Annotated in this window: 67 protein-coding genes (1 of these 67 only partly in view); 35 read left to right on the top strand and 32 right to left on the bottom strand. The window is 37.9% G+C overall.

The window, feature by feature from the left end; all coding sequences use genetic code 11:
- Nucleotides 1-24: 24 nt before the first annotated feature.
- From recA to AC1M9E_RS06710, 3 genes are all read right to left on the bottom strand, one after another.
- On the bottom strand, nt 25-1068 hold the full coding sequence (gene recA, locus AC1M9E_RS06700; RefSeq protein ID WP_035263652.1) for a recombinase RecA: 1044 nt from the start codon (nt 1066-1068) through the stop codon (nt 25-27).
- 146 nt (nt 1069-1214) lie between these two features.
- Nucleotides 1215-1655 carry an RNA-binding S4 domain-containing protein gene (locus AC1M9E_RS06705; RefSeq protein WP_035263651.1) on the bottom strand — a complete coding sequence of 147 codons (441 nt, stop codon included), beginning with the start codon at nt 1653-1655 and terminating at the stop codon, nt 1215-1217.
- Nucleotides 1639-2331, bottom strand: a complete 693-nt coding sequence (locus AC1M9E_RS06710) for an HAD-IA family hydrolase (RefSeq protein WP_481591038.1) — start codon at nt 2329-2331, stop codon at nt 1639-1641. Before AC1M9E_RS06710 ends, AC1M9E_RS06705 begins: the two co-directional genes overlap by 17 nt.
- A 297-nt stretch (nt 2332-2628) precedes the next feature.
- Here AC1M9E_RS06710 and AC1M9E_RS06715 point away from each other — a divergent pair, with 297 nt between their 5' ends.
- The 3 genes from AC1M9E_RS06715 to AC1M9E_RS06725 all read left to right on the top strand — a co-directional run bounded on the left by AC1M9E_RS06715 (nt 2629) and on the right by AC1M9E_RS06725 (nt 4736).
- Nucleotides 2629-2766, top strand: a complete 138-nt coding sequence (locus AC1M9E_RS06715) for a hypothetical protein (RefSeq protein ID WP_171076720.1) — start codon at nt 2629-2631, stop codon at nt 2764-2766.
- A 322-nt stretch (nt 2767-3088) separates the two neighbouring features.
- The gene (locus AC1M9E_RS06720; protein WP_481607408.1) at nt 3089-3937 is read left to right on the top strand and encodes a 3'(2'),5'-bisphosphate nucleotidase CysQ family protein; all 849 of its coding nucleotides are present in this window, start codon (nt 3089-3091) and stop codon (nt 3935-3937) included.
- Nucleotides 3938-3998: 61 nt separating this feature from the next.
- The gene (locus tag AC1M9E_RS06725; RefSeq protein ID WP_488225161.1) at nt 3999-4736 is read left to right on the top strand and encodes a histidine phosphatase family protein; all 738 of its coding nucleotides are present in this window, start codon (nt 3999-4001) and stop codon (nt 4734-4736) included.
- Between the two features lie 78 nt (nt 4737-4814).
- Here AC1M9E_RS06725 and rpsT read toward each other — a convergent pair whose 3' ends face one another.
- Entirely contained in the window at nt 4815-5084 is a 270-nt protein-coding gene (gene rpsT, locus AC1M9E_RS06730; RefSeq protein ID WP_035263646.1) for a 30S ribosomal protein S20, read from the bottom strand.
- 215 nt (nt 5085-5299) lie between these two features.
- Here rpsT and AC1M9E_RS06735 point away from each other — a divergent pair, with 215 nt between their 5' ends.
- From AC1M9E_RS06735 to AC1M9E_RS06765, 7 genes are all read left to right on the top strand, one after another.
- Nucleotides 5300-5965, top strand: a complete 666-nt coding sequence (locus tag AC1M9E_RS06735; RefSeq protein ID WP_481607406.1) for a Rossmann-fold NAD(P)-binding domain-containing protein — start codon at nt 5300-5302, stop codon at nt 5963-5965.
- Between the two features lie 11 nt (nt 5966-5976).
- Entirely contained in the window at nt 5977-6486 is a 510-nt protein-coding gene (gene rraA / locus AC1M9E_RS06740; RefSeq protein WP_180027814.1) for a ribonuclease E activity regulator RraA, read from the top strand.
- A gap of 30 nt (nt 6487-6516) precedes the next feature.
- On the top strand, nt 6517-7302 hold the full coding sequence (locus AC1M9E_RS06745; protein ID WP_488225162.1) for a glutathione S-transferase N-terminal domain-containing protein: 786 nt from the start codon (nt 6517-6519) through the stop codon (nt 7300-7302).
- A gap of 99 nt (nt 7303-7401) precedes the next feature.
- Nucleotides 7402-7752: a hypothetical protein gene (locus tag AC1M9E_RS06750; RefSeq protein WP_481612602.1), complete on the top strand. Its 351-nt coding sequence runs from the start codon at nt 7402-7404 to the stop codon at nt 7750-7752.
- A 101-nt stretch (nt 7753-7853) separates the two neighbouring features.
- A complete protein-coding gene (mfd, locus tag AC1M9E_RS06755; protein ID WP_481607508.1) occupies nt 7854-11312 on the top strand; it encodes a transcription-repair coupling factor in 3459 nt (1152 codons plus the stop codon).
- Nucleotides 11313-11536: 224 nt separating this feature from the next.
- Nucleotides 11537-11974 carry an HIT domain-containing protein gene (locus tag AC1M9E_RS06760; protein ID WP_035263634.1) on the top strand — a complete coding sequence of 146 codons (438 nt, stop codon included), beginning with the start codon at nt 11537-11539 and terminating at the stop codon, nt 11972-11974.
- Between the two features lie 52 nt (nt 11975-12026).
- Nucleotides 12027-13469, top strand: coding sequence for an adenylate/guanylate cyclase domain-containing protein (locus tag AC1M9E_RS06765; protein WP_035263632.1), 1443 nt, complete (start codon nt 12027-12029; stop codon nt 13467-13469).
- A gap of 65 nt (nt 13470-13534) precedes the next feature.
- Here the strand turns inward: AC1M9E_RS06765 and fdx are convergent, their stop codons facing one another.
- The 8 genes from fdx to AC1M9E_RS06805 all read right to left on the bottom strand — a co-directional run bounded on the left by fdx (nt 13535) and on the right by AC1M9E_RS06805 (nt 19727).
- On the bottom strand, nt 13535-13873 hold the full coding sequence (gene fdx / locus AC1M9E_RS06770) for an ISC system 2Fe-2S type ferredoxin (RefSeq protein WP_481607403.1): 339 nt from the start codon (nt 13871-13873) through the stop codon (nt 13535-13537).
- A gap of 16 nt (nt 13874-13889) precedes the next feature.
- The gene (hscA, locus tag AC1M9E_RS06775; protein ID WP_488225163.1) at nt 13890-15749 is read right to left on the bottom strand and encodes a Fe-S protein assembly chaperone HscA; all 1860 of its coding nucleotides are present in this window, start codon (nt 15747-15749) and stop codon (nt 13890-13892) included.
- Nucleotides 15750-15786: 37 nt separating this feature from the next.
- Nucleotides 15787-16302 (bottom strand): Fe-S protein assembly co-chaperone HscB, encoded by a 516-nt coding sequence (hscB, locus tag AC1M9E_RS06780; RefSeq protein WP_481607402.1) that lies wholly within the window; start codon nt 16300-16302, stop codon nt 15787-15789.
- Between the two features lie 101 nt (nt 16303-16403).
- A complete protein-coding gene (iscA, locus tag AC1M9E_RS06785; RefSeq protein ID WP_035263624.1) occupies nt 16404-16724 on the bottom strand; it encodes an iron-sulfur cluster assembly protein IscA in 321 nt (106 codons plus the stop codon).
- Nucleotides 16725-16754: 30 nt separating this feature from the next.
- Complete coding sequence (gene iscU / locus AC1M9E_RS06790) at nt 16755-17141, bottom strand: Fe-S cluster assembly scaffold IscU (protein WP_035263622.1); 387 nt, start codon at nt 17139-17141, stop codon at nt 16755-16757.
- A gap of 103 nt (nt 17142-17244) precedes the next feature.
- Nucleotides 17245-18462, bottom strand: coding sequence for an IscS subfamily cysteine desulfurase (locus AC1M9E_RS06795; protein WP_481607401.1), 1218 nt, complete (start codon nt 18460-18462; stop codon nt 17245-17247).
- 1 nt (nt 18463) lies between these two features.
- Nucleotides 18464-18937 (bottom strand): Rrf2 family transcriptional regulator, encoded by a 474-nt coding sequence (locus AC1M9E_RS06800; RefSeq protein WP_035263618.1) that lies wholly within the window; start codon nt 18935-18937, stop codon nt 18464-18466.
- A gap of 139 nt (nt 18938-19076) precedes the next feature.
- Nucleotides 19077-19727: a hypothetical protein gene (locus tag AC1M9E_RS06805; protein ID WP_481607400.1), complete on the bottom strand. Its 651-nt coding sequence runs from the start codon at nt 19725-19727 to the stop codon at nt 19077-19079.
- 233 nt (nt 19728-19960) lie between these two features.
- Between AC1M9E_RS06805 and AC1M9E_RS06810 the strand changes: the two genes are divergently transcribed.
- The 3 genes from AC1M9E_RS06810 to AC1M9E_RS06820 all read left to right on the top strand — a co-directional run bounded on the left by AC1M9E_RS06810 (nt 19961) and on the right by AC1M9E_RS06820 (nt 22824).
- Nucleotides 19961-20389: a phasin family protein gene (locus AC1M9E_RS06810; protein ID WP_092766445.1), complete on the top strand. Its 429-nt coding sequence runs from the start codon at nt 19961-19963 to the stop codon at nt 20387-20389.
- A 168-nt stretch (nt 20390-20557) separates the two neighbouring features.
- Entirely contained in the window at nt 20558-20830 is a 273-nt protein-coding gene (locus tag AC1M9E_RS06815) for an HU family DNA-binding protein (RefSeq protein ID WP_035263613.1), read from the top strand.
- A 128-nt stretch (nt 20831-20958) separates the two neighbouring features.
- A complete protein-coding gene (locus AC1M9E_RS06820; RefSeq protein ID WP_481589963.1) occupies nt 20959-22824 on the top strand; it encodes a SurA N-terminal domain-containing protein in 1866 nt (621 codons plus the stop codon).
- Between the two features lie 76 nt (nt 22825-22900).
- On the opposite strand, the gene AC1M9E_RS06825 is transcribed toward AC1M9E_RS06820, so the two are convergent.
- Nucleotides 22901-23833, bottom strand: coding sequence for an AraC family transcriptional regulator (locus AC1M9E_RS06825; RefSeq protein WP_481587489.1), 933 nt, complete (start codon nt 23831-23833; stop codon nt 22901-22903).
- Between the two features lie 188 nt (nt 23834-24021).
- Here AC1M9E_RS06825 and AC1M9E_RS06830 point away from each other — a divergent pair, with 188 nt between their 5' ends.
- Complete coding sequence (locus tag AC1M9E_RS06830) at nt 24022-25233, top strand: alkane 1-monooxygenase (protein ID WP_035263607.1); 1212 nt, start codon at nt 24022-24024, stop codon at nt 25231-25233.
- A gap of 38 nt (nt 25234-25271) precedes the next feature.
- Here the strand turns inward: AC1M9E_RS06830 and AC1M9E_RS06835 are convergent, their stop codons facing one another.
- The 6 genes from AC1M9E_RS06835 to AC1M9E_RS06860 form a co-directional block, all read right to left on the bottom strand.
- Nucleotides 25272-25757, bottom strand: a complete 486-nt coding sequence (locus AC1M9E_RS06835; protein WP_481607399.1) for a GNAT family N-acetyltransferase — start codon at nt 25755-25757, stop codon at nt 25272-25274.
- Between the two features lie 73 nt (nt 25758-25830).
- Nucleotides 25831-27030 carry an acyl-CoA dehydrogenase family protein gene (locus tag AC1M9E_RS06840; RefSeq protein WP_481607398.1) on the bottom strand — a complete coding sequence of 400 codons (1200 nt, stop codon included), beginning with the start codon at nt 27028-27030 and terminating at the stop codon, nt 25831-25833.
- Nucleotides 27031-27060: 30 nt separating this feature from the next.
- The gene (locus AC1M9E_RS06845) at nt 27061-28356 is read right to left on the bottom strand and encodes an acyl-CoA dehydrogenase family protein (RefSeq protein ID WP_092766330.1); all 1296 of its coding nucleotides are present in this window, start codon (nt 28354-28356) and stop codon (nt 27061-27063) included.
- 227 nt (nt 28357-28583) lie between these two features.
- Complete coding sequence (locus tag AC1M9E_RS06850) at nt 28584-29957, bottom strand: ABC1 kinase family protein (protein WP_488225164.1); 1374 nt, start codon at nt 29955-29957, stop codon at nt 28584-28586.
- Between the two features lie 143 nt (nt 29958-30100).
- Nucleotides 30101-30406: a hypothetical protein gene (locus AC1M9E_RS06855; RefSeq protein ID WP_488225165.1), complete on the bottom strand. Its 306-nt coding sequence runs from the start codon at nt 30404-30406 to the stop codon at nt 30101-30103.
- A gap of 123 nt (nt 30407-30529) precedes the next feature.
- A complete protein-coding gene (locus AC1M9E_RS06860) occupies nt 30530-30739 on the bottom strand; it encodes a cold-shock protein (protein WP_035263597.1) in 210 nt (69 codons plus the stop codon).
- 371 nt (nt 30740-31110) lie between these two features.
- Between AC1M9E_RS06860 and prmB the strand changes: the two genes are divergently transcribed.
- The 3 genes from prmB (at nt 31111) to AC1M9E_RS06875 (ending at nt 33672) form a co-directional block, all read left to right on the top strand.
- Complete coding sequence (gene prmB, locus AC1M9E_RS06865; RefSeq protein WP_481608537.1) at nt 31111-32121, top strand: 50S ribosomal protein L3 N(5)-glutamine methyltransferase; 1011 nt, start codon at nt 31111-31113, stop codon at nt 32119-32121.
- Between the two features lie 14 nt (nt 32122-32135).
- Entirely contained in the window at nt 32136-33221 is a 1086-nt protein-coding gene (gene aroC, locus AC1M9E_RS06870) for a chorismate synthase (protein ID WP_481607395.1), read from the top strand.
- 97 nt (nt 33222-33318) lie between these two features.
- A complete protein-coding gene (locus AC1M9E_RS06875; RefSeq protein WP_481607394.1) occupies nt 33319-33672 on the top strand; it encodes a hypothetical protein in 354 nt (117 codons plus the stop codon).
- A gap of 43 nt (nt 33673-33715) precedes the next feature.
- Here the strand turns inward: AC1M9E_RS06875 and AC1M9E_RS06880 are convergent, their stop codons facing one another.
- Together AC1M9E_RS06880 and AC1M9E_RS06885 are read right to left on the bottom strand one after the other, a co-directional pair.
- Nucleotides 33716-34192 carry a hypothetical protein gene (locus AC1M9E_RS06880; protein WP_035263591.1) on the bottom strand — a complete coding sequence of 159 codons (477 nt, stop codon included), beginning with the start codon at nt 34190-34192 and terminating at the stop codon, nt 33716-33718.
- 148 nt (nt 34193-34340) lie between these two features.
- Entirely contained in the window at nt 34341-34889 is a 549-nt protein-coding gene (locus AC1M9E_RS06885; protein ID WP_092766323.1) for a hypothetical protein, read from the bottom strand.
- A 272-nt stretch (nt 34890-35161) separates the two neighbouring features.
- On the opposite strand from AC1M9E_RS06885, the gene AC1M9E_RS06890 reads away from it, so the two are divergent.
- Nucleotides 35162-35395, top strand: coding sequence for a hypothetical protein (locus AC1M9E_RS06890; protein ID WP_035270711.1), 234 nt, complete (start codon nt 35162-35164; stop codon nt 35393-35395).
- Nucleotides 35396-35705: 310 nt separating this feature from the next.
- Entirely contained in the window at nt 35706-36968 is a 1263-nt protein-coding gene (locus AC1M9E_RS06895; protein WP_488225166.1) for a tyrosine-type recombinase/integrase, read from the top strand.
- A gap of 14 nt (nt 36969-36982) precedes the next feature.
- On the opposite strand, the gene AC1M9E_RS06900 is transcribed toward AC1M9E_RS06895, so the two are convergent.
- The 8 genes from AC1M9E_RS06900 to AC1M9E_RS06935 form a co-directional block, all read right to left on the bottom strand.
- Nucleotides 36983-37249 (bottom strand): helix-turn-helix domain-containing protein, encoded by a 267-nt coding sequence (locus tag AC1M9E_RS06900; RefSeq protein WP_481588177.1) that lies wholly within the window; start codon nt 37247-37249, stop codon nt 36983-36985.
- Nucleotides 37250-37453: 204 nt separating this feature from the next.
- Complete coding sequence (locus tag AC1M9E_RS06905; RefSeq protein ID WP_488225167.1) at nt 37454-38809, bottom strand: hypothetical protein; 1356 nt, start codon at nt 38807-38809, stop codon at nt 37454-37456.
- A complete protein-coding gene (locus AC1M9E_RS06910; protein WP_488225168.1) occupies nt 38806-39882 on the bottom strand; it encodes an ATP-binding protein in 1077 nt (358 codons plus the stop codon). The genes AC1M9E_RS06905 and AC1M9E_RS06910 overlap by 4 nt, the downstream gene beginning before the upstream one ends.
- Nucleotides 39882-40310, bottom strand: coding sequence for a hypothetical protein (locus AC1M9E_RS06915; protein ID WP_488225169.1), 429 nt, complete (start codon nt 40308-40310; stop codon nt 39882-39884). The genes AC1M9E_RS06910 and AC1M9E_RS06915 overlap by 1 nt, the downstream gene beginning before the upstream one ends.
- A gap of 194 nt (nt 40311-40504) precedes the next feature.
- Entirely contained in the window at nt 40505-41338 is an 834-nt protein-coding gene (locus tag AC1M9E_RS06920; protein ID WP_481609601.1) for a hypothetical protein, read from the bottom strand.
- Complete coding sequence (locus AC1M9E_RS06925; protein WP_481609602.1) at nt 41331-42158, bottom strand: HipA family kinase; 828 nt, start codon at nt 42156-42158, stop codon at nt 41331-41333. Before AC1M9E_RS06925 ends, AC1M9E_RS06920 begins: the two co-directional genes overlap by 8 nt.
- A 70-nt stretch (nt 42159-42228) precedes the next feature.
- Nucleotides 42229-42444: a hypothetical protein gene (locus AC1M9E_RS06930; protein WP_481609603.1), complete on the bottom strand. Its 216-nt coding sequence runs from the start codon at nt 42442-42444 to the stop codon at nt 42229-42231.
- A 35-nt stretch (nt 42445-42479) separates the two neighbouring features.
- Nucleotides 42480-43259: a LexA family protein gene (locus AC1M9E_RS06935; RefSeq protein WP_481609604.1), complete on the bottom strand. Its 780-nt coding sequence runs from the start codon at nt 43257-43259 to the stop codon at nt 42480-42482.
- A gap of 1 nt (nt 43260) precedes the next feature.
- Between AC1M9E_RS06935 and AC1M9E_RS06940 the strand changes: the two genes are divergently transcribed.
- The 6 genes from AC1M9E_RS06940 to AC1M9E_RS06965 all read left to right on the top strand — a co-directional run bounded on the left by AC1M9E_RS06940 (nt 43261) and on the right by AC1M9E_RS06965 (nt 46291).
- Nucleotides 43261-43506 carry a Cro/CI family transcriptional regulator gene (locus AC1M9E_RS06940; RefSeq protein WP_481609605.1) on the top strand — a complete coding sequence of 82 codons (246 nt, stop codon included), beginning with the start codon at nt 43261-43263 and terminating at the stop codon, nt 43504-43506.
- 23 nt (nt 43507-43529) lie between these two features.
- Nucleotides 43530-43982 carry a phage regulatory CII family protein gene (locus AC1M9E_RS06945; protein WP_035265469.1) on the top strand — a complete coding sequence of 151 codons (453 nt, stop codon included), beginning with the start codon at nt 43530-43532 and terminating at the stop codon, nt 43980-43982.
- A 200-nt stretch (nt 43983-44182) separates the two neighbouring features.
- Nucleotides 44183-45130 (top strand): helix-turn-helix domain-containing protein, encoded by a 948-nt coding sequence (locus AC1M9E_RS06950; RefSeq protein WP_481587467.1) that lies wholly within the window; start codon nt 44183-44185, stop codon nt 45128-45130.
- Complete coding sequence (locus AC1M9E_RS06955; RefSeq protein WP_481587466.1) at nt 45127-45387, top strand: hypothetical protein; 261 nt, start codon at nt 45127-45129, stop codon at nt 45385-45387. Before AC1M9E_RS06950 ends, AC1M9E_RS06955 begins: the two co-directional genes overlap by 4 nt.
- Complete coding sequence (locus AC1M9E_RS06960) at nt 45384-45788, top strand: DUF559 domain-containing protein (protein WP_481587465.1); 405 nt, start codon at nt 45384-45386, stop codon at nt 45786-45788. The genes AC1M9E_RS06955 and AC1M9E_RS06960 overlap by 4 nt, the downstream gene beginning before the upstream one ends.
- A gap of 2 nt (nt 45789-45790) precedes the next feature.
- Nucleotides 45791-46291, top strand: coding sequence for a hypothetical protein (locus AC1M9E_RS06965; RefSeq protein ID WP_481587464.1), 501 nt, complete (start codon nt 45791-45793; stop codon nt 46289-46291).
- 80 nt (nt 46292-46371) lie between these two features.
- Here the strand turns inward: AC1M9E_RS06965 and AC1M9E_RS06970 are convergent, their stop codons facing one another.
- Genes AC1M9E_RS06970 through xseA form a run of 3 tightly spaced genes read right to left on the bottom strand, consistent with a single transcriptional unit; the run spans nt 46372 to nt 48792 of the window.
- Complete coding sequence (locus AC1M9E_RS06970; RefSeq protein ID WP_488225170.1) at nt 46372-47304, bottom strand: hypothetical protein; 933 nt, start codon at nt 47302-47304, stop codon at nt 46372-46374.
- A 38-nt stretch (nt 47305-47342) separates the two neighbouring features.
- Nucleotides 47343-47537, bottom strand: coding sequence for an exodeoxyribonuclease VII small subunit (xseB, locus tag AC1M9E_RS06975; protein ID WP_481587462.1), 195 nt, complete (start codon nt 47535-47537; stop codon nt 47343-47345).
- Nucleotides 47530-48792: an exodeoxyribonuclease VII large subunit gene (gene xseA / locus AC1M9E_RS06980; protein ID WP_488225171.1), complete on the bottom strand. Its 1263-nt coding sequence runs from the start codon at nt 48790-48792 to the stop codon at nt 47530-47532. The genes xseB and xseA overlap by 8 nt, the downstream gene beginning before the upstream one ends.
- Nucleotides 48793-49117: 325 nt before the next feature.
- Between xseA and AC1M9E_RS06985 the strand changes: the two genes are divergently transcribed.
- From AC1M9E_RS06985 to AC1M9E_RS07030, 10 genes are all read left to right on the top strand, one after another.
- Nucleotides 49118-49348, top strand: coding sequence for a hypothetical protein (locus AC1M9E_RS06985; RefSeq protein WP_481587460.1), 231 nt, complete (start codon nt 49118-49120; stop codon nt 49346-49348).
- A gap of 577 nt (nt 49349-49925) precedes the next feature.
- Complete coding sequence (locus AC1M9E_RS06990; protein ID WP_488225172.1) at nt 49926-50099, top strand: hypothetical protein; 174 nt, start codon at nt 49926-49928, stop codon at nt 50097-50099.
- A gap of 133 nt (nt 50100-50232) precedes the next feature.
- Nucleotides 50233-50430 (top strand): hypothetical protein, encoded by a 198-nt coding sequence (locus tag AC1M9E_RS06995; RefSeq protein WP_488225173.1) that lies wholly within the window; start codon nt 50233-50235, stop codon nt 50428-50430.
- Nucleotides 50393-51247: a DUF6414 family protein gene (locus tag AC1M9E_RS07000; RefSeq protein WP_488225174.1), complete on the top strand. Its 855-nt coding sequence runs from the start codon at nt 50393-50395 to the stop codon at nt 51245-51247. Before AC1M9E_RS06995 ends, AC1M9E_RS07000 begins: the two co-directional genes overlap by 38 nt.
- A 43-nt stretch (nt 51248-51290) precedes the next feature.
- A complete protein-coding gene (locus AC1M9E_RS07005) occupies nt 51291-51935 on the top strand; it encodes a putative metallopeptidase (protein WP_488225175.1) in 645 nt (214 codons plus the stop codon).
- A gap of 46 nt (nt 51936-51981) precedes the next feature.
- Nucleotides 51982-52464, top strand: a complete 483-nt coding sequence (locus tag AC1M9E_RS07010; protein ID WP_168396906.1) for a DUF2280 domain-containing protein — start codon at nt 51982-51984, stop codon at nt 52462-52464.
- A complete protein-coding gene (gene terL, locus AC1M9E_RS07015) occupies nt 52442-53968 on the top strand; it encodes a phage terminase large subunit (RefSeq protein WP_488225176.1) in 1527 nt (508 codons plus the stop codon). Before AC1M9E_RS07010 ends, terL begins: the two co-directional genes overlap by 23 nt.
- An 8-nt stretch (nt 53969-53976) precedes the next feature.
- Nucleotides 53977-55335 carry a DUF1073 domain-containing protein gene (locus tag AC1M9E_RS07020; RefSeq protein ID WP_481595311.1) on the top strand — a complete coding sequence of 453 codons (1359 nt, stop codon included), beginning with the start codon at nt 53977-53979 and terminating at the stop codon, nt 55333-55335.
- Nucleotides 55310-56119, top strand: coding sequence for a phage head morphogenesis protein (locus tag AC1M9E_RS07025; RefSeq protein WP_481613916.1), 810 nt, complete (start codon nt 55310-55312; stop codon nt 56117-56119). The genes AC1M9E_RS07020 and AC1M9E_RS07025 overlap by 26 nt, the downstream gene beginning before the upstream one ends.
- 47 nt (nt 56120-56166) lie before the next feature.
- Nucleotides 56167-56223, top strand: the start of a protein-coding gene (locus AC1M9E_RS07030; protein ID WP_481595310.1) for a hypothetical protein. It continues 240 nt past the right edge of the window; only the first 57 of its 297 coding nucleotides appear in the window; its start codon is at nt 56167-56169; its stop codon lies beyond the right edge, outside the window.

Below are 56223 nucleotides of genomic sequence, written 5' to 3' on the forward strand. Positions count from 1 at the left end.
CTTCGATTTCAAATTTTTGAAAAATTATACTTCAAATAAATCTGCTTCTTCGTCATTTTCTTCAGTTGGAGCTGGTGTCGCTGTGGTTAACAACTGTTCACGAATCATGCGATCAAGATCTTGTGCAAGTTGAGGATTTTCCTCAAGGTGACGAATCACGTTGTTCTTACCTTGTCCAATCTTGTTGCCTTGATATGAATACCAAGCACCAGCTTTTTGAACAAGTTCTTGTTGTACAGCGAGATCGACCAATTCAGCAAGCTGATTTGTACCTTTACCGTACATGATTTGGAATAATGCTTCACGGAAAGGAGGTGCCATTTTGTTCTTCACCACTTTAACGCGTGTTTCAGAACCAACAATCTCATCGCCTTCTTTCACTTGACCAATGCGGCGAATATCTAAGCGTACAGAAGCATAGAATTTGAGCGCATTACCACCAGTAGTGGTTTCTGGACTTCCAAACATGACACCAATTTTCATACGAATTTGGTTAATGAAGATCACCATGCAGTTGGAACGCTTTGCATTACCTGTAATTTTACGCAATGCTTGGCTCATCAAGCGTGCTTGTAGACCCATATGAGAGTCACCCATTTCACCTTCAATTTCGGCTTTAGGGGTTAAGGCTGCTACAGAATCGACAACAATTAAGTCGATAGCGCCAGATCGTACCAGCATATCTGCAATTTCTAGTGCTTGTTCACCGTGATCAGGTTGTGACACCAATAAGTTATCGATATCAACACCAAGTTTGCGAGCATATTGAGGATCTAAAGCATGCTCAGCATCGATAAATGCACAAGTACCACCAGCTTTTTGACATTGCGCAATCGCTTGAAGTGTCATGGTGGTTTTACCTGATGATTCTGGACCATAAATTTCAATAATACGGCCTTTAGGTAAACCACCAATACCTAGTGCGATATCCAATGTAAGAGAGCCTGTAGATACAGCTTCTACAGCTTGAACAGTATTGTCACCGAGGCGCATTACCGTATTTTTACCAAATTGTTTTTCAATTTGGCTTAAAGCAGCACTCAGTGCTTTGCTTTTATTATCATCCATCTCATAACCTCAAAACGATGTAAATCACTGATAACTTAAGTGGATGTCTTTAATTAAGTCTAATGTCCACGGCATTTATAGTGACAGAAAAAATCGAACTGTTCTATAATTTTAAACTTCAAAACGACAGTATTTGTCGCTTTAACTTATTCATCATCGTATGACCAAACTTCGTCATATTGCTGACCATTTTGTTGACGGAATCTTGTAATATCACGTCGATCTTTTTTGCTTGGTCGATGATCTGGTCGTGCAAGATTATGCAATTTTCTTTGTGCAGAAAGCAACTCACGACGCGCGATACTGACTTCAGTTTCTTCATAGAGTAATTGTGCAGTAGGTGCCCCGCCTCGTACAGATGATAATGCTTTCACTATGACGGTTTTCTTTTCAAATCCCTGCTGAATCGTTAACTCCATTCCTACACGTACTTCTCTGGAAACTTTAACACGATCATTGTTGTGATGAACTTTACCACCTTCGATTGCTGCTTTGGCAATTGAGCGGGTTTTAAAAAAGCGTGCTGCCCAAAGCCACTTATCAATTCGCATTGAATCAGTGATTTTAGTTTCATGCTGTTTTGACATTCATTTCTTTCTCATGGTTAATTTGGTCTAAATAGGGGATTAATGATCTTAGATCATTAATTGCAGGATACTGAAGTTTAGACCTTTCGCGCTCAGGTTGAGCGCTAGATGGTTGGGTAATTGTGATTAGATGCTCAATACCAAAAGATTTAGCACCTTCGAGTACAACCGCAGTATCATCAACGAGAACGCAGTGAAGAGGTTCAAATGGGTGCATTTGCTGTAATTGATCCCAAAATTCAAAACGCTCTTTAGCAAAACCGATTGTTTCACTACTGATCATCACTTCAAAATAAGAGGTGAGGTCAACTTGATTCATTTTCAATGCCAAACCTCTTTCATCAGCATTGGTGACTAACCATATTCGGTATCCAGCTTGCTTAAGGCTTGATAATAACGCAATGCATCCCTGTCTCGGCTTGATGAATTCTTTGTGATCGTGTTGAAGCTGAAAAGTATCAACGCCGACTTTGGCTGTCCAAAAGCGCGTAGAATACCAATCGAGCGTGTGCTTATGATCTTGATAAAATTTAAATAGAATTTGATTGCTCTGCTCTAAACTGATTTGATGAGTTTTGGCATGTCGCTCAGGGAGTTTGTGATTCCAAATTAAATCGTCAAAAGCAAGATCGAGTAGGGTTCCATCCATGTCAAACATGATGATGGGTTTATTCATTCATCTTTCCTCAGGTATTGTTGCAATTTAGCACAAATAAAAACAACAAAATGGGTGTTATTTAAATATCGATTTACACCATCATTTGATGCAAAAGGTTGGACTTGCATCAGCATTTTAAAATTGAACTTCAAGAAAGGGTGTGCGTGGTGACTTCTATATTTCATTCCATTCGTATTATATCGAATTAGATGTGTGAGGTCACAAATTTAGATCTTGATAATGAATACAAAAATAGTATAGAAGTCGCTATGAAAGCATCATATTTTTTGAAAATGGTGCATAGGAGTTTGAAGTATGACAAAACATGATAATAGTTCGAAACCACACAAAGAATCTAATGAGGATAAAGGGAATCAGGACTCTTTTAAAAATAAAGAGCCTGTAAAAAAACCGAATGAACAGCCTGAAAGTCCAGTCAAAGAGCAAAAATAAAAAACAAGCCTTCTTTAAGAAGACTTGTTTTTTTATGTTGATACTGACTCTAAGGCGCTCTCTGATTTTTGGAACTATTGCGGGTGTTATTTAAGATGTATTGAGGGTTGTTGGCAATCACGCTTCGGATTTTGTTTTAAAAGTGTTAGAGTTCTTATGATTGAAATGGGTTATGTGTTTCAAAGTGGTTATATTTTATAGGTTTGCTACTATTAATATAAATCCAACAATGCAAATTAAATCACGCTGCATTTTAGGCTGAGGTTCTTAATATGATCGTCGTGCTTAGAGTGTGTAGCGCCAGAAAAAATAGGTTTTATCCATGTTTATCACAACGCATGCTCCCCAAGATCAACAAATGTTAAATTTGGTTCCGATTTTGGCTGTTGCAAGCCAAATATTATTAGAAGAATATCAAAACTATTGTGCTGGACGTGATTTTAAAATCAACGAAAAAGATGACCATTCTCCTGTAACTCAAGCAGATTTAAAGGTCAATCAATATCTGCTCAGAGAGCTTGCAAAACTTACACCTGATATTCCGATCATTTCTGAAGAAAGTGATTATTCAGAGCGACATGAATGGCCTCAATGTTGGATGCTAGACCCTTTGGATGGTACGAAGGAGTTTATTCATGAACGTGATGAATTTACAATTAATCTGAGTCTTATTCAGAACTATCAAACTGTATTTTCAGTCATAGTCGTGCCGACTGAGAAAGTTATGTATATGGGCTATTTGACGGATCTTCCTTATAAATATTCATTTATGAACAATATTTGGGAAAAATATTGCAAATTTAAAGCCTCACCAGTCGATGCCATCCAAATTGGGCTGAGTCATAGTAGTAAAAATCCTAAGTATCAACACTATATTGATTATATTGAAAGAGAAATACCGGTTATACGTCGTGAAGCTGGAAGTGCTTATAAATTTTGCATGATGCTTGAAGGTGAGATAGATATTTACCCAAGATTTCATCCAACCTCTGAGTGGGACACCAGTGCTGGACAAGGCTTGCTAGAGAGTATAGGGGGTGGTTTATTGACCTTAGATTCTGTGCCATTTACCTATAATCAGCGTGATACTGTTTTGAATAATGGTTTTATCGCCTATCGTGATCCTGAAATGAGGCAATTGGCTTTAGATGCGTTGTCAAATGTACTTTAGGGGAGTGGAACTATAATTTCATCGTGTTATAGTCAAATTAATTTCATTTATTAGAATTATTATGTCGCTGAAGTTGCTTCCTCCAAGTATGCTCAGAGCGGTTGATTTACTGCCCGATGTTGCTGTGCCTGTTACACTATTTACTCGCCACTCAATACGTGAAATGGTGGTGGGCCAAGGACTCGCTGGATATGATTTGCAATTAACAGATCAAGGTAAGGATCTGGCGCAGGCTTGGGGGGCTTATCTTATTGATCAAACAGATCGTGTGATTGAACACTGTATTTCTAGTCCAATTCAACGTTGTATTGATACTGCAGCACTGATGATTCAAGGTGCTGATCAAATCAATCTTAAGTCAAATACCCATCATATTAAAATTGTTGAGCAGGGGCTTTTGGTCGAGCCTGGTAGCTTCGTTTTAGATATCGAGCAAGCTGCGCCATATTTTAAGCAACAAGGTGCTTTGGGCTTTATCAATAGCTTTGTAAACAATACTTTACCTGGGATGAAGCAGCCAATTACAGGTGTGATTGATGTTTTACATTTGCTTTATCAAACTCACCCTCAACAGAATCATGGATTAAGTTTGGCGGTTAGCCATGACACTATTCTCGCTGGTATTCTGGCTGTAATTTCAGGTAAAACACAGATTCGTCAGCAGGATTGGCCAGAAATGATGGAAGGTTTGTTTGTTTGGTTTGAAGGTGAAGCATTTATAGATGCAAAATTGAAATGGATATGGCGTGGTGAACGTAATGAGCTGTCTATTCGTGAATTTATAGAGCAAGAAAGATAGTAATTTTAATATTTTTTAAGCATTATTGATAAATTTAAGATATAAAAAAAGCCCTTAAAGGGCTTTTTTTAACGCAACTTAGTTAGAAGCTAAAGCTTTAACTTGTGCATTTAAACGGCTCTTATGACGAGCAGCTTTGTTCTTGTGGATGATACCTTTGTCAGCCATACGGTCGATTACAGGTACTGCAGTTTTGTAAGCTTCAGAAGCTGCTGCATAGTCACCCGCAGCGATCGCTGCTACTGTGCGTTTAAGGTAAGTACGAACCATAGAACGTAAGCTTGCGTTGTGTTTACGTGCTTTAACGTTTTGACGAGCACGTTTTTTTGCTTGAGCAGAGTTTGCCACTCGTGCACTCCTTGAAATTGATTGGTCTGGGCGGGCTGAAATTTCAACTAAATACAAACATTAGAAGAATTTACACCAGCCCGTAAACAAGTGCCATATTGTGATTAAATGATGCGGCAAAGTCAAGTCTTGACATGCTTTGACAACATTTTTGATGCAGATAAAATGCGGTTAGCGCGTTAGATTATATGAATATTGGAAGGAATGGCGAAAAAATGATTAAAAATATTAAAAGTGCAATAGTTATAGGGGCAACTGGTTTAGTTGGTCGATCTTTGGTAAATCATTTGAATCAATTGGTAGATTGCGAAAGAATTGTCGTAGTTGTTCGTAAGCATGATGAACAATTTGAAAAGTTCACTAAAGTTGATCAGTTGGTCATTGATGACTTTTTAATGTTAAATGATGAGGACGCTTCTGGATTCTCACATGCGTTTAGTTGCCTAGGAAGTACAATTAAAAAAGCAGGCTCTAAAGAAAATTTTTACAATATCGATTTTGAGATAAATGCTCATTTTGCTGATTTGCTTGTGAATACCGATACTTTTTTTGCAATTGTAAGTGCGGAAGGTGCGAATGAAAGATCTCAATTCTTTTATAATCAAGTGAAGGGAAAGTTAGAAAATTATCTAAAATCATTATCACTCTATCAATTGGCGATCATTCGACCTTCACTCTTAATTGGTGAAAGAGCTGAAACAAGGACACTCGAAGATATTTCTCAGAGTATTTTCAAGCGAGTATCGCAATTTCTGCCAAATACATTCAAATATAAGCCAGTGACAGCAGAGCAAGTCGCTAATACTATGGTCGTGAGCGCAAGAACTCAAAATGAAAAAATTAAGATTTATGATAATTTAGAGATTCAAAAACATAACTGAGGGTATAAAAAGTGACAACGCCAACATTTGTGACGTGTGATTTACTGGATGACCATCCTGATTTAGATATTCAAGTATTGTATCCATCTATTGATGGAAAATTCTTCAAAAGTTACGGCGGTGTAAAAAGCTTTGGGGGTGAAGCTGTCACTGTTAAATGTTTTGAGGACAATTCACGAGTAAAAGAGTTACTCGCTACAGATGGGCAAGGCAAAGTTTTAGTTGTAGATGGTGGTTCTTCCATGCGTTGTGCATTGATGGGAGATATGATTGCTGAGTCTGCCGTTAAATATGGATGGGGTGGTGTCATTATTAATGGTTGTGTTAGAGATGTTGATGCCATTGCGAGTTTAAATCTAGGCGTGCACGCACTTGCGGCTATACCTCAAAAAAGTAATCGCAAAGGGGTGGGCGAAACCAATATCACGATTCAAATTGGAAATATCACAATCCAACCAGGTGATTATATCTATGCAGACAATAATGGAATTATTGTGTCCAAGACAAAATTAGTCGATTAATTTAAATAAAACAAAAACGAGGTAATCAGTATGGTGATTCATCAATTAAAAGTGGCTCAGGCGCTAGCTTCAGCTGTTGCAGAAGGTGGACGTGGGACTTCAGGTACACCGTTTCCTAAACAGCCAGAAAAAGCATTAAAGCTTTACGAATTTGAAGGATCACCTTTCTGTCGTCGTGTAAGAGAAGTGTTGACTTTACTTAATCTTGACTACGAAGTGTATCCTTGTCCGAAAGGTGGAAGGGTCTATCGAGATCAAGTAAAAACACTTGGGGGTAAGATTCAATTTCCTTTTTTAATTGATGAAAATACTGGTGCTAAACTTTACGAGTCTCAGGATATTATTCACTATCTTTTTAAGCATTATGGTGAGACAGGTCAAACACCGAAGCAATTCTCACACTACCCCAAATTGCCTGTAGTTGCTCTAGCTGGAACACTGATTAATGGTGCTCGTGGGATTTTTATAAATAAAGCGATTAAGCTGAGACCACAACCCGAGCATTTAATTGAGCTGTGGGGGTTTGAAGCGAGTCCATACACCAGAATCGTGCGCGCTGAACTCACAGAACTTGAATTACCATTTAAGTTTCATAATGTTGCTAAAGAACGTTGGCAGGATCAAGGACCAGCGATTTTACGATTGAAGCCTGGGAAATATATTCCTTTGGCTGGCGGTAAACGCGAGCAGGTTGTAAAGGTAATGAATCGCAAGGGGAAGGATATACAAGTCCCGTATTTAGTTGATCCTAATACAGGCGTAAAATTGTTCGAATCGAAGAAGATTGTAGAATATTTAAGAAAAAATTACGGTTAATTTTAGTTTGAGTGCTTTTTGGTCATGAATATAGGTGTATTCGTGACCAAATGCTAAGATAAAACATTATTTTGAGTTTTTAGCTTTTCTTACCGAACTATGTTTAAAAAAATTTCTGATTTGTTTCAAAAAAAACCATCGGCTGAGCAAGTTTATTTACAGACCCATCAAATTCGTCATGATCCTGAATTAGGATATATTATCGATGACGTTGTTTTGAATGAACTAAATGAAAGATTGACATATTTTTCGAACCGAAAGGTTACTCGTTTTGATGATTTGGAAAATTTATTTTATCGGGGAATGTTGATCAAAGAGAAAATAGATCTCGAGTTGAATACAGGTCGTTTTACTACGAGATTAGGTAATAATCAACAGAATCTAGAACAGTTAAAAAAATTCGTGATATTGCTCAATGATTATTATCGTGAATTCAAACGTGAGCGCTAATGTTTGCGACTGAATGTTTGTGATATCTAAAAATAACTCATTCTCGATTTTGAACATGATAAAATAGTGCAATGTCCTACCAGACTTTTAAAGCGATCTTCATGTTCCAAAAAGAAATTTCTCAACTTAATCTATCACAAATAAAATCTGGCGAAAAAAGATGGTTAGGGGCGCTTAAAGGCTCTGCCATCGCTTTGCTTTTAAAAGAAATAAGTCAAAACTCTGATCGACTCTTTGTTCTGGTAGCTAGAAATAATCAACATTTAGCTCAACTTGAGAGTGAACTTGAATTTTATGGTGTGAAGCCCACCATCTTTCCAGATTGGGAGATCTTACCTTACGATCGGTTGTCTCCGCATCAAGATATTGTCTCAGAAAGATTATCAGTGCTCTCTAATATGCCAGCAAAAGGGATACTACTCATTTCAAGCACAACTTTGGCACAACGTGTTGCGCCGACGTCTTGGGTGTTAGGTGAGCATTTTGATATTAGCGTTGGGCAAAAATTTGATTTAGAAAAGCAGAAACAACGCCTGATTCAGGCTGGTTATCATTTGGTCGATACTGTATATGATCATGGAGAATTTGCTGTTCGGGGAAGTTTAGTTGATATTTTTGCTTCAGGGCAAGATGCTCCAATTCGAATAGATTTGTTTGATGATGAAATTGATTCTTTAAAATTTTTTGATCCAGAAACTCAAAGGACCACGACGAAACTTGAACATTTTAAGGTTTTACCAGCTAAAGAGTTTCCTTTAAAAGAAGGTAGAGCTCAATTTCGAGACCGTTATGCTGAAGAGTTTCCAACGGCGAACCCGAAAAAAAATCCGATTTATCAGGATGTAATGGAGGGTATATCTTCACCCGGATTGGACTATTACTTTCCGCTGTTCTTTTCAAAAAAAGAAATGCTAGAACAAAGTAGTATTACATCATACTTACCAAATCATTCCATTGTCATTACAGATCGAAATATTGAAAGTGAATTAACTCAATTTTGGAAAGATATTTATCAGCGTTATGAAGACCGACGTCATAATGTTGATCAACCTTTATTAGCTCCAGAACAAATCTTCTTTCAACAAAATCAAATTTTTGAACAACTCAATCAGTTTCCTCGTATTATCGCATCTGACGAAGTTTTTGAACCTAAAGCGGGTGTAATTAATACCTCTGCTGAACAGCCACCTCGTTTAGCGGTAGAGCCTAAACATCAACAGCCATTTCATGCTGTAAAATCATTTATTGATGCTGCGCAACACCCTGTCTTACTCGTTGCTGAAAGTGCGGGACGTCGTGAATCGTTAAAGGACTCCTTGCGAGCAAGTATGGGTGAAATTCCTGTTGTAGAGCATTATCAGGAGTTTATTAATCAACAATATTCAGTAGCAGTAACGCATGCACCACTTGAACGTGGCTTGGAGATTAAAGGACAAATATCTGTCATTTCAGAAAATCAACTCTATGAGCATCGTGTTGTACAACGCCGTAGAAAACGCCAGCATGAAGTTTCTGAAGAGTTCTTAGTTAAAAGTTTAACTGAATTAAGTATAGGTGCTCCTGTAGTTCATATTGATCACGGTGTAGGTCGCTATGCGGGATTAGTGACTTTATGTATTGATGAGCAAGACCACGAATTTTTGCAACTTAATTATGCTGATGATGCCAAAGTCTATGTTCCTGTCACCAATTTGCATCTGATTAGTCGATACAGTGGAGGTGATCCTGATTTAGCACCACTGCATAAACTTGGTACTGATGCTTGGAATAAAGCTAAGCGCAAAGCACTAGAGCAAATACATGATGTTGCAGCCGAACTTCTTCATATTCAAGCAAGACGCCACTCAAAACCAGGTATTCAATTTGAATTAGATCACACTACTTATATGCAGTTTGTTAGTGGTTTTGCTTATGAAGAAACGCTTGATCAAGCGAATGCTATCGAAGCGACTTTATACGACATGCAACAAGCTAAACCAATGGATCGTTTAGTCTGTGGTGATGTTGGATTTGGTAAGACAGAAGTGGCGATGAGAGCTGCTTTTGTTGCTGTACAGAACAATAAGCAAGTTGCTGTTTTAGTTCCAACAACTTTACTTGCACAACAGCATTATGAATCCTTCAAAGACCGATTTGCTGATTGGCCTATCCGTATTGAAGTGTTATCTCGATTTGGCTCAAATAAAACACACTTAAAAACGATCGAAGATTTGGCAGATGGTAAAGTCGATATCGTTATTGGAACACATAAAATTTTGCAGGAAAATGTCCAGTTTAAACAACTTGGGTTGATGATTGTTGATGAAGAACATCGCTTTGGTGTGCGAGATAAAGAACGTATTAAAGCGATGCGTGCCGATGTAGATATGCTGACGCTAACCGCTACGCCAATCCCGCGTACCTTAAATATGGCGTTTTCAGGTATGCGTGACCTCTCAATTATTGCTACACCACCTGCACGCCGTCTCGCTGTTAAGACCTTTGTCAATGAGCAGACCGATGCCACGATGAAAGAGGCGATCTTGCGTGAACTATTACGTGGTGGTCAGGTTTATATTTTGCATAATGAAGTGGATACCATTGAACGAGCGGCTGAAAATATTCGGTTGTTAGTTCCTGAAGCTCGGGTTGCAGTTGCGCATGGTCAAATGCGTGAGCGTGAGTTAGAACAGGTCATGCAGCAGTTTTATCATAAAGAATATAATGTATTGGTGTGTTCGACCATTATTGAAACGGGAATTGATGTACCAAATGCCAATACAATTATCATCGAGCGAGCAGACAAGCTAGGTTTGGCACAACTTCATCAACTGCGTGGTCGTGTGGGGCGCTCTCATCATCAAGCCTATGCGTATCTGATGGTTCCGTCTATTAAAGGCTTAAAAGGTGATGCTGAAAAACGACTCGATGCCATTCAGCGTGCTTCTACTTTAGGCGCTGGTTTTGTATTGGCGACAGAGGATCTGGAAATACGTGGAGCAGGCGAGCTTTTAGGTGAGCAACAAAGTGGTTCAATGCATGCAATTGGATATAGTTTATATATGGAAATGCTTGAGAAAGCGACTAAAGCCATCCAAAGTGGTAAGACTCCTAACTTTGATGCACCTTTGTCACTCACTGCAGAAATTAGTTTACATATGCCTGCATTAATTCCAGATGAATATTTAGGTGATGTGCATCAGCGTTTATTGTTCTATAAGCGAATTAGTAATACGGATACACAAGAAAAACTCGATCATATCCGTATGGAGCTTATCGATCGTTTTGGTGTGCTACCTCAACAAGTGAAATATCTTTTTACTGTTCATCAGGTGCGTATAAAAGCAGAAAAATTAGGTATTACCAAGATTGACTTGAGTAAGCAGGGTGGCCAAATTGAATTTTCACCTGATACTCCTGTTCAAGCGATGAGTATTATCCAAATGATGCAAAAACATCCGACATTTTTTAGAATGGACGGTGGTCAACGTCTGAAAGTAATGGTTATGCTTGAGGAAAATGACAAAAGAATTCAGTTTATTAATGATCTTTTAGATGAATTGATGAGAGGGCTCAACTGATCTAAGTTGGGCTTGAATCAATACTTGTTCATTGCTCAAAATGCACTGGCTGACAGTCAACCTTATAGGTTGATTTTTTAGCGATGCATTGCAATGAATGAGTGAGATTCAAATCAATGAAATACATATTTTTTTGTATCGAAACACATGACTAATAATACTCAGTCTAAAACTGTTGTGTTAGTATTAGCTATCCATTTAATTTTTGCGTCATTTATAAATATATGTTTAGTTTGCATCCACAACTTGCTCAAGATACTTTTTTTGTTGGCGACTTTCCACTTTCAACTTGTCGTTTAATGAATGACATGCAATTTCCATGGTTGATTTTGGTACCGCGTGTTCCTGGTGTAACTGAATTATATGAATTAAGCCAAGCAGACCAAGAACAATTTTTAAGAGAATCTAGCTGGTTATCTAGTCAATTATCTCGAGTTTTCCGTGCGGATAAAATGAACGTTGCAGCACTAGGAAATATGGTTCCTCAACTTCATTTTCATCATGTAGTTCGTTATCAGAATGATTCTGCATGGCCTAAGCCTGTTTGGGGTGCTTCACCTGCAGTTCCTTACAGTAATGATGTTTTAGCGCATATGCGTCAAACGCTCATGCTCGCGCTACGTGGTCAAGGTGACATGCCTTTCGATTGGCGTATGGAGTAAATACGTCAATTTCAAGGAAGAATAAAAATAATGTGAATTGAGGTAATAGCAATTGCCATTTGAACGAATGCTGGATAAAGAGCCACAGCAGTTTGAAGTACTCCTCAGGATGATGGGGTATGTGATGATCGCGATTCTTGTTGTGATCTATTATTTCACTTCACAAAACCAAAATTATCAGATTTTATACCCTCTATTTATTTTCTTGCTGATTCTATTGGCACCCCGAATTTCACACAGTATCCAATATCGTTATGGTAGTAAAACCAGACGTTTTGCGTTCTTTATTATTGATGTTGTTGTTGTAGCTACCGCCTTAGCAGCAGTGCATTTAAGTTTGTTGCCAACATTTGTTTTCCTGTTTGGATTGGTGTTTACCGCCGTTAATAATAAAATTTCGATGATGGTGAGTTCGATTGCAATTTTAGTTGCGATCATTGTTTTTTATATTTGTACAATTTTTATTTTTGGTTTTGAAGATTATTTCCAGCAAACTTCAATCGAATTGTCCGTAGTCTCGTGTATATGTGCGATTCTTTTTGTGAATTTTGCCAATTATTATCAAAATCGACGTGTAAAAAAATTAGATGTTCAACGTCAAACTTATTTTAAAGAAATGAATCGATATATTGAGTTATCGAATCAGTTAAGCCGCTATGCACCAATTCAATTGTGGCAATCAATCATGCGTGGTGAAACTGAAGCGAAACTTGAATATAAACGAAAAAAAATTACGATTTTTTTCTCTGACATTCAGGGATTTACTGAGCTTTCAGAGACTCTTATTCCAGATGACTTAGCTTTTGTTTTGAATGACTATCTGAGCCATATGACTGAAATTGCCAAGCAATATGGTGGAACAATTGACAAGTTTATGGGAGACGCGATTCTCATTTTCTTTGGAGATCCAGATTCGCAAGGGGTTGAGCAGGATGCCAAAAATTGCATCGATATGGCGATGGCAATGCGTCAACAAATGAAATTTTTGCGTGAACGCTGGGTGAAAATGGGATACTCAGCACTGCATATACGTATGGGCATTAGTACAGGTTATTGTCACGTTGGTAACTATGGCGCAGTTCATCGAATGGCATATACCATTGTTGGGCGGGATGCAAATTTAGCTGCAAGACTTCAAAATGCTGCAGAAATTGATGAAATTTTAATCTCGGATGAGACTTATAAATTAGTTAAAAACTATTATCTCTGTGCACCTCAGGAACCTATAGAGCTGAAAGGGATTCATGGTTCAATTAAAAGTTGGCAGGTCATGGAAAAATATAGCACCAAGCAAACCCATCAACATTGGTTTGATTATGAGTACAAAGGGTTTCAACTGGTCCTGAATATGGAAGAAGTACAAAATTACGAATATGCTGAATTAATCGCAGTTTTAGAAAAAATGATTGAACGTATTAAGCTTCAGCAGGATTTAACCAATTCTTCTGGTATTGTGAAGTTAAAACTGTCCGATGAAGTAAAATATCTAAATTAGAATTTTATATCTACATAAATAAAAAGGTCACTTAAGTGACCTTTTTTATATAGTTTTACAAATGATTAATGATTTTCAGAAGCATGGTTAATTGTGTACTTCGGAATTTCAACTTCTAAATCATCATTTTCAATTTTTACTTGGCAAGAAAGACGTGAATCTGGCTCTAGACCCCAAGCACGATCGAGTAAATCTGCTTCTACATCATTCATTTCTTCAAGGCCGTCAAAACCTTTACGAACAATGACATGGCAGGTCGTACAAGCTGCAGACATATCACAAGCATGTTCAATTTTAATACCATTTGTTAGAAGGCTTTCGCAAAGATTGGCATTTTGCTCAACTTCAAACTCAGCACCTTCAGGGCAAATTTGCGCATGTGGAAGAACTTTAATACGTGGCATAAATTTTTACCTATGTTTAGTTTGAGTTTGACCAATCGTCAAGCTTAGTGCCTTTGAGAGCATGATCAATATGTTGATTCATTCGTTTTGCAGCAAATGCATCACTATGAACTTTTAACGCAGCAACAGCAGCTTCAATTGCTTCAATATCAGAAGTTTCAAGTTGTTGAGCCAAATGAGTTTGTGCAGAAATTAAATCCTGAGCTTCCTGTTCAGTCAAGAGTTTAATATCAGCTTTAAGCGCTTGAGAAAGAGCTTCAAGTTCTCGTTGAGCTTCAACTTTAGTTTCATGTAAATGACGAAGGGCTTTATCTTCTGCTGCAAATTTAAAACCATCAACCAGTAGGCGCTCCATATCAGTATCAGATAAACCATACGATGGTTTAATATCAATCTGAGCTGAGACGTTAGATGTTGTTTCACGAGCAGATACCGATAAGAGACCGTCAGCATCGACTTGATAAGTCACTTCAATGCGTGCTTGACCAGCAGTCATCGGTGGAATGCCGCGTAAAACAAAACGTCCGAGACTACGGCAATGTTCTACTAAATCGCGCTCACCTTGGACAACATGGATTAACATCGCAGTTTGACCATCCTGATACGTGGTGAACTCTTGACGACGAGCGACAGGAATTGCAGTATTGCGTGAAATTAATCGTTCTACTAGTCCACCCATGGTTTCAATACCAAGTGATAATGGTGTTACATCAAGTAGTAGAGAACCATCGGTGCTATTACCAATTAATTGGTTGGCAGTAATTGCAGCACCGATTGCAACGACTTCATCTGGATTAATGGTACACAGGGGCTCTTGACTAAATACTTCTGCTACAGCTTTTTGTACCGCATAAGAGCGAGTAGAGCCACCTACTAAAACGACATTTTTTATATCGTCTAATTTCAATTTAGCGTCACGTAATACTCGTTTGCACACTGAAATCGTTTTATCTAGAGCAACTTTAATGATGCTTTCAAACGTTGAACGATCCAAAGTTAATTCGTTTTCTAAAAGCTGAAGATTAACTTGATCTTGGTCCGATAAAGCTTCTTTCGCTTTACGTGCTGCAACAAGGAAGTGTGCATACTCGTTATCATCTAAGGTCTCGATATTGAGTGATTTTTTAGCCCACTTGACGATAAGACGATCTAAATCATCGCCTCCAAGTGCAGTGTGTCCACCTGTAGCGAGTACCTCAAATACACCCTGTGAGAAACGTAGGATGGAGACGTCGAAAGTACCACCACCTAAGTCGTAAATCACATAATTTTGATCTGTACTTAAATTTGTTGCTTGATCTAAACCATACGCTACAGCTGCTGCTGTAGGTTCGTTTAATAATCTCAGTACGTTTAAACCAGCGAGTTGTGCAGCGTCTCGTGTTGCTTGGCGTTGTGCCTCATCAAAATAGGCAGGTACTGTAATTACAGCACCATTTATGGGATTCTTTAAACTTGCTTCAGCGCGATCTTTTAGATTTTTTAGAATTTCAGCAGAAATTTCAACAGGTGTTTTACGACCTTGCGCTGTTTCAAAAGCAGGCATCTGATTGTCTTCACCCACCAATTGATATGGGTGTTGAAATTTAATATCAGCTTTTGAGCGTCCCATAAAACGTTTTACAGAAACAATAGTATTCTGCGGGTCACGAGTTATAAACGGTTTTGCGTCATTGCCGAGCACAGCAGAGTTTTCAGCATAATGTACGATAGAAGGAAGTAACACTTGACCTTGTTCATCATTTAGAACTTTAGGTTTGCCAGAAAGCACAGTTGCTACAAGAGAGTGGGTCGTACCTAAATCAATACCAATAGCAATGCGATGTTCATGTGGCGCACTTGATTGTCCAGGTTCAGCAATTTGCAAGAGTGCCATGTGTTAAATCCCTTGAAAATAAAACAAAAAAATAAAATTAGAATTCGTCATCTAAGTCAAAATCTTCATCATCGAGAATACGATCTTCAGCTTGATGTATATCATTCATCACTTTTTGGAAGAAACGTAATTTTCGAACAGTATCGCGAGACTCAGCCCAATCTTCAGCTTCATAGTCTATTTTGAATTCGCGAACTAAACCATCAATCCATTGTTGCACTTCAGTTTTTAAAGATGAAAGTTGTTCAGAATTTTGAGCTTCATCTAACTGTTCACGAATTTCTAATGCAGATTGTAAAAATTCGAAATCATTGATGGATTGATCTAAATGATAGTCTTGTTTTTTGAGTGTAAGTAAATATCCAGCACGGCTGTCAACTTGAGATAAAACTTTATAAGCTTGATTGATTTCGCTAGATTTGATCAAGGCTTGGTCTTTATTTTCAGCTTTATCTGGATGATATTGTTGCTGCAATTTTAGAAAGTTAGCTTTCAAACTTGCTAAATCAATATCGAGTGCTACAGGGAGATTAAACAACTCAAAATGATTCATGGATTGGAAATTCCAAAATAGTGAAAAATAAAAGTGGGCGCTGAATAGAATTAAAACAGTGCAGGGCACTGTTTTAATCAGGTAAAAAGAGAATGATTATCTTAAACAGTGAAAGATTCACCACAACCACATTCACCTTTTTTGTTTGGGTTGTTGAATTCAAAACCTTCGTTTAGACCATTTTTAACATAGTCCATTTCCATACCTTCTAGATAAACAAGGCTCTTCGGATCAACGAAAACTTTAACCCCAAACTGTTCAAAGACTTGATCATGTTCGTCAACTTCATCAACGAATTCGAGAACATAAGCCAATCCAGAACAACCTGAAGTTTTCACACCAACGCGAATACCTTCACCCTTACCGCGATTCAATAAATAATTGCTGATATGAGTTGCAGCATTTTCAGTTAAATTGATCATGAAAACTCCATTCAATCATCAAGCGCTAAATTAAGCTTTCGCTTTTTTGCTACGGTAGTCTTCTACAGCAGCTTTAATTGCATCTTCTGCAAGTACAGAGCAGTGTACTTTTACAGGAGGAAGCGCAAGTTCATTTGCAATATCAATATTCTTGATTTGCTGTGCTTGGTCTAAAGTTTTACCTTTTAGCCATTCAGTTACAAGTGAACTTGAAGCAATTGCAGAACCACATCCGTAAGTTTTGAAGCGAGCTTCTTCAATTACACCATTCTCATCCACTTGGATTTGAAGACGCATAACGTCACCACAAGCTGGTGCACCGACCATACCTGTACCTACGTTTTCTGCGTTTTTATCTAAAACACCAACATTACGAGGATTTTCGTAATGATCAATCACTTTTTCGCTATAAGCCATGATGCGTCTCCAAACCTCAGGGTCGGCTGATAATATTTAATATGGGTGCATCTTATTAAATTTCAATATTTAAGCTCAATAAGATGCATGTGTTTGGTTTAAATTAGTGTTCTGTCCATTCAACTTTCGACAGATCAATCCCTTCTTTGTACATATCCCAAAGTGGAGAAAGGTCACGTAATTTTTCTACAGCAGCTTTTGTCACTTCTAGTACGTGAGCAATGTCTTCTTCAGTCGTATATTTACCAAAACTGAAGCGAATTGAGCTGTGTGCTAACTCATCAGATAAGCCTAATGCACGAAGAACATAAGAAGGTTCTAATGTTGCAGAAGTACAAGCTGAACCAGATGAAACAGCAGCATCTTTAAGTGACATCATTAAAGATTCACCCTCAACGAAGTTAAAACTTACGTTTAAGTAGTTTGCTACGTTTTGAGTCGGATGACCATTTAAGAAAACTTGTTCAAGATCTTGTAGACCATTCCAAAGTTTGTCGCGTAGAGTGCGTAAGCGAGTTTGTTCAGCAACTAGGTTTTTACCTGCAAGTTCAAATGCTTCACCCATACCAACGATTTGGTGAGTTGCAAGCGTACCAGAACGCATACCGCGCTCATGACCACCACCATGCATTTGAGCTTTAAGACGCACACGTGGACTACGACGTACGTAAAGTGCACCGATACCTTTAGGGCCATAAATTTTGTGAGCAGAGAAACTCATTAAATCAATTTTCATGGTTGATAAATCGATTTCAACTTTACCAGCAGCTTGAGCGGCATCTACGTGGAAATATGTCTTATTCGCACGAGTTAATTCACCAATAGCGGCAACATCAGTCACAGTACCAATTTCATTATTGACCATCATTAATGAAACAAGAATTGTATCTGGACGTAAAGCAGCTTGAACCATTTCAGGAGTAATTAGACCTGTTTGAGCTTCTGGTTCAAGATAGGTAATTTCAAAGCCTTCTTGTTCTAACTCACGGCAAGTATCTAAAATTGCTTTATGTTCAATTTTACTCGTAATGATGTGTTTGCCTTTTGAAGCGTAGAACTGTGCAACACCTTTCAGTGCAAGGTTGTCAGATTCTGTAGCGCCAGATGTCCAAACGATTTCGCGTGGATCTGCTTTTACAAGATTTGCAACTTGCTCACGAGCGTATTCAACTTTTTCTTCAGCTTGCCAACCATATGCGTGCGAACGTGATGCAGGGTTACCAAAAGTCCCATCGAATGTAAGGCATTCCATCATGCGCTCAGCAACTTGTGGGTCGACTGGAGTCGTTGCAGCATAATCAAGATAAATTGGACGTTTCATGTCAAATACCTGTAACCGATAAAAGGGCTGAATCTAATGGAGCTGTATTCTGGCGGATCGCAACAGTTTGAACGTTATCGCGAGCAACTAAATCAGCAAGAGAGATTTTAGCTAAGTAATCGGCAATGTGGAGGGAGAGTTCTTGCCATAAATCGTGAGTTAGACACATTGCGCCATTTTGGCAGTTACCTTTGTGGTCACAACGTGTTGCATCAACAGTTTCGTTTACAGCTTCAATAATTTCTAAGACCGTAATATCAGAAGCATTACGCGCTAAATGGTATCCACCATTAGCACCACGTACACTCGAAACCAAGCCATGACGCTTTAATTTAGCAAATAGTTGTTCTAAATAAGCCACAGAAATAGTTTGGCGAGTAGCAATTTCTGCCAAAGTAATGGTTTGTTCAGTCGGCTGCAAAGCTAGATCAAGTAATGCAGTCACTGCGTAGCGACCGCGAGTGGTTAAGCGCATGATTCGATACACGTGTAAAAGGCTAGATGATGAAATTTTATGAATTCCGACTAATTTAGTCAAGTATTTTTTCTAAAAACCAACTAAATTAATCGGAATTAAATATGGCGAGGATTCAAACAGATAAAACTTTATTATTTTAATAAATATTCAATAAATTATACACGATTAAAGCCACGAATAGAACCGAAACTATCCCGAACGCAATATTGGTGCGTTTTTGGTTGGTTTGCATGCGACGAATACGATTTTTATATTGTTTTACCTCTACTTGAAGTGTATTGATTTTAGATCTTTGTAAGTCAATTTTTTCAAGTAATGGTGCAATGCGTTTTCTCGAAGCCTTTGTGTTTTGGTCTTCAGAAGCTGTTGTTAACCAGTTTTTCCAATCTGAAAGTAATTTCGGTGTTGAGAGATGTAATGCTAAATCTCTGAATTCGTCTTTAAGGGTTTGATCACCTTCAATACGCATTTTTTTCAAACTTCTGCGGTTTGCAAACCCGAAAATTTGAATGATATCGACTAAAGTACTACTTACCTTGAGGTCAGGTTCTTTTTCTGGCGCTTGAAGGTCAAATAAGATGCCTTTATCCGTAAATTGGATATAAAAGTCAAAATAGGGGATATAGCTATTCATTTTAATTGTAATTTGTTGTTCTACAAATTTTTTTGCTTGAAGGCGAACAACACGGTCATGTTTTAAGACGAAAGAATAGAATGTCTCTAAAACTAACATAACAATGTTAAGCAACAAACGGGTATGACCTTGTTGTTGTTGCGATTCACTCATAAATAAATCCTATTCAAATTTAATAAATCTAAAAAGTTCTATTAACACAAACTTAAATTAAGTCTAAGATTACATCATTTATCATTGCTTTGTAGAACAGTTTTGAACAAGGTTCAATAGCGATATTTGATATTATCAATGTATTTTATGCACGAATAGTCAGTTTAGAGGCTAAAATATACAGGAGTGTAACGGTGGATCAAGATGTAAATAACAATAAAGAACAGGAATTAATGGACAACTCACAACCTGCAAACTCACGTAAAACAAAGCATCAACGCAAGTCCACACTTGATTTTCGTAAATATACTAAACAAATTTGGCTTGCTGGTTTAGGTGCTTTTTCTCGCGCAGAGGAAGAAGGTAATAAAATGTTTGACTCTTTAGTCAAAGTTGGTGAAGAGCTTGAATCAAAAACGGTTGAATTTACAGATCAAACAGTAAACAAAGTTGCGGAAAAAACTAAAGAGTCTGTTACGGATAAAAAAGATAAGGTCGAAAAACTTTTAGATCATGGGGTGAGTACTTCGCTTAATCGTATTGGGCTCGTCTCAACTAAAGATGTACAACATCTTGAGAATATGATTTTAGATATTCACCAGAAATTAGATGTGCTCATTGCTGAAAATCAAGCTTTACGAGCTAAACTCGAAAAAAAATGATGGATTTAGAGATAAAACTGTAATTTTGGTATTTTTTGTCGCTTATTTTGATCAAAACAGGTCGAGCAGTATTGCGTTTCCCCCCAAAGCATTGCTATAAAGTCGTCATGGCCTTTTAAAATACAAGCCTTGGATTTTAAACAAACGATATAAGAGGACGTAATCTTCATGAATAAATCAGAATTGATTGATGCGATTGCAGAGAAAGGGGGATTGTCTAAGACTGATGCTGGTAAGGCATTGGACGCGACTATTGCTTCTATTGGCGAAGCGCTGAAAAAAGGTGACTCTGTTACTTTAGTAGGATTTGGTACTTTCAGCGTTAAAGATCGTGCTGCACGCACTGGTCGTAACCCGAAAACTGGCGAAGAATTACAAATTAAAGCAAGCAAAGTTCCTAGCTTTAAAGCTGGTAAAGGTTTAAAAGATTCTGTAGCTTAATTCTTATTAAGTCCAAAACGCGCCGACTTGGCGCGTTTTTTATTAAAAAGAAAATTTATGGCTTCATCTGATATATTCGGTTTAGATTATCAGTTAGAATCGCTTTGAAATAAAATATTGGAATACCTATGGAATCGTTTCGTAAACTCATTAAAGGGTGGCTCGGCAAAGTCCTTCTAGTATTATTTTTGACACCATTGGCATTGGTCGGTATTGAAGGCTATTTCGGTGGTGGAAACAAAGATGGGATTGCTAAAACCGTTAATGATTTAGAAATTTCTAATAAAGAGCTAGAAGTTCAAACGAAGAATTATAAAGATCAATTCTTACAAATGGTTCAAGGTGATGAATCACTTCTGAATCAATCGTATATTGAACAAATGGCTCTAGATAGTTTAATTGATCGTGCTTTATTGGTTCAGCAGGCTGAAAAGTTAGGCATCAGTTTAAGCGATGCTCAGATTGAACAAATGATTGCTCAACAGCCAAGTCTGCAGGTTGATGGTAAATTTTCACAACAAGCTTATGAAAACTATCTTCGATCAATTAATATGACGAGCCAGGGTCTAATCCAAAATTTAAGACAAGATCATGCGCTTCAAATGTTAGTTTCAAGCATTCGTGATAATTCTTTGGTAAGCCAAAGTGATATTCAGCAAATCGCAAATCTACAAGGTGAGCAACGTACGTTATTTATGTCATCTGTAAAATTGGATGATTACAAAACGTCTGTAAAAATAACTGATGCTGAAGTCGCTGCTTATTATGAAAAACATAAAGTGCTGTTTAAGCAACCTGCCTCAGTTGATCTTGATTATGTATTGGTAACGCCTGCTATGGTAGCAAATGCCACAACAACTGTTACAGATGCAGAATTAAAACAAGCTTATGATCAATATGTAACTCAACAAAATAAAAATGCCAAAGTTGAAGTCCAACATATTTTGATTACAACAGATAATCGTACTGCGCTTGAGGCTGAAAAAATAGCCAATGATGTTTATGCAAAAATTCAATCAGGATTATCTTTTGCAGAGGCTGCTCAACAGTATTCTGAAGATTCTAGTTCCAAAGATAATGCGGGTCGAGTTGATGGTTATGAAGCCGGTGTATTCGGTGATGCTTTTGATAATGCAGTTCAAGCTTCAAAAGGTACGATTTCTAAGCCAGTAAAAACCGATTTTGGTGTACATATTATTCAAGCTAAAGCTGCTCAAGTAAATGTTGCTAGTTTTGAGTCTGAAAAAGCACGTCTTGAAGCTGATTTATTAAAATCTAAAAATGCCAATGCTTATTCTGATCTAGTAAATGGTTTGAATGAGCTCGTTGTAAGTAGCGATGCATTAGATGTAGTCCCTCAGGAATTAAAATCGGCTAAATTGGTTACTGCGAATAATGTAACTCTTGCCACTCAAAATACAGTCCTAGCGGATCCTGCTGTAAAAGCTAAGATCTTTAGTCAAGATGTAAAAAATGGTGATCGTAACGCGACCAGCAATATACAATTGGCGAATGGTGATACAGTTTGGTTGAAAGTTCGTGAATACCGTGAAGCTGGTGTTCAACCTTTATCAGTAGCCAAAGCGAAGGTTAAAGAAAAGCTGTTGAATCAAAAGGCATATGAAGCTGCTCAAGCAAAAGTTGCTGCAATGTTAAAGGATTTTAAAACACTACCTTCACAGCAGGTTTTAACTAAGCATCAGCAATCTTTCGTAAATGCTGGTGTTTTTACTCGTTCTCAAGGTCTTAAACGAGAAATTGAACGTGCTGCATTTAGTGTGCCTGCACCTAAAGCAGGAATGTGGTCTGTGACTACAGCTCAATTACCAAATGAAATGGTAATTATCGGTGTGGCTGAGGTAAAAAAACCATCTATGGATTCGATTTCGGCTGAAGAAAAACAGCAGCTTGCACAGCTTTATCAAAACTATCGTGGTACACAATTACTTAAAGATTACACTGAGTATTTAAAGTCAGTTGCAAAAATCAAGTAACTCACCAGTAATTCTATCTTCATAAAAAAAAGCACTTCGGTGCTTTTTTTATTTTGCTATGATTTATTCAATTCGATTAATTCAAATAAGTATTACGATATTGGCTTGGACTGCATAGATAATGTTTTTTGAAGGCTTGACTAAATGCAGTCTCTGATGAATAACCAACTTTATGCGCGATTTGTTGAATCGAAAGCTGGCTCAAGCGTAAAAGTTGACTGGCTAATCTTAAACGGTGTTTCTGTAAGTATGCTAATGGTGTTTCATTCACCATATTTTGAAATAAATGAGCGAATTTTGAACGCGACATAAAGCAAGTTTCTGCCAATGATTCTACAGTCCAGTTTCGTTCTGGTTGGCTGTGAATCGCTGAAAATGCAGGGCTCAGTTCTGGGTGAGTCAGTGCATTTAACCAGTTATTCTGATCTGTAAGCGTGGAAATGTAATCTCTCACGCATTCGATTAACATAATACTCACCACGTGATCCATAATCTTATGGCGACCAGGTCGGTTCATCTTGGTTTCATCAGCCACGAAATAAAGCCCGATCCTTAACCACTCCGGCTCTCTAGCATTCAGTGCATTGTTTAAATGGATATAAGTGGGTAAGGCTTGAATCAATGGTCCACCCATAATGCTGTCCATGTTAGATCGTATACTGAAGATGAGAGATTTCTCAGATTTATCATCTTCGTCACCGAGGATAATTTCATCATCTCTTAAACCTTTAAATAAATGATCTATTTGAGTAATGTTGACTAATCTTTGTTCTTGATGGCTATAGGCTTGATGTGACATTCCAGAAGGAATAATTGCCATATCTCCAGCTTTTAAGTGTAGTTGTTCGCCATTTTGAAATTTAAAAAAGGCCTCACCGTATAATAAAATATAGGTAATCATGGCTGTTTGATGACTTAACTCAAAAGCCCATTTACCTTGTGCTTGAAGGTAGAGATATTCCGTATTTTTGAGGTGAATATCTTCAAAAACTTGACTGAGGGCATCCATGTTTTTCGTATATTCCCTATACGCTTACAATTGCTGAATCTTAACATGTGTAAAGATTTCTATAATGTATTTTAGCTTCAAAATCGTTGTGGAAATACGACTCAATAGCTTTTTTGGACGATTACGACTGTATTTGAAATTTGAAATGAACAAAGATAAAAATAAGAAATAGAAAAGGAAAATTGCAAGTGAATGCAAAGGTAAAAGTTGAAGAGTTATTGAGTCAGAACCCGATAGCGCAAGGCTTACAACTGGATAAGAAGCGTTACTTATGGTTGCTTAGTCCAGCACTACCTGTATTAGGGATGGGCTTTTTGGCTGGATATCAATACGGACCTAAAGCAACTAAAAAATTGTTTGCATTAGGTGGGCCTTTATTATTACACGTAATTATTCCCACCATTGATGCTTTGGTCGGTACTGATGAGAATAATCCGAGTGATGAGCAGATCAAAAAATTAGTCAGTGATCCTTACTATGATCGTATAGTAAAAATGTTTGTTCCTTTACAATATGCAGCCAATTTTTTTGCTGGATACGTGGTCTCTCGTAAAGAAACCCCATTGTTGGATCAGTTGTTGATTGGTTGTACTATGGGGTTGATCAACGGTATTGGTGTGAATACTGCCCATGAACTATGCCATCGACCGAAGCGTGCAGATCATTATTGGTCACACGTGACACTAGCACCACTTGGATACAATCATTTCCGTATTGAGCACCCATATGGGCATCATAAGCGCGCAGCTACTCCAGAAGATCCAGCGACTTCAAAGATGGGTGAGACCTTTTACGAGTTTCTTCCAAGAACCATTAGCGGTGGCTTGAAGTCAGCAATACAGATTGAAAAACATCGATTAAATCGTAAGGGTGAGTCGTTCTTTTCACTGAAAAATGAGTTATTTCACGGCGCAGCCATTAGTGCAACTTTTCACGCAACGATGCTAAAACTGTATGGTAAGAAAATTTTACCATTCTTAGCCATACAGTCACTTTACGGTGTGACTTTATTTGAAATGGTCAACTATCTTGAGCACTACGGCTTATTGCGAGAAAAGAAAGAAGATGGAAGTTATTCGCGTACTATGCCTGAACATAGTTGGAATAATAATAACATCACAACCAATCTATTCTTATACCAGTTGCAGCGCCATTCGGATCATCATGCTTATCCGACACGACCATTCCAAGCATTGAGAAACTTTGAAGAAGCGCCAGTGTTGCCAAGTGGATATGCGACGATGTTGATCCCAGTTTTAATACCTAAGTTATGGTTTAAAATTATGGATAAGCGCGTATTTGACCATTATGGTGGCGATTTAAATAAAGCCAATATTCATCCAAAACGACGAGCAAAAATTTTTAAAAAATTTGGTGTTATTGATAAATTATTGGGCTAACACTCAAAAATAAAAAAACCGACCATGGGTCGGTTTTTTTATAATACTTTTAACATGCGTATTTCGCATGCATCACTATGTCCAGTATTTCCTAATGGGTATTGTAGATGTTGAAAACCTAATTTTTCATATAATTTTACAGCCTGCCAGAGAGATGCTGTGGTTTCGAGATAAATTTGCGTGTAACCCTGATCTCGTGCAAATTGGATACATTTTTCTAGAATTTGTTTTGCAAAACCCAAACCTCGTATTGAGGGCATAAAATACATTTTTTGTATCTCTAGGGTGTTTTCGTGGCCCAGCAAAGGTGCAATGCCCCCACCACCAAAGACCTCGTGTTGGTCATTGCTAATAACCCAATATATGGAGTGAGGTTTTGTATAAACGTCATAGAGTTGATCTAGAATTGGATCTGCTACTGCGAAGCCTGATTCAGCAGCGAGAGCAAACTCCACTGAGACTTCACGAATGATTTTTGCAATATGGGGATTATCTTGGGGTTGAATAGTTCGAATAAAGTACATAATCGATGAAACTTAGTAAATCTTCACAGAGTATATCTAAGTTTCATCGGAGTTGAGTTTAATTCAACGTGATTTATTTCAATTCGCTTGATGATTTTCCAAGTTCACGGCGCGCAACAATAAGCTGTTGAATTTGTTGTGTACCCTCGAAGATATCTAGTATTTTGGAGTCACGCGCCCATTTTTCCAACAACTCATCTTCGGTATAGCCTACACTTGCAGCAAGTTCGACACACTTCAATGTAATTTCATTACAAATTCGTCCAGCTTTCGCTTTTGCAATTGAAGCTTCACGCGAGTTAGGCTTTTTATTGTCAGCCATCCATGCAGCTTTTAGGGTTAATAAACGAGCAGCTTCCCATTCTGCTTCCATACGATAAATCTGAGCTGTAATATTTGAGGATTGAAGGTAGGGGGTGGCATATTCAGCATCTAGTTGGTCTTTAAAAATTTCCTTGATACGCTCTAAAGACGCTTTAGAGCACCCAACTGCCATTGCGGCCACAAGAGGGCGTGTATTATCAAAAGTTTCCATGACGCCAGCGAAACCTTTTGCAACATCGATTTCAGCATTGCCTAATAAATTTGCAGCAGGGACACGACAATCGATAAAGCGAATGACAGCAGTATCTGAAGCTTTAATTCCGAGTTTATGTTCAAGACGTTCAACGGTCATGCCAGGCGTGCCTTTAGGAACAACAAATGATTTGATTGCTGCACGCCCAAGTTTTTTATCGAGTGTTGCCCAAACCACGACTGAATCAGCTCGTTCACCAGAAGTGACGAAAATTTTCTCGCCATTTAAAATATAATCATCACCATCTTTAGTCGCTGTGGTGCGTATTGCTGCGGAATCAGATCCACAGCCTGGCTCGGTAATTGCCATCGCAGCCCAAGTTCCTTTGAAGCGTTCAAGTTGCTCTTCATTGGCTACAGCAGCAATTGCAGAGTTACCTAATCCTTGGCGAGGCATGGTAAGTAATAAACCAGTATCGCCATAACACATCTCAATTACACCCAAAGCAGTAGACATGTTCACGCCATTTTTGTTGCCTTGAGTCGTATCTCCACGTTTATTGACGGCAGCGCCAGCATTCATGCCATCGCCACCTTCATTCATACCATCCAATAGGGATGCTAACATGTCGAGTTCTTTGGGATAAGCATGTTCAGCTTTATCATATTTGCGTGAAATAGGGCGAAGCACGTTTAACGCTGTCTGATGAGCTTGATCAACAAGCATTTTAAATTTTTTCGGATTCTCTAAATTCATCATCTTTGTCCTTAAATTTTTATTATTTGATTAAGCATGTAAACCAGAATGCATAATGGCAGTAGCACGCAAATCCCGATACCAACGTTCAACTGGATGTTCTTTGGTAAAGCCATGTCCACCTAAGAGTTGTACGCCATCAGTGCCAATTTTCATTGATTTTTCTGCACACAAAATTCGTGCTAAGTATGCTTCACGATGGAAACTTAAACCTGATTCTGCGCGGCTTGCAGCATTCAAAACCAACATTTTCATAGCATCAATTTCAATAGCCATATCCGCGATCATAAATGCAACACTTTGACGGTGGGATATTGGTTCACCAAATGCGGTGCGTTCATTGGCATACTGAATGCAATATTGTTTAACCGCTTGGCATGTACCCACTGCCATTGCACACCACATTAAATTGCCCAGATCAATGAACGCTGAATAATCAAAATCTTGCTCATTTAGTTTAAATGCTGGAGTGTTGTTAAATTTTAGGCTCACAGATTGGGTTGCTTTAAGCCCCATTGCTGGATTTGCTTTATATGAAATCGTTTCATTTCGCTCAACAATGAAAACCTGAGCTGTTCCATCTAAATCTGCGGAAACCAATAAAAGATCTGCCTGCTCACCTAGAATAACGATAGTTTTTTCACCATTAATGACAAAATGATCGCCTTGGCGTGTCGCTTTTGTTTTTAATTGGAAAGGGTTGAAAGCAGGTGTATTTTCCTGAACAGCAAAAGTTGCAAATAGATCATCTTGTTCGCTAAATGCCGACAAATACTTATTTTGAATCTCTGCTGAACCCCACTGTGTAATTGCATTAATGACTGAGAACGTGGAGAGTAATGTAGCTGTTAATGAGAAGTCACCTTGTGCAAGTTGCTCTGCGATCAGCACATTTGTAACCACATTCTTTTCTGAAGCAACGCCGCCGTATTGTTCAGGCAATGCATAATAATTGACACCTAAATCTTTAAATTGAGCCCATAAGTTTTCTGGAAAAGTAGCTTGGTGGTCGGCTGTATGTGCTAGGGGGTAGAGAACTTCATGAGCAAATTGTTGCATCGCATCAACAGTCATCTGTTGTTCTTCAGAAAGGCTGAGATCAAATAACCCTTTTTGCTGATTGGATAGACGTTGAGTCGGAGTATTGGATTTTTGTTTAAAAATTTTCTGTGTAGAGCCCAAGGTTTTAAATCCAGCCTTAGAACCTTGATAAAGCGAGCGTTCGATAATTTTTCTTAGTTTTAATTGATCGATTAAATCACTGCCTGCGAGCTTAGTGATCAAGGCTAAGCCTAAACCTTGCGCTTTGTTTGCGATATCATTCATTGTTGTAAATTCCCTGATGGTTTTTTTATACAACAAGATCGTGACATGTGTTTAGTGAAATGACTATGTCGAAAATGACTAGCTTAAAAGACTTTTTTGACCAAACAGATAAATGGTAATTGAATAGGTATTCTAATGAAATTTAAGATATATTCTTTTTAGTAATTAAATTTTTTATTTAATAAATTGACCATAGTGACACGATAGATCACTATGGTCTTTGTTCCTTAAACATATGATTGGATCATTTTGCGCACATTTGTTTTTGCTTCGATCACAGTCATGAATGTATATGCACCTATAAACTTACGACTGATGAACATAAATTCTTTCGGTGGAACTGAAAAATAGCGCGATGCCATCGACTTGGATGCTCGTTGCATCACACGGCTATGCAGTTGGCTTTGTTTCCAATCATAGCGCTGCTGTTCATCCATAATGCCTGTTGGTAGGTCTGGATTATTGCTATAAGTACTAAAAGCTTCAGTAGCTAGAAGGAACACTTTTGCCATGTCAGGTTTAATGCTTAATGGCATTGCATCGAAAAACTCATAACCTGTCATAGCATTGACCATGGCTTGAGCATCATGATGATAGCCCGCGGTAATTAAATTACGAGCTACCTTGAGGAGTTGATCATCAAATTGACGGATCGCACCGAAGTCTAAAAGAATGATTTTATCTTCAATTTGCGCGCCGTCACCTAAGCGTACTAGGTAGTTACCAAAGTTAGGATCAGTCTGCATCTCGCCCCATTCAAACACTTCACGAACGGCAATTTCAAGCGATGCTTCACCTAATTTGTTGCGACGCTCCTGAGGGAGTGAAAGCATGACTGGGCTATTAATCGGAACACCACGCTCAAAAGTCATACAAAGCACTTGATCTGTACAATATTGATCAATAATTTGTGGAACAACATAACGCGGATCATCTTTTAAACGCGCTCTAAAACGACGTGTTGTTTCAGCTTCAATTTTGTAATTTACTTCACGATGCATCATTTCGCGAACCTCATCAAACCATTGATCAAATTCACGAGTTTGAGGAACCATGCGTGTAAGTTTGAGCATGTTCTTAAACAAGCTCATATCTGAGTCAATTGCGCTTGCTACACCTGGATATTGAACTTTGAGCACCAATTCAAGACCATCAGACTTACGTGTTGCACGGTGAACTTGCGCTAATGATGCGGTGCCTAAAGGCTCATGATCAATGGTAAGATCTTCGAGTTTAGAGCCAAGTTGGTTGCGCAGTTGCTCATGGATCGCAGGCCACGCGAGGGCAACGGTCTGATTATTTAAAGTGTTTAAGGCTTGCGTAATCTCTTCAGGTAGAAAATGTTCACCATATAACGCCATCATTTGACCAATTTTGACGATAGAGCCTTTTAATTTACCGATTTCAGCAACGAGATAGTCAGCTTGTTCTTTCATCGCTTGTTTACGTTTTTTTTCTTTTTCTTCTTCGCTTGAAAAAATAGAACTCGCACTTGAAGCAGCCCAGCGTGTGCCAGCCAGTAGAGAAGCTTTCGCAATCGAAAGACGGCGATCCATTGAAGAAGTTTTTAATTGTTTAAGCTTTTCATTCTGATCTGACATGAAGTTTAGGTCCTTTAAGCGAATCGCGCAGAGAAATCATTGTATTGAATATTACATGTTATGAACGTATTAAAATAGTTCAAGTATTTCAATATCAGGTGTATAAATGGTCAATTTATTCAAACTTAAATAGCCTAAGCTTTTTAAAGTCGATATTTAACTGGGAGTTGAGCTCGAGTAGACAGAGACACGCGATACTCAGAGATGAATAACTTCATTAAGTTGACAACAGTTTCATGAATAAATCCAAGGGCATATGCTTTGATAATAATGACGCTAGGTAAGCTGAAGAAAAAATATTTAACATCATCCAAACTTGGATTTTCAAAAATTTTATGATCCATCAAAAATTGCTTAAGAAATTGTTTTTCTGTTGTGACACGAGGGGAAGAATCATCACTCCAGTAATTTTGACGCATTGCCATTAAATTATTGTGTTTATAACTCATACTTTAACTTTTGAAATTCACTTTAACTTTTATTAGTTTGAGTCTAAATTTTCTTTTTCAAGTCTGGTGAGCTTTTCGAGAGTCAAAAAAAAGCGGGCAAAGCCCGCTTTTTTTAACAGTTAATTAAACTGCTACGATGTCAACAGCGTTAGGACCTTTAGGACCTTGAGTTACGCTGAATTCAACTTGTTGGCCTTCAGCCAAAGTTTTAAAGCCTGAACCTTTGATTTCGCTAAAGTGAGCAAAAACGTCAGGACCGTTTTCTTGTTGGATGAAACCGAAACCTTTAGTTTCGTTGAACCATTTAACTGTGCCTTTAACAGTATTAGACATAATAGGAATCCTAATAAAACTTTAATGTTATGAGTTTGAACTCAATGATGTAACTTGGAAAAAAAATGAAACTTAAAATCTGAAACCAAACGTAGGATTATGACTAACACTGCGAAATAAAAGATTTAATGAAACAACATAAATTTTCTAGTTGGCTTCGAGTATACACGATTATTTTCAATATCGTTAGTTTTAATCAACTTTCTCGCTATTTTAAAACCTGAATGAGTAGACCTTATTCAATGGATAATTCTAACTATTCAAATTTTCAATACAAATTTGCCGAATAACACGGATAGAACTTTTTATTAATAGGATAAAACAAGGTATCATAGAGCGTTTTTAAAAAATTGACCTTGGAGACGCCTTAAGTGGATCGACCGACTATTAGCCCTGAACATCTACAGGAAGCCGCTGAAAACTTAACAACTATTCGAGATTTTATTCGTTTTGGAGTTACAGCATTACGTCAATACGATGCACACTTAGGTCAAGGTACTGAAGATTATTTTGCTGAAAGTTCTGCTTTAGTTTTACAAACTTTGTCACTAGACTGGAATGCCGATGCTGAGATTTTAGACTCAAAATTGCTGCCAAGCGAAGTTGCGGAATTCTTGAGTTTACTCGAACGTCGTATCAATGACCGTGTTCCTACTTCATATTTATTAAATCTTGCTTATTTCTTTGGTAAACCATTTTATGTAGATGAGCGTGTACTGATTCCACGCTCACCAATCGTTGAGCTAATTGAAAATCGTTTTGCACCTTATTGTTTGACTGAAAATGGTGAAATGGGTGAAGCGGTCAATAATTTGCCAGTGAATCCAAATCCTAAAACTCCACAGCGTATTTTGGATATGTGTACTGGCTCTGGTTGTATCGCAATTGCTTTGGCATATGCATTCCCTGATTCTGAAGTCGATGCTACTGATATTTCAAAAGAAGCCCTTGAGGTTGCTCAAATCAACTGTGAGCATCACAATAAACAGTATCAAGTCGCTTTATTGGAATCTGATCTTTTCGCTAAAATACCTGCTGAAAATCAATACGATTTAATTATTTCTAATCCGCCGTATGTCGATGCTGAAGATATGGCAGATTTACCAGATGAGTTTCATCACGAGCCAGAATTGGCATTGGCAGCGGGTCAAGATGGTTTGGATCTTGTGCGTAAAATGCTGGCTCAAGCCGCAGACTATTTAACTGAAGATGGTTTAATCGTCATTGAAGTGGGCAACTCAGAATGGGCGATGAAGCAAAACTTTAATACTGTTGATTTCTACTGGTTGCAATTCCAACGTGGTGGATCAGGTATTTTTGCACTGACTGCAGCACAATGCCGTCAATATCGTGATTTATTCATTCAATCTATTCAAGTTTAAAGGAGTTGTTGAACATGGCTGGCAATAGTATTGGACAATTGTTCCGTGTAACAACTTGTGGTGAATCTCACGGTGTTGGTTTGATGGCGATTGTAGATGGAGTTCCACCAGGTCTGAAGTTATCAGCTGAGGACTTACAAATAGACTTAGATCGTCGTAAACCAGGTACCTCTAAATTTGCAACACAACGCAAAGAACCAGATGAGGTTGAAATTATTTCAGGCGTGTTCGAAGGTAAAACCACTGGGACATCCATTGGTCTTTTAATTCGTAATACAGACCAAAAATCTAAAGATTACGGTAATATCGCACAAACCTTCCGTCCAGGTCATGCAGACTATACTTATACACAAAAGTATGGTTTCCGTGATTACCGTGGTGGTGGTCGCTCAAGCGCACGTGAAACAGCGATGCGTGTTGCAGCGGGTGCAATTGCTAAAAAATTCTTATTTGAAAAATTTGGTATTGAAATCCGTGGGCATGTAACTCAAATCGGAACTGAAAAAACAGCAAAATTAGATTGGAATGAAGTGCCGAATAATCCATTCTTTTGTGGTGATGTTGATGCCGTACCACGCTTTGAAGCACTTGTGACATCATTGCGTGAAAAAGGAACAAGCTGTGGAGCACGACTTGAAATTATTGCTTCTAAAATACCCGTAGGCTGGGGAGAACCTGTTTTCGACCGTTTAGATGCTGATATCGCTCATGCGATGATGTCAATTAATGCGGTTAAAGGTGTAGAGATTGGTGATGGTTTTGGCGTGGCTGAACAATTTGGTCATGAAACACGTGATGAACTGACAACTGATGGCTTTTTAGCGAATCACGCTGGTGGTATATTAGGTGGTATCTCAAGTGGTCAAGATATTCGTGTATCAATTGCACTAAAACCTACTGCTTCTATTACCACACCAGGCAAAACGATTACCATTAATCGTGAAGATACGGATGTTCTTACTAAAGGTCGTCACGATCCTTGTGTGGGTGTTCGTGCGACACCAATCGCTGAAGCGATGCTTGCAATCGTGTTAATGGATCACTTTATGCGTCATCGTGCCCAAAATGCCGACGTTGTTGCGCCATTTGAGCCAATTTAACCAAAGTAAAAAAGCGTATGATGTAAAAGCCAGATGATTGATCTGGCTTTTTAATATAATTTTAAAATTGCAATTGAACGTTTTATGGGGAATTCAATTGAAAATAAGGATATTGGTTGGGGCGATGGTCCTATGCGGATTATCGTATAGTTATGCGAATGGCTTAACACAATCTCAGTTTGATATTGAAGTGAAGTCAATTTATAACGAAATTGAAGCGAGTCAAATTCGATTACATCAATCGGTCGATAGTAAGCAGAATATTTCGTTGATCATTCAAAGAGCTTGTGAATATGCAGATGCATTAAATGCTTTAGAGCGAATAGCACAAAAGAATATTCATATGGCTAAAGCAAAAGAAGAAGCATTATTTGCAAAAAAAATGAGCAATTCTTTTGAGTTATCATTCCTAGATTTAGGAACAAGTTATCAAAAAAGTTGTAAGCCTTAAAAAAAGCCAGTTCAACGAACTGGCTTTTTAGTGAATAATTCATTTATTCGATAGTTTGACCTGTATAACCTTTGATAAATGTTAAGTAAGCAGAAGACTTCTGACCGTCAGCTTGCAGGATGGGACGAGTCACTTCGCCGTTAGCTGTCACGATTTTTAGATCAATTTGTTTTGCGTCTCTAAATGAGTTTAAAAAACTTACAGGAACGACAATAAAATTAGATGAATTCGTTACACCAGCTGCAGTTGCATATTGGGTTGGTTGAATTGTTGAATAGACATAAGGCTGACCATCAACAATAAAGTTCAATTGTTTTATATCGTGCTGTATAGTGTCATTTACATCTGCAGTTATTTTAAAACCATTACGCTTTTCATCATTCCAACGGAGTGCAAGCTCAGGGCAAATTTCATCAGTAGCACAGATGAGAGGTCCTTTGGTTACAACACGTTCTGGATAACTTCCTGCACAACCTGTTAATACAACCAATGCTGAAATAAGCGCTAGTTTGATTTTCATGATTTTACCTATTGTCTTGTTTATTATAACTGTGTACACAATTTGTTAAATCTAACGAAAAATTCTAAAAAATGAAATGCCTAGCAGTCTAATAACACGTTGCAGTTTTGTATCGATGATTAAAAAAAGACCCATAGTGGGTCTTTTTTTACTTTTGCTTAAATTGTTGGTAGCCACTTTTAAATGTTTGATAGGCAAATGATGCATGCCCATCTTTTAAAATGCTATGCGTAATAGCACCTTGATCTGTCACTACAGCAATATCGATAGATTTAGACTGATCAAACATAACGACAAAATTCATTGGTACATCAATGTAATTTGAAGAGTTAATGAGATCGGAATTGTTGACTGATCGTGTATTGGTTTGAGTTAAAGTTGTGTAAGGATAAGTTTGACCATCTAGCGTGAAAATCACTTGCTTGATATCAAAAGATTTTCGATCAAATAGATTGGTATGTACTCTAAATAAATTATTGCTCTGCTGTTTCCAATCAAATGTTAACTCAGTACATGGTTTTGATGGTTCACAAATCACCTGACCACGTGTTTCAATTCGCTTGGCATTTTCTGAAGGTTTAAAATCAATAACATTAGATGCATAAGCTTTTGCAGAACTTGCATTTGGTTTATTGGATACAACGATACACCCACTCAGTGAAAGAGCAGTAAGAATAGATATAAATTGAACTTTCATTATTATCAACCAGTTAAATAGATGTTGTTTTTGTATATGCTAAATTTAGCATACAATCCATATAAATGTTAACCAGTTATCAAAAAATATATATTTATTGTCGTGTTTTGCTATTTTTCTTTTTGTGATGCTTGTCAGGTTGCTTGAATTAAGTTTAAAGGTGGTAAAAAATAATTGATTGAGTCCTTTATGGTCAAACGTTTCTATTTTTGATTGAACACTTTTCAAAAGGTGATATAACTAAAAATAAAGCGTTAATAAAAGAGTATGAAATGAAAACGACTGTGAAATATGTGGTGCTGAAGAGCAAAGACTATCAATTGGGCACTCCATTGTTTGAAGAAACCATCGAGGCAGACTATGCGTATTTCGATTCAATTCCATCAGTCATTCAGTACCAGAATCATGAGTTTAAAGTGAAGTCAAAAGAACTTAATCGAAAGCAAATATTTGATGACTTTGAAGAATCACAAACAATCTTAGTTAAAGTCATCGCACTGAATTAATTTAAAGGCGGCCTTGAGCTGCCTTTCTTATTCTCATCACTATTCATTATCTATTTTATAATATAGTTCTATTTGAAATTAAGCACGGTTCGATATGCACCAAACATTCCCAATCCAAAGTAGGTTAGGTGGATTCTACTTTTTCTATAACACCATTGTGGAATATTATTAACTTAAAATTATATATTTATTAGTGGTTTATATCAATTTTAACGATGCTATAAAAGTCTTAAAAAATCACGTGTAGACTATTTGTAGACTGTTGAGAAGCATGATTTAATAAACTTACTGAAGGTTTATTGGATTAATCATGAAACTCAACAAGTCTAATGTTGATGCTATCCCATTGACGGATTCTGGTCAAAAAATTATCAGAGATAAAGATTTGATCGGTTTCGCGATTCGAGTCACCACGAAATCAAAATCCTATATTGTAGAACGAAGACACGAGGGGAAACTTTATCGAGTCGTGATTGGGAAAGCGAATGAAATATCCGTAAATTCTGCTCGAGCAAAAGCCCAAATGATCTTGGCTCAAATCTCCAATGGGGAATACATTAGTCCAAATGAAAAAGTCAGCGTAAATAATTTTTTAAATATCACTGTTGATGAAGCATTAAAAATTTACATTGATAGAAATGATTTCAAACCTAAAACAATTAGACAGTATAAAAAATACTTTGATTTATACTTAAAGTGGTCAGATCGTAAGCTCTTTGAAATAACAAAAAAAGAAGTCCTGGATAAATTTATCGAAGTATCTGAGCTCAGCAAGTCATCAGCCAATGGTGCTATTTCATTGCTTGGCACAGTCTGGAAATATATTCATGTGCTTTATTCTACCGATGAAAACCCAATTTTAAAAAGCAATCCAGTTGATATTATTGCTGTAACTAAAGGTTGGAATAAGATTGAAAGTCGTAATAGGCACTTAGATAAAAGTATCATTCATAAGTACTACAACGCCGTTTTAAATTATGAGGATGAGCTCAATTTAGAAAATACTGCACGATCCAATACGCATCGAGATATCATCCTATTTACCATGTATACCGGTTGCCGTCGTCAAGAAGTCTGTGGTCTTAAATGGGAAGATGTCAATTTTAAAGAAGGTATAGTTATTTTTAGAGATACGAAAAATGGTTCAAATCATGAGTTTCCAGTAGGGGACCACTTACTATCCGTACTAAAAGAAAGATACTTACTTAAAGAAAATGATTGGGTATTCCCGGCGACTAAACTTCCAACGTCTCATAATATTCACGCTACTGTAGTAGATACTGCACTCAAAAAAATAGGTACCCAAGTTAATTTTTATGTATCGATGCATGATTTTAGACGCACCTTCGCGACGATATGTAATTTACTAAGATTTAATATCTATGTGACTAAACGACTGCTAAACCATACTGCTAGACCGCGTTTAGATGTCACAGGTGGATATGTACAAATACCGATGGAGGAATTAAGAGCTTCCATGAATATGATTGAGGCTGTATACCAAGGAAAAATTGATTGTTTTAACTACGAAAGTGTCTGGGATGAAAGACTCAAACAATTAAAGGCAGGATAAACCTGCCTTTTTAATTATGCGTATTGTGCTGTGCAGGTGACAGTTCTTCTTTTTTCGAAAGCGAGTACATCAGCTTTTCTATAAGCAACTCGACGACCTATTTTGGTGTAGGGAAGTTCAGACCCATCACAGCGCATTCTGGCTAAAGTCCACGGGGAACAATCTAAATATAGAGCTACCAAATCTTGTCCAAACTTTTGATCATCTGGAGCATCTAAAAAAGGTTTTAATAATTTAGATCGTTCATCTTCATTGATATTTTTTAAACTTTTCAAAGCCATGAAAACACCTCTGTTGTTTGTATTTGTTTTTCATTATGCAAATCTGATACATAATTTTTTTTCATTACTTTCTCCAAGTCGCTTCTTTAAACTTTGCATTGATGACCAACGTATCAATTTCACCAATACCAACATTTTCGAAAATATGGGTCATTCGCGTCCCGAATACTGTGAGTGTTCGGGTAATAGAGGAATAGTTGAATTTCACTGTGGCTCACCAGCTTCAGTAAGTGATTCAAGCTCAATACGGCGCTGCTCAATAAGATCTATTAATCTAGGTTGAATAACCGGATCACATGCAGATACATCAATCTCTAGAACATCCAGTTCAGTCAGATCCTCAGCTCGTTGAATACGTACCGCCAATGATGGTTGTTCATTTGAATCATTCAGCTGAACTAAGCGTTTATGGATGGCATCAAGCAGTGGTTTGCGTTGCTCTTCTGTCCATGTTTTGGTGTATCGAACTAAGGTATTGGCTTCAGCAGGTGTATTGGCCTTACTGGCACGATCAACTAGATCAGCGAGCAATGATTGATATTCTCCATCTGCATCTTGATCCTTGTTTTGTGTTAGCTTTTCAGCTTCTTCCTGCAGTCGTTTAAGTTCAGCAATACTTAAATTGCCGGTTGATGATTCTGTATGATGTACACCTGATTGCTTGGTATCAAAGAAACTTTCACGTTTACCAGCAATACGATTGACCAAATCCTGGTAATCATCATCAGCAAGTTTGTCTTTATTGCCTTCCAGGTTGCGCTCAACACCTTGCAACTCATAATCTGAATTACATTTATCAATAGCTTCGATAAATTTCCGAATCGCAGGATCCGTATCATCAAGCACAGGTTCATCTTGCTCAACTGCATCACTCAAATGTTTTCGATGTGTTTCAGCAAAATTCACCAATTCATTTATCTGGTCAGCACTTAATATTGGGTCTGTTTTGACCTGGAAAACCAATCCATCGATTGTTTCAGTGCTACTGGTGTTAGTGATACCTGATTTATACGTATTAAAAACTTCTTCAGAATTAACATCAGATCCATAAATGGTTTTAATTTCCTGCTCAGGCTGTTGGGTAACTGGTGTGTTGACCTGGTCTACATCATTCTTAGCTTTGGTTGATCGTTTCTTTTTGGCCTTACCTGTATTATCGATTGTTGGTGAATAACAAATGACTCGACCAAATAGCTTACCGATTGCCTCTAGTTGTAACACTGCATTTTTATTATCTGCTTGAGCAAAACCATTACGCACACAAGCAAAATATTCCTCATTCTGTTTACTGTATTTAACCAGGGAAACGTGATCAGGATGAACAATAAAGATTTCCTGATCTTCCACTACATCATCAAGCGTTAGAGGCTTAGCAAAAGTAATACCTGCCAACTCCATAGTTTCAACTTTGATAGAGAACTCATAGCCAGGCATTGCAAAGATAGTTGCCGGAAAATTTTCCAGATCGTTGAATTCAAGTAAATCACCAATGGCACGGCACAGAATTTTTTTACCAGCCATCATTGCTTCAAAGGCTTCTTTACCATTTAAAATTTTCATGCTGACCATCCCTCCATATCTGATTTCGCCTGACAGGCGTTTAAAATTTGTTGTTCGTACTTTGTGCCTTTGAAGTAGTCCGCAGGCCGATTTAGATCATTGACGTGATTAGCATTCCGAATATCTCTCAACGCAGCCTGATAATCATTTTCTAGACGTGCTTCATTTTCAGCATGTAGCTGCTGTTCATTAGCTCGTTGTGCTTGTTGGTTACGCTGGATGATTGCGCGAATGCCTGCGCATGTTTCATCAAACTTCTGCTGTTGAACATCGTGAAGACTATTTAGACCTCGTTTGGCACAATACTTTTCAATATCAATTCCAGCTTGTTGCATAAGTGCCTCAAGTTCTAAGAATTGATTGCCATTGATACACGCATTAGCAGATCCAGAGTTCAACCATTGTTTAAGTAGTACACCAGCCTGTTCAGAAAGAAGCATGGGTTCATTAAAAATGCGGGTACGATCTTTTGTTCTAACTGCATAGTTATCGTGAGTTAGATCCAGAACGGTGGTGAACTCATATTCAATACCATCACGCTGTTCAGCTTTCATCCCCACTTTTTCTACTTTCTTTTTACCGTTACCTGCATCAACCTGAACCGTATCCATCTTGCTGCGCATGGTCACAATGATATTGATGCTAGATTGAAGCATTGCATCGATAAACTTACGGTGTCTTGGTGTAACTTGGCTCCATGCACCCCAGCTATTACCTTTGAAAGTTGTGCCGGTAAGTTTGTCTACAATCTCCAAACAACCGCCAACGCCAGACCATTCATGAGTAATGCTATCCAGAATTAAGGTATCGAAACCTGCTTTTTCTGCAGCATGAATAGCATCAATAAACTTTTCAGGAGTGTAGGGAGGTTGAATGTTCGCATGCTCAAACTCAACAATATCTTCATACAGCTCAGCACTACTATTTTCTGTATCAGCGACAGCAATTTTCCCACCAATTCCTTTAGCCAAAAGAAGTGCACCTAAGGTTTTACCTGAGCCGGTAGGCCCAGCAAGAGCAAGGCGTAATTTTGCATTTTTACGTTGCGCTTTTTTAAAAAATACAGTCGACATTACACACCCCCTAACATGCGATTCTTATGCATGTGAGTAATCAGCATTTGATTAATGTTGTAATGGTCATTGTGATCTGTGAAATCTGATACTGAATTACCTAATACATCGTGAATTTTGTCGATCGTCAGCGATGTAATCATTGCATCATCAAATTCACTACCAGGTACGCCGTAATCATTCGTGAATTTTTCGTAGTCAAATGACACGTCGAGTGTGTATTCATCAAAACGTATTACAGCGTAGCCAGTCGTTTCAGAGGTCAATTTTAGGGCTGCGACTGATGTTTGATTAGGTATATAGCTTGAGTAGCTAAGCTTCAAATCTGTCGCTTGAGGTTGTTTAGTGAAGACTAATGCACCAACCGTTACACTAGAAACCAATAAACTAACAGCGATGGTATTGAAAGGGGTGAAATTTAAATTCATAATTGATCTCGCAGTTTGCAAAGCACATCGGAAGTTAAGAGAGTCGATGTGCTTTTTTATTGTCTGTGAGATAAATACTACTTAAAGTAGAAATATTGTCAATACTAAGTAGAAAATAATTCTACTTTAAGTTGTTTTATTTTATACTAGGCAAAATAAAACCCACACTGGGTGGGTTGGATGTGGATTTAATCTTAACTAGCTTTAAGCATTTCAAATATTCTTGCTGCACCTTCTTTCTCTGAATTACAGGTGTAAATACTAATATTAGCTTTCGATGCGACTTCCTCTTTTAGTAACTCAATATTTTCTTTCATTCTAGCTAAAGTCTTAAGTGGAACTTGAAGATTGTCATCTGTTGGCATTTGAATAATTAAGTCAAATTTATCGGACACATTGTGAGAATCAAATATTTGGAGATCCATTAAGTTTGATTTCATTCTAGTTATGGTCTGTGATGTACAGACATTAAATTTTGCAGAGTATCTTGATGTATGAAAACCACAAAGGATTTTTACATCTTTTCTAATGGGAATTTTTATATCGAATGATTTTTCATATGATGGGTCAATTTCTAACACTTCATTTTTTATCCGTTTAGACCAACGATTATCTACTTGCTCATTTTCAATAGAACTATCGTCTTGTTCAAACAGACTTTTTAAAGCAACCGCTCCAAGACTTGCAGTCTTATATAGGGCTTGTTTAACTACTCCTTGAATATTTACAGATTGAGATGAATGCCAAGGGCTAATATCAACTCCATCAATGGTTGACTCACCATTATTTTTTAAAATATTTAGTTTAATTAATTTTAAATACCCGTTAAATGACGATGCTTTTGAACCATATAGACTATCAATAACAGTGGGGTGTAGTGCATCAAAAATTTCAATCCTACCATTCACATTCTTAATAACTATGAGTATAGCAATACGTTCCCCACTATTTGGAATTGGCTCAAAATACACAGTTCGCCATTCAGCAAAAAAATCAGGTGCAGAGGGAAATGAAACTTTATTAAACATCATAACCTCCTATTAAGTCCAATTGCTGAGGGTTTTGTGGTGGTTTTATAGCATTTTCAATTAGAACTGCCAACACACTTTGTCTAGCTAGTAAAAAGCTACGCACCCTTTCAAGAATTAAATTATATTCACTAAGTACCGAATTATCTTTAGCTTTTTTAATAAGCGAGTCACAGTTTGTCGCCCACATTTCTTCACTAATTGATTTTTTTATTTTCGACATTAATTTGTGGATGTATACATCATTCTCTCCTTTATAGTGCTGCACAATATCTGAGATGTTAGCAATTTTACTCATCTCACTGATTGATTGCCTCGGGTCTTGAGTAGCAGAAAATGCTTTTTCATGATCAATAAATCTAAAGGATTCGCCATCATATAAAATATTACTATTATTTCTATCTGGATTAGCAATAAGCTCATCAAACGCAACAATAGAATGAAGATTAGGATAATCAAGCAAACATTCTTCGCTTAAATTATGATCACATAAGAATCTTTCAAACGATGGCATTTCATACATTTGAGACCCAAACAAAAAAGTGGGTTCATTCACAACTATCTGAGGGTGGTTGGGTTCAACCAAAACTAGGATTGGCTTTGGGATGGGAATATTAAGCATTAACCCTAATAATGAGCTAATAATCTCGATACATAAACCATCTTTATGATTGCATTTTTTAATATATGCAGGAAATTCTCCTTGATTTGTTGAGACAAACCCAGTCCATAAAGGGTTAGAGCCCTTTTTGCTTACTTGCAAATCAATTAAAGCCCTACCATACAATAAGTGGTTATCTATAAATTCTTCCAATACCATACTGCAATCCACCCTCTATAATTTACTACCCGATCTGTTCTAAAGGCTGCGTCGGGTTCGCAGTTTTAAGCTATATAAAAAGCTGAATGCGCTTAAAATTTTTATTCGCTTCAATTTCAGTTTTATAAAATTTGTCTTTATCGACCGAATCCATAAATTTAACAAATGTGCTAGATTCAATCAGGCGATACAGAAATCTTTCACCCGTCTGAAGTCCCACTGTCAGAAGGTTGTGCTGATAAAGCACATAGCTGATCTTGTGGGAATTGATTTCTATCGTTTGCACATCTAATATCCCCCAAGCCAACAGTAACTCAACGTTTAAACATCCCTGTACAACCCCACCACTTTACCGACCAGTTTGCAGCCATCAATTAAAGCGATTGTTTGTTCAGGCCAGTGAGGATTTAACGGTTGTAGGTAAACATTCCCACTTTCTAATATTAATTTTTTAAACGTGGCTTCAGCATCACCTTCACAAGCAACGATTACAAGATCACCTGTCTTCAAATCCGCCGTTTGAAAATCGGGATTTACATAAATCTTATCGCCTGGTCTAAAGTCAGGCATCATAGATTCTCCGACGACTTCTAAACCGTATCCATTCTTTCCGCATTTAGGATTAGGGGGCAACCATTCTTCAAATTGTGTGCCATTTGGTACAGATTCGACTGAAGTCCAAGTTCCTGCTTGTACCCACGAAATAACTGGAACTAGGCGACCAGCGATAGGGATTGGGGAAGAAATATTTGGTTCTAACCCTGTACCATGAGATAAATAACTTATATCAACATTAAATATCTCAGCTAATACCAATAATTTTTCTTCACGCGGCTTAGCAATACCTAATGTATAACGCCGTGCCATCTCATAAGTAACGTCAATAGCATCTTTTAATTGGGTCACTGATTTTATTGGTGAGCCTTTTTTTTCCATAAGACTTTTAAGTCTAGATGCAAATTCTTGATATTTAACTGTTTGCACTTTGGATCTTTTTCCACTTTCTACCAATGGTAGAAGTTTACCCCTTATTTTTGGTTGCACCAATGCTATTTTTGGTAGTATATTGTCTTCTACTTTAAGTAGTGTTATTGGTTGCATTATGTCATCTCCAAAAAGTGCATTAAAAAAAGCAATTGAAATTGCGGGTAGCAAATCAGCATTAGCTCGTGGACTCGGTATAACGCCTTGGGCTTTAAGTAAATGGAATTTCGATAGAATTCCTGAAGATCGATGTCTGCCAATTGAGGAATTTACAAATGAGTTAGTCAAGGCAGAGCAGTTACGTCCAGATATAAACTGGGCGTTTATTCGTTCTACTAAAAATAGTAATAAAGCATCTGCCTAAAAACACGTTCAAAGGGAATACGAATGAACATCACTGATGCTGCATATAACACAGTTCACGATTATCCAGGCGGAGCAAATGCACTCGCGCCACGTCTTGGTATTAAAAGTCCTGCTGTGCTGAACAGTAAAGTCAATCCAAATACGGAAACACATCATCTAACGCTTGTCGAAGCTTCAAAGTTAATCGCGATCACAGGGGATTGCAGGATTTTGCAAGCACTTAATGCTGAACACGGAAAGGTCTCAATAGATCTTCCTCAGATTCCCGAATGTAGAGATACGGCGCTAACAGATCTAGTTTTAAGCATAGGTAAGGGTGGTGGGGATGTATGTGAAGTCTTTAGAGAAATGATGGCAGATGGACGAATTACACAAGGAGAAGCCTTGGACATGTCTAAAGTCATACATCAACTGCATTTATTTTTAGCAAAGCTGGATTCGCAAATTCATGCATGCGTAGACGAAAAAGCCTGACGGTCGAGGTCAGGCTTCTTCAGGTTATTCAATTCGAGGTAAATCAAATATGAATATGAAATCAAATTTAGCACATCAACCCACTCGAAACAATTTAGATCAGGAAATCTTTGCAGGCGACGTGGTGGTGTTCATGCGCCATATCAAAAGATATTTAAAGCTACTGATAGAAAGTAATGCAAACTGGGACGGGAAATAATATGAGCTTAGATGCAACAAACTGGGCTTGGAGAGTGGAATTGAGCGAAAAGAAAGGTGGTTGTCGTATACCACTGAAACGCCTCATTTTACTCTCATTGGCCGATCGTGCCGGTGAAGACCATTGCTGCTATCCAAGTATGCAACGCCTTGAGAAAGATACTGGCCTTGAGCGTAAAACCGTCCTTAAGATTATTGCTGAACTTCTGGAAGATCATTTGATCTCAGATACTGGAGAACGAAAAGGTTCAACAAAGCGTGTAAAAGTATATCGACTAAATGGCGTAAATGGCCGTGAAACTATGCCTAAAACGGCACAATTACAGGAAAAAAATTTGCCTGAAATAGTGCCAGAAACGGAACAGTACCAAAAACGGAATGATTCCGTTAACGGGACTTTGAATAGTGCCAATAACGGGACTTTGAATAGTGCCGTTAACGGGACACAGAATCTCCCAATGAATCTTCCATTAGAATCTAAAAATAAAAAAGGGTGGCTTTGCTTCAAAAAACTTCGTGAAGAAATTTTTCTGGCTGATCCTGATTTGGATTTTGAAATGCTCATGAACGCAACTTGGGGTGATCGTGAAAAACGAGCATTTGAAATATACAACGCTGGAAAGAATCTCTGTGATGAACTGATGAATTTCCATTTTGCAGATTGGTTGATCAACGCATATCGCACCAAGTACTCAAATTCCACTGGCCATCAGAAACTAAATTCTACTGCAGAACCAAAATACCTCACTGACAAACAGATTCAGGTGTTTGCTCAGAAATTAGCTAAGCATCCAGAGTTTGCTGGTAAATACGCTGAGCCAGGTGAGTCCTATGAAAAACTTGCAGCTCGAATCTCAATGAAACTTGAAAAACCTGAACAGGCTAAAAAGTGGGAATCCTATTTGAAACAGGTAGGTTTTAACGGCGTTTTAATGGGAGGTGTAGCGTGACTGAAGCTGACCGCACGATTACCAACCTGATGATCTTGAGAATCATGTCTTCAACGAATGGAAGAGTCTCTGTGAAACAAATTTTCGATGAGATTCAACCGAACATGGGAATTTCAATCCGTAGCCTGCAACGTTATTTGAATGGACTTGCGAATTGGGGGCTCGTGGAAAAGGATGGCCAAACTCCGCAGGGATTCAGATTGAGCAAATCAGCAAGGGAATTATTTGCTGATATCGCTTTTGGAAAATCAGTATGACAAGTATTTCCCTTGCTGAATATAAAAGCTTATACGGCTCAAAAAGTAAAAATGTACTTAAGTCAAAATCTCCACGCCGTGATAAGCAAATTGAAAGTATGGGAGAGTCGATATTAGCTTTACAACTTAAGGCGCACAGAATCGAATTTGAGAGAGAGTTTAGGTTTCACCCCAAACGTAAATGGAGAGCTGATTTCCATCTAAACTCCAAAAAAATATTGATCGAGGTTGAAGGTGGGATATGGAGCGGAGGTAGACACACTAGAGGCAAAGGTTATATCGACGATATGGAAAAATACAACGCAGCAACAATGATGGGTTACCAGATATTACGGTTTAGTACAGAACAAGTGAAATCAGGTTTAGCAATACAACAAATTGAGAAGATGGTAGGGGAATAGTCATGGTTGTAGCAGAGGCAACGAAACAACATATTTTACAAACAATAGATTGGTCACGTTTTGATTTAGAAGGATGGTTACACCAATTCGGCGCATGGATGAATTCAGTTAGTGGTACATGTAGCCAAAGTATTAATCCGATTGCAGTGGCCATGGATAATGCCACTAAGAAAAGAAAACAGAAAAAACTGACCAATCTACAGGAATCAAAAATCATTGTTGACTTCCTGACTGGTGATTATCAATTACCAAAATTAAAGCAGACAAAAATTGTGTGTCAGATTGATGATAATGAAGCACGCGCCGTACAGCGTTTAATATTAGATATGCAGGGACAATCTGAAATTTTAGATGATTGGATGGATGCAGTTATTGATCGATATTTTTATGGGAATTCTTGGTCTGAAATGGTACGTGAAAATCGTACTCAAGCAGATTCAAGAATGGATGTTAAGTGCGGTTTAGCTGCTTTGCATAGTCGGTATGGATTTATTAAATATTAATAAAAATTTTTAAGACAACCTATTTCATTTAAAGATGAAAGTGCCTTGTAAGGCACTTAGCTTTAACAGTTAATTTATTTTTAATATGTGACAGAATAGCTATCGTTGTTAATTGTGGTAATTAGATACAATTTTGAAGCTAAAAGGTTTTGCTCGGTAAAATAATATTGACTAGGAATTTTTACTGCAATTAAGCATTTTGATTTTCCACATTTTAAGATTTTTATATTTTTAATATTTGGTTCATTTATTTTATTAACTTTATACCATTCAGTTATTTTATCATCTTTAATTTGTGCCATAATAATAGGCCCATTATTTATCATTTTTTTAGCGTCATCGTAGCCATCTTTTTCAACATCCATAAGATAATATATTGATAAAATAAAAATTGCGTATATCAAGATTGAAGTTAAGTAATGGGCTAAAAGCTCTCTAAAACCTTTGTCAATATTAGGTGTATCAATAGTGTTATCCCAGTTGACTTCACGTTTTGCAAATCTGTGTGTACGGTAAATTGATGGCTTAATTCTTCGAATAATAAACTTTAAAAAAAATATAAGTATAATTAAAGGAGAAGAAATTATTAGTAAAAATATAAAAATATAAAAATCAATAATGTTGGAAAGTCGAGGGAATTTATATATAAAATTTGATAGTGCTCTTACTGGAGTGTAAATAAAATTAAGGAATTTAAGTGTAATTTTGAAAATGGAGGTTAGTGCGAAAATTAACAAATAATTAAATGATTTGGTGATGGATTTGGTGATGTTTTCACCGATAAATTTATTTATTAAAGATAAAGTTATAGGAACTAATATACCTAAAATAATTACTTGAAAACCTTGTAAGCCACCATAAACTAAATAATTTTGAAAATCAAAGCCTAATGCTTCATGAGAGTAATCGAAATATTTTACATATGCTTGTATATAAAAATAACCACATGAATATAGAATTATTGATAAGGATGTAAAAAATAAGGCAAGGTCTAAATTAAAATTTGTTTTCAAGTTAAGTTCTCAATGTAATTCTTAATTTTTATTTAAAATTAATCTTTGAAAGTTTCATTCAAAGCATTTTGCACAGCATCTACACGTGATTTACAGGCTCTATATGCTGACATCGATTCTTCAACAATTTTCATCAAATTATCAATATCTGGTTCATCTTGAGACTCAAGGAGCTCGGCGTTCTTTTTGAGAATTTCATAGCCTTCTTTAAACGTTAATTCTTTCTTAGTCATTGCTAGATACCTGAGTCACATTGGCATTGATAATACCATCCTGTAATTCTACTTGAATGCTATCACCTGATATTTGTTGAATAGAACGTATGGCTTTGCCTTGGCTACGGACGATACCAAAACCTTTGGCCATAACATTTTTGGGATTCTGAAGTAATGTTTCGCGCATGAGAGATTCAACTTGCTGAGAAGCCAGCTTAACCTGTTGCTGAGCTAAATATTGAGTGGTGTCTTTAATTAAGTCTAAATTTCGATTAGTTAAACTAATTTGATTATTCGCCAGTGTCTTGATTGACTTTATGTATTGATCATTCTGGCTTTGATACGCCGTGATCTGATGCTGGGATAACAACTTAATAGTTTGTAGAGAATCAGTTACATCTTGGACACGCTCTACAATCAAATTACGTATACCTCCAATGACTTTACTGGGTGTATCAAAAGATCGATGTGCAATTTCATCTAAAATCGTTCGGTCTTTTTCATGGCCAATACCAACCCAGATAGGGACGGAACGCTTACAAAGCAGAGCTGCCAAATCAAAATCATTTAAATATGCTAAATCATTTACAGATCCACCACCGCGTATAAGAACGATGAGATCAGGGGCAACTTCATAATCTTTGACCCATTGCTTAAGGGCAGTTATTAAAGAATCTCGGATACTTGTTGGAGCTGTATTGCCTTGGAAAGTTGCACTGTGATAAACGAAATGGCAGACACCGGCTTTGTCTAATGCGTCAGCATCCTTTTTGAAATCGCCTAAACCTGCAGCATTTTCAGGTGCAATGACCAGGACATTTTGAATATCAAACGGCGTAGGTAGCTGTTTATTTTTATCTGCAAGACCTTCGGTTTGTAATTTTTCTAATGTCTGCTGATAACGCCGTGCTATATCACCTAACGTAAAGCTTGAATCAATATCTTCTACATTAACTGAGAAACCATATTGAGGGTCAAACTTGGCTTTAACTTTTATCAGAACATTAAGATCTCGAGATAACTCAATACCACTTTCACGTTCGAACTTTAGAACCATCTTTTGAGCAGAAGACTTCCAAATAGTCGCTTTACAACTAGCGATCACTTTGTCTGAACCTTCCTCTTTTTCAGCCAGCTCAAGATAATAATGTCCGCTTTTAATATTTAAATTTCTTATCTCTGCTTTGACCCAAACAGGTTCATCAAAGGTGACCCGTATAACTTCTTGAACAGTGGATAAATATTCACTTAAGTTTAGCTTGTAATCAGACATCATTGAGCAGCGAGATGAGGTTACTAAAAATACTAACGAACATATTGTTCAAAGACAATGATGAATGTTTGACCTTGTACAAGGGTTGTGGCATATTTCAGCTATAGTGACCGAAGTGTATGTTGATGCACTAAGTTGATTTAAAAGCTCGCCAAATGGTGGGCTTTTTTGTTATCAATATTTCTTTTTTTGGGTGATAAAGTTACGAAGTTTAGTGTTTTAAACGTTTGTTTGTTCTGAAAGCTTTAATAACAGGCAGTTGTCATTGTTTGTACTTTTAAATAAGGCATAATGGGCTTCTTAAATTTAGAGCTAATTTTTATTTATGGTAGATGTAAACCAGTTAAACAATATTTTTAAAGAAACATTAGCGAATAATAAAAAACCTGAAAGAATATTGATAGGCTACAAGCTATATGCAGAGTTAATGAAAGATAGAAGGTTTTTTGAAGAGGTAGTAGGATCCGCTATGAATCCTAGTAAGCGTACTTATCAAAATATTAAAATTAAGATTACTCAAGATGATAGACAGCTTGAATTAAAATCTTCGGGTTAATGAATTCTTCTAATATAATATTGTAACTTATTGCTAATGCTACGCTTTTAGAAACCGAATATTATTTATGCACAGGACCTAACCTGTTCTTCAATTTTACCTCCTCACCCAGGAGGTATTTTTTTGCCTTTTAAATTATTAACAGTTAATGAATATCTATCAGTTAATTTTATTGTGTTTAAAATCACAAATAAATTGAGATTGGATTATTTACATAATTAATCTTTCATTGAATTAGCAAGTTAAAACACTAAATAAATTCCCTTACATTAACTTTAAATTTCAAGTTTAAATGGGTGTTAATGTGATCTTGGGTTGTAACCGTAAGCAAAACGGAACTATTCAAGTTGAAATCCGGAATTGCGTTTTCCTTTCAATAAACCTGGATGTTTAACATCTAACTTGAATTTCTAACGCATGCATGTATTTGCACCATGCCAACCTAAAGGGCTCGCAGGTAAGAGCAAGCCCTTTTTGAAGTACTTGCCGAACTTATTACGGCACTAAACCTCACTAACGTAATTGTTAGTGGGGTTTCTTTTGTTTGAAATATTGTATTAACGCGGTAGGGACTTATATGACAGATCGTGTACAAGCTAAACAAGATTTACAGTTCTGTTGTGCGGAGCTGGCGAAATATCAAAACCTCAGCCGTTCAGGTCTTAAGCGTCATCAAATGATTGCGATTGATGAAATCATGATTGAGCTTAAGGATCGCATCCGAAACTTACGGAACGTACTACAAAACTGATAAATGTAACTCTAAGTTTAATTTGATTAACTTTGATTGAGTTTGATTGACAGTGTCTAGCCAAGTAAATATAGTTGTGCTAATCCCTTTAGCATTTGCTAATCAGGGTCTTTGTGTCTTAGGGAGTTTCCTTATGAGTTTTTCATTTGGTTTTATTGATACTAATAAAAAAGATCGAGTTGAAAGATCAGGGAAATTGTTTTCGGATGCTGTTGAAGCTTATAAAAAAGCTATGCAGGAAAGTTCTTCTCAGTATAATGAACATAGAAAAAAAGCTGAGGAGCAGTTAGAGCGTGGCGCAAGAATCACAAAACATCGAATCAATCTTTGATTTTTTTTATTTAGATAATCCTAAAATAAAATCTTTTTACGCTCAGCTTAATGGTATGGGGGCTTTGAATAGTCTCAAAAGCTCAACTCAAATTACAGATGTACGTAAATTAGAGGGTTCAGTAGGTTTACCCCCAGTCGCAGGCGGTAAAGTTAATACTGATCACTCAGCTGCTAGTTCGTCTGAACATTTGTACGATGGTATTCCAACGATGCCTCGTGAAATGATTGATAGGCTTGATGAACTAGGTTTTATTCATCAGGAATTAAGTGAGGAGATGCTTGGAAATTTAGTTTTACTTAAGGGTAGACTAGGTGTAATTGACATTGAGGTGACAAAGGGGTTAGTTGAGCCTGCCTTAAATTTCTACCTAAAAGAATTAAATGAAAAAAATACTCATGAAAGTAGAAAACTAGCCAAAGAAATTAAAAGCAATCAGAAGGATGTAACTACTTTATTTAAGGGTATACCTTTTGGATTGGAAGCAAAATTATTATATAAGACAGGCACACAAAATGATAATGGCGTTGATTTATGTAATGAGGTTTGGATGACATTGAATCGGGCTGAAATTGTTGGTAGTCCGTTAGATTTAAATTTTAAACACGGCGAGTTCCTAGCAGGAGATTGGCACGTATTAGGTGTTCTAGACGCACTCCCATTTGATCAATTTACATATGATACTGAACCGAATGAATTTCGTGATGGTATTGTGACTATGTTAAATGTTGTGAGGATGTTTGCGGGAAGACCTGAAACAGCCTATGGCATTACACCAATAGCAATATTTAGGGTTCTCAAACCTAAGGTTAAATAATTCTATAAACCTCCTTCGGGAGGTTTTTTAATGGGTGAAATTTATGAATGAAGTCGGACAAGCCATACCAGTTCGACCATACCCACCAAAAGAAATATTCGATTTAGATACGCCTAACTTTATCCCAGCACCAGAACTGTGGGCATGGATTAAAGCTGTATTTCTAAATGAACATTCTGAAGTATTTAACCCTGATCATATTCACCTGGACTCATTTTACTGGCCACAGATCGCCGTGATGTGGGCAAACGGCGGATTTATCAAACAGGGGCGCTTTGTCGTTGGTCAAGCTGAGAAAGTCATGATCAATGTGGGTGGATGGAAGAAAGCACGCCAAGAGGAACAATTTGAGCAATGGTTCGGTCAAGTTCCTGAATACCTCATTACCGTTGATGCCAAATTTGCCCAAGTGGCGAACGACATTGCCTTTTGTGCACTGGTTGAGCATGAGCTATACCACATTGCACATAAGCGTGATGAATGGGGTATCCCACAATTTAACCGTGAAACAGGTTTACCAAAGCTTGAGATCAAAGGGCATGACGTGGAGGAATTCACTGGTGTGGTACGCCGTTATGGTGCAAGCGAAGAAGTACAAACCATGATTGATGCAGCAAAACAGCGACCTGAAATTTCAAGAGCCGATATTTACCATGCGTGCGGTACTTGCTTTCTGAAGGTCGTTTAAATTTTTTTGTCCATTGAGTTGGACGAAGTTGGACGGATAAAGAGCAATGGCAACGCTAAATCAAAAGCACAAACTCTTTATCGTGCGTAGCTTAGCGCAGTGGAATACACCTACTGAAACCGTTGAGCTTGTCCAACAAGAGTTTGGCATCACTATTTCACGTCAGCAGTGTGAGGCATACGACCCGACCAAACGGACAGGGCAAAACCTCAGTAAAGCATTAGCTGATGAGTTTTATAAAACCCGGGAGCAGTTCCGTAAAAACACAGATGAAATGCCCTTGGCGAATCTCGCCGTGCGCTTACGTCATTATGAGAATTTGCTGAATAACCCACAGAACAAACGCAATCCGATTTTACAGCTGACCATTCTTAAACAGGTGGCTGAAGACGTCGGTGGCAAGTACACCAATAAAACAGAATTGACTGGCGCAGGTGGTGGACCATTACAAAGCGAAAATGTTACCTACGTGGATGCTAGCCCTGAATTAGTGAAGCAGGTGTTAGATGAACTCGAAAGTAAATACTAGACCGCTTGAGATAAAGATAGAACGTGAGAAATGCGAACGTGAACATTTGTTTTTCACACGCCGTTTTTTCATGCCTCGTATGGGCTTTAAGTTCTCAGTCAATTGGCACCATGAATATATTGCATGGGCAATTGATGAAGTCATTGCTGGTCGCATTGAAAACCTAGTCATTAACGTTCCACCAGGTTCAGGAAAGACTGAATTACTGACCAATCTGATTGCACGTGGTCTCGCACGGAATCAGCGTTCACGATTCTTATATTTGTCATTCTCGCAGTCACTTGTAGAGGATGTGTCGTCTACGGCGCGAAACATCGTGAAATCGGCTGATTTTCAGGGCTTATGGCCTGTGAAGATCTCGACCAGTACCGATGCTAAGGCAAGCTGGAAAACGACTGTAGATGGATATGAAGCGGGACATGTTTATTCAGCTTCGATGGGTGGTCAAGTTACGGGCCGCCGTGCAGGTACTTTGGCAGATGCTGGATTTACCGGTGCGATTATCCTGGACGATCCGCTCAAGCCTGAAGATGCATTTAGTAAGACGGCACGTAACAAGGCAAATCGTAAGATTCTGAACACGGTCAACTCACGTAAAGCCAAATCATCTACACCGATTATTCTGATTATGCAGCGTTTACACGTTGAGGATCCGACTAACTTTGTGATGACTGGCAACGTGCCAGGGAAATGGCATCAGATCTCGATACCGGCACTGATTGATGATGCTTACATCAATACCTTGCCTGAGCATATACGCCGTAAAGTGCCACGTGATGTCGAGCGTGATGAGAAAGGACGTCAGAGTTATTGGCCACTGAAAGAGTCGTTACAGTCATTACTGCAGTTAGAGAAGGGCGGTCAGGATAAAGACGGCGCTACAGTGTCACGTTATACGTTCAGCAGTCAGTACCAGCAAGAGCCTAAAAAGCTCGGTGGTGACCTTGTTAAGGCTGAATGGTTCGATCGGTACCATGAGTTACCAGTACTCAAGTGGCGTGCGATATGGGCAGATACGGCGCAAAAAACCAAAGAGCATAACGACTATTCAGTGTTCTTATGTGCAGGGCTTGGTTATGACAATCGCTTGTACATCATCGATGTGCGCCGTGGCAAATGGGAAGCACCTGAGCTGATTAAGGAAGCTAAGGCTTTCATCAATAAGCATAAGGAAAGCAATACCAAGATCGGCAAGCTTCGATACATGGCCATCGAGGATAAAGCATCTGGAACGATGCTGATTCAAAACATTTCGCGTGAAACCACATTACCGATCAAAGCGATTCAGCGTGATACAGACAAGCTGACTCGTACTATGGATGTAGTGTTCTATGTCGAGGATCGTCGTGTTGTTCTACCTGTGAGTGCGCCGTGGTTATTGAATTATGTTGAAGAAATCGAGGGTCTTAAAGCCGACTTCACACATGAGCATGATGACCAATGGGATCCTACCATCGATGCGATTAATGACTCACTTGCGAAAAAGCCGACTGTATTTGATTAGAGGTATTTATGGCTAAAGATAAAAAGTCTGATACAGGCGGTAAAATTAAAACGCTTGTAGCAGATGCAGTAAAACAGGCAATCAACGCCATTGGCGATGCTGGTGCATATACCAACTTGGTATCCAATATTGGTACCGAGCGTGACAAAGCCACAGGTGGCAAGTTCGTCCGTAAAGACATTGACGATGATCAACTTGAAGCGGTGTATCAGAATTGGCTTGCACGCCGTATTGTCAATCGCCCTGCATCTGACATGCTGCGTGCTGGATGGTTCTATGAAGGCATTCAAGGTGATGATTTAAAACGCCTTGAGGAAGCGTGTAAGGCGTTTCACTTAGAGCATGTGCTTTTATCGGGCCTAATTCTTTCTCGCCTCTACGGCGTTGTGTACATTCTGCTTGGAACGGCTGACGGCGCTGCCTTAGACCAACCTTTAGATATTTCCAATCTCGGCCAAGGCCGTTTGGAATTCTTCACGGTCGTTAAAAAGAAATATATCACGGCGGATAAAAACAGTTATTTACCGCCGTCGGCATGTTGTGGACTACTGAAACAGCCTGAATTTTACGAAATGAAAATGGGGAATGAAGCGAAAAAGCGCATTCACCATACTCGTCTAATTCGCATTGCTCATGCCGATGTGGTGAATGAAGAGCCTCAAAGCATTCTGCAAGAAGTCTATGAGGATCTGCTGGATCATGCCAGTGTGAAGCGTGGATCTGCTAGCCTTATTCATGAATCAAAGATTGATGTCATTCAAACGCCGAACTTGGTTGATAAGATTAGAGAGGATATGAAAGGCGTCATGGAACGTTTCATGTCTGTGGGGCTGATGAAAAGCCTAAACGGTATGTTAGTCCTTGATGCTGAAGAAAAGTACGAATCAAAAACGTATAGTTTCGGCGGCTTGCCTGACATGATGCGTGAATTCTCAGTCCAGACGGCGGGTGCCGCAGATATCCCATATACGATTCTGTTTGGCCAGTCACCCGCAGGTATGAATGCCACTGGTGAGCATGACACTCGTAATTATTACGACTCGATTGCTACTAAGCAGGAATGGGACCTTAAGCCGATCTTGATGAAATTTCTTGCTGTGATCTGTCAGTCTACATTTGGACGTCAAATACCTGAGCTGGATGTCGTATTTAATCCGCTTTGGCAATTGGATGCTAAAGTCCGTGCGGAAGTGGAAAAAGCCAATGCTGAGCGCGATGAGAAGTATCTCAATATGGGCATCATCACTGAACCGCAGATCGCTCGTCAGCTTAATATCGACGGCGTTTATTCAGTCATTGATGAAAAACACATCAAATTGCTGGAAACCATGGTGAAGCCAAATGACGACGATCATACAGATCCTTAAGCCTCAGCTTCAGCAGATTAAGAAAAGCAAGAAAGGGCGCAAGGCTAAGCCTAAGGCAGTTAAGGTCAATCGCCGTGTAGAACTTTTCTATACACGTCAGCTTTTGGAAATATCCAAATATTGCCAAGACCAAACCAAGGATTTTGTTTTACCAGCCGTTGGTCAAAACATTGGTGATAGCTGGGTGACAGACCTATTCACGGCGTTACGTGAAAAGATGGTCAAGTACACCATGGAAGTGTCGGTATCTTTGGCCACTAAAGTGGTTATGGATACCAGCAAAGATGTTGATAAGCAGATTGCTAGTCATACCAAGACCATTCTTGGTGTGGACCTTACGCCGTTTTTCCGTGGCGCTGATATTCAGGATGAAATCGATAATCAGATTGCTGCAAACGTTTCGCTGATTAAGTCTATTCCAAGTCAGTACACTGATAAGCTTGAAGCGTTGGTGATGAATGCCTTGCAGACAGGGCAAACTAATCAAGAACTGGCTCAGGAAATAAAAAAACTCGGTCATAGCACAGACAATCGTGCACGACTGATTGCAGCCGATCAGATGGGTAAGATCAACGGCGCTATCAATAAGAAACGTCAGACGTCTTTAGGTGTAACGACTTACGATTATTTAACATCAAAGGATGAAAAGGTTCGTCCGTTATGTGCCAGCCATCATGGCAAAACCTTTCGATGGGATACGCCGCCTAAGGGTGGTCATCCTGGTCAAAAGATTGGATGTCGATGCACCGCCTTGCCGAATTATGAGGATATTTTGATCGACTGATTTAATAGTTTGATTTAAAGTATCTTTCGATATGCAGGGGATTACAGATGCATCAAGACCAAAAACTAGATATTTTGTTGGATGTAAAAACTAGAGCAAATAAA

The organism is Acinetobacter sp. 24-47-47 (genome assembly GCF_057737035.1).

Coding starts and splice junctions, on each gene's coding strand:
- AC1M9E_RS06880 (WP_035263591.1), bottom strand. CDS start 34,192: ATGAAAATCAAACTAGCGCTTATTTCAGCATTGGTTGTATTAACAGGT.
- AC1M9E_RS06840 (WP_481607398.1), bottom strand. CDS start 27,030: ATGAATTTAGAGAATCCGAAAAAATTTAAAATGCTTGTTGATCAAGCT.
- AC1M9E_RS06705 (WP_035263651.1), bottom strand. CDS start 1,655: ATGTCAAAACAGCATGAAACTAAAATCACTGATTCAATGCGAATTGAT.
- AC1M9E_RS06750 (WP_481612602.1), top strand. CDS start 7,402: ATGTTTAAAAAAATTTCTGATTTGTTTCAAAAAAAACCATCGGCTGAG.
- AC1M9E_RS06895 (WP_488225166.1), top strand. CDS start 35,706: ATGAAACTCAACAAGTCTAATGTTGATGCTATCCCATTGACGGATTCT.
- AC1M9E_RS06720 (WP_481607408.1), top strand. CDS start 3,089: ATGTTTATCACAACGCATGCTCCCCAAGATCAACAAATGTTAAATTTG.
- AC1M9E_RS06825 (WP_481587489.1), bottom strand. CDS start 23,833: ATGGATGCCCTCAGTCAAGTTTTTGAAGATATTCACCTCAAAAATACG.
- xseB (WP_481587462.1), bottom strand. CDS start 47,537: ATGACTAAGAAAGAATTAACGTTTAAAGAAGGCTATGAAATTCTCAAA.
- AC1M9E_RS06795 (WP_481607401.1), bottom strand. CDS start 18,462: ATGAAACGTCCAATTTATCTTGATTATGCTGCAACGACTCCAGTCGAC.
- AC1M9E_RS06820 (WP_481589963.1), top strand. CDS start 20,959: ATGGAATCGTTTCGTAAACTCATTAAAGGGTGGCTCGGCAAAGTCCTT.
- AC1M9E_RS06905 (WP_488225167.1), bottom strand. CDS start 38,809: ATGAAAATTTTAAATGGTAAAGAAGCCTTTGAAGCAATGATGGCTGGT.
- AC1M9E_RS06910 (WP_488225168.1), bottom strand. CDS start 39,882: ATGTCGACTGTATTTTTTAAAAAAGCGCAACGTAAAAATGCAAAATTA.
- AC1M9E_RS06845 (WP_092766330.1), bottom strand. CDS start 28,356: ATGAATGATATCGCAAACAAAGCGCAAGGTTTAGGCTTAGCCTTGATC.
- AC1M9E_RS07010 (WP_168396906.1), top strand. CDS start 51,982: ATGGCAACGCTAAATCAAAAGCACAAACTCTTTATCGTGCGTAGCTTA.
- AC1M9E_RS06810 (WP_092766445.1), top strand. CDS start 19,961: ATGGACAACTCACAACCTGCAAACTCACGTAAAACAAAGCATCAACGC.
- AC1M9E_RS06920 (WP_481609601.1), bottom strand. CDS start 41,338: ATGTTTAATAAAGTTTCATTTCCCTCTGCACCTGATTTTTTTGCTGAA.
- AC1M9E_RS06990 (WP_488225172.1), top strand. CDS start 49,926: ATGACAGATCGTGTACAAGCTAAACAAGATTTACAGTTCTGTTGTGCG.
- AC1M9E_RS06850 (WP_488225164.1), bottom strand. CDS start 29,957: ATGTCAGATCAGAATGAAAAGCTTAAACAATTAAAAACTTCTTCAATG.
- AC1M9E_RS06965 (WP_481587464.1), top strand. CDS start 45,791: ATGGTTGTAGCAGAGGCAACGAAACAACATATTTTACAAACAATAGAT.
- AC1M9E_RS06715 (WP_171076720.1), top strand. CDS start 2,629: ATGACAAAACATGATAATAGTTCGAAACCACACAAAGAATCTAATGAG.
- AC1M9E_RS06935 (WP_481609604.1), bottom strand. CDS start 43,259: ATGCAACCAATAACACTACTTAAAGTAGAAGACAATATACTACCAAAA.
- AC1M9E_RS06745 (WP_488225162.1), top strand. CDS start 6,517: ATGGTGATTCATCAATTAAAAGTGGCTCAGGCGCTAGCTTCAGCTGTT.
- AC1M9E_RS06815 (WP_035263613.1), top strand. CDS start 20,558: ATGAATAAATCAGAATTGATTGATGCGATTGCAGAGAAAGGGGGATTG.
- xseA (WP_488225171.1), bottom strand. CDS start 48,792: ATGTCTGATTACAAGCTAAACTTAAGTGAATATTTATCCACTGTTCAA.
- AC1M9E_RS06890 (WP_035270711.1), top strand. CDS start 35,162: ATGAAAACGACTGTGAAATATGTGGTGCTGAAGAGCAAAGACTATCAA.
- AC1M9E_RS06760 (WP_035263634.1), top strand. CDS start 11,537: ATGTTTAGTTTGCATCCACAACTTGCTCAAGATACTTTTTTTGTTGGC.
- hscA (WP_488225163.1), bottom strand. CDS start 15,749: ATGGCACTCTTGCAAATTGCTGAACCTGGACAATCAAGTGCGCCACAT.
- aroC (WP_481607395.1), top strand. CDS start 32,136: ATGGCTGGCAATAGTATTGGACAATTGTTCCGTGTAACAACTTGTGGT.
- iscA (WP_035263624.1), bottom strand. CDS start 16,724: ATGATCAATTTAACTGAAAATGCTGCAACTCATATCAGCAATTATTTA.
- AC1M9E_RS06800 (WP_035263618.1), bottom strand. CDS start 18,937: ATGCGCTTAACCACTCGCGGTCGCTACGCAGTGACTGCATTACTTGAT.
- AC1M9E_RS06860 (WP_035263597.1), bottom strand. CDS start 30,739: ATGTCTAATACTGTTAAAGGCACAGTTAAATGGTTCAACGAAACTAAA.
- AC1M9E_RS06945 (WP_035265469.1), top strand. CDS start 43,530: ATGAACATCACTGATGCTGCATATAACACAGTTCACGATTATCCAGGC.
- AC1M9E_RS06940 (WP_481609605.1), top strand. CDS start 43,261: ATGTCATCTCCAAAAAGTGCATTAAAAAAAGCAATTGAAATTGCGGGT.
- AC1M9E_RS06950 (WP_481587467.1), top strand. CDS start 44,183: ATGAGCTTAGATGCAACAAACTGGGCTTGGAGAGTGGAATTGAGCGAA.
- AC1M9E_RS07020 (WP_481595311.1), top strand. CDS start 53,977: ATGGCTAAAGATAAAAAGTCTGATACAGGCGGTAAAATTAAAACGCTT.
- AC1M9E_RS06805 (WP_481607400.1), bottom strand. CDS start 19,727: ATGAGTGAATCGCAACAACAACAAGGTCATACCCGTTTGTTGCTTAAC.
- terL (WP_488225176.1), top strand. CDS start 52,442: ATGAACTCGAAAGTAAATACTAGACCGCTTGAGATAAAGATAGAACGT.
- iscU (WP_035263622.1), bottom strand. CDS start 17,141: ATGGCTTATAGCGAAAAAGTGATTGATCATTACGAAAATCCTCGTAAT.
- AC1M9E_RS07005 (WP_488225175.1), top strand. CDS start 51,291: ATGAATGAAGTCGGACAAGCCATACCAGTTCGACCATACCCACCAAAA.
- fdx (WP_481607403.1), bottom strand. CDS start 13,873: ATGCCACGTATTAAAGTTCTTCCACATGCGCAAATTTGCCCTGAAGGT.
- AC1M9E_RS06885 (WP_092766323.1), bottom strand. CDS start 34,889: ATGAAAGTTCAATTTATATCTATTCTTACTGCTCTTTCACTGAGTGGG.
- hscB (WP_481607402.1), bottom strand. CDS start 16,302: ATGAATCATTTTGAGTTGTTTAATCTCCCTGTAGCACTCGATATTGAT.
- AC1M9E_RS06925 (WP_481609602.1), bottom strand. CDS start 42,158: ATGGTATTGGAAGAATTTATAGATAACCACTTATTGTATGGTAGGGCT.
- AC1M9E_RS06735 (WP_481607406.1), top strand. CDS start 5,300: ATGATTAAAAATATTAAAAGTGCAATAGTTATAGGGGCAACTGGTTTA.
- AC1M9E_RS06855 (WP_488225165.1), bottom strand. CDS start 30,406: ATGAGTTATAAACACAATAATTTAATGGCAATGCGTCAAAATTACTGG.
- recA (WP_035263652.1), bottom strand. CDS start 1,068: ATGGATGATAATAAAAGCAAAGCACTGAGTGCTGCTTTAAGCCAAATT.
- AC1M9E_RS07025 (WP_481613916.1), top strand. CDS start 55,310: ATGACGACGATCATACAGATCCTTAAGCCTCAGCTTCAGCAGATTAAG.
- AC1M9E_RS06725 (WP_488225161.1), top strand. CDS start 3,999: ATGTCGCTGAAGTTGCTTCCTCCAAGTATGCTCAGAGCGGTTGATTTA.
- AC1M9E_RS06900 (WP_481588177.1), bottom strand. CDS start 37,249: ATGGCTTTGAAAAGTTTAAAAAATATCAATGAAGATGAACGATCTAAA.
- AC1M9E_RS06995 (WP_488225173.1), top strand. CDS start 50,233: ATGAGTTTTTCATTTGGTTTTATTGATACTAATAAAAAAGATCGAGTT.
- AC1M9E_RS06710 (WP_481591038.1), bottom strand. CDS start 2,331: ATGAATAAACCCATCATCATGTTTGACATGGATGGAACCCTACTCGAT.
- mfd (WP_481607508.1), top strand. CDS start 7,854: ATGTTCCAAAAAGAAATTTCTCAACTTAATCTATCACAAATAAAATCT.
- AC1M9E_RS06985 (WP_481587460.1), top strand. CDS start 49,118: ATGGTAGATGTAAACCAGTTAAACAATATTTTTAAAGAAACATTAGCG.
- AC1M9E_RS06835 (WP_481607399.1), bottom strand. CDS start 25,757: ATGTACTTTATTCGAACTATTCAACCCCAAGATAATCCCCATATTGCA.
- AC1M9E_RS06960 (WP_481587465.1), top strand. CDS start 45,384: ATGACAAGTATTTCCCTTGCTGAATATAAAAGCTTATACGGCTCAAAA.
- AC1M9E_RS06915 (WP_488225169.1), bottom strand. CDS start 40,310: ATGAATTTAAATTTCACCCCTTTCAATACCATCGCTGTTAGTTTATTG.